The organism is Alkaliphilus peptidifermentans DSM 18978 (assembly GCF_900101495.1).
GTDB lineage: Bacteria > Bacillota > Clostridia > Peptostreptococcales > Natronincolaceae > Alkaliphilus_C > Alkaliphilus_C peptidifermentans.
In genome coordinates this window covers 57672-103580 of the sequence record NZ_FMUS01000010.1, presented here as the reverse complement: position 1 = coordinate 103580, position 45909 = coordinate 57672, and the positions used below count along the sequence as shown (strand labels likewise).

Genomic DNA, 45909 nt, shown 5'->3' with positions numbered 1-45909 from the left:
GGTGCTACTGGACCTACGGGTGCAACAGGTGCAACTGGAGCAACAGGTGCAACTGGAGCTACTGGACCCACTGGTGTAACAGGAGCTACTGGACCTACTGGAGCTACTGGTGCTACAGGTGCAACCGGAGCTACTGGACCTACTGGTTCAACAGGTGCTACTGGCGCTACTGGAGCTACTGGCGCTACCGGACCCACTGGTGCTACTGGTGCTACTGGCGCTACTGGACCTACTGGTGCTACTGGCGCTACTGGAGCTACCGGACCTACTGGTGCTACTGGTGCTACCGGAGCTACTGGAGCCACCGGCACTACTGGACCTACAGGGTCTGAAGGACCTACTGGCGCAACCGGACCTACGGGACCCACAGGAATCGAAGGTCTATCAGAATATGCTTATATTTACAATTTGGATCCTCAAGTGGTGGCATTAGAAGCGGATATAACCTTTAGCAATAACGGTGTCATTGTTGGTTCCATTACGCATACACCAGAAACAGCTACAATTACTCTTGGTACTGCAGGTGACTATTCAATTTTGTTTAACGTTACAGGTGTGGAAGTAAATCAGTTTACACTCTTCCAAAATGGTACTCCTGTTCCAGGAGCCACTTATGGCTCTGGCGCAGGCACTCAGGCAAACCCTGGTTTTGTGACTATTACTGCTGCTGCTGGTGATACTTTAACTTTAAGAAACCATAGCAGTTCAGCTGCAATTACGTTGCAAACTCTGGCAGGTGGTACTCAAACGAATTCCAATGCTTCTATTCAAATCCAAAAGATAAACTAGATAAACAAATAACATTTTTAATCAAGAATATTGATATTTCAAAGCACCCTTTCAGTAATGAATTGGTGCTTTGATTATATAAAATTCCGTAAATATAATAATTATAATATGTATCTTTTTGATACTAAAATTTTACGATGCCTTGGTTATTAATAAAGGGACTATAAAAATCTATTTTAAGAACCATACGAACTAAATAATAGACTCCTACATATATTATCTGTGAAAAGAGGTGATTGTATATGTCAATTAATGATTTAATAGTCAATGGCGGCTTTGAGACAGGTTCATTTCCACCATGGATTCCATTTAACGCATCAATTACAACTCAATTTAGTCATTCGGGTTTTTTTGCTGCACGTTTAGATGGAGGAGCAGTTAACTCATATATATATCAAATTGTTCCTATAAATCCGGATGAGAGCTATGAATTAAAAGTGTCATTAGGCAAAATTGGAACTGCACCAAGTCCACCAGTATCAATATCCATTCCTTACTATGATGCAGATTTCAATTTCATTGGGTATGGGCTTATTATAAATATTCCAGCTAATCATATTACAAGAGCTGATGAACAGGATTGGTTAGTAATATACAAAATAACAGATCCTGGGCCAGCGGGCGCAACACACGGTCTTGTTCTTATTAATAAGTTAACCCATGCAGGAAGTGCAGATATAATAGTTGATGATGTATCTTTATTATCTATAGAAAATGGTGTAGGGCCAACAGGACCTACTGGGTCTGAAGGACCAACCGGAGCCACTGGACCTACTGGAGCAACAGGTGCTACTGGAGCCACTGGACCTACTGGCGCTACTGGAGCCACTGGTGTAACAGGAGCTACTGGGGCTACCGGACCTACTGGTGCTACTGGTGCTACAGGTGCCACCGGACCTACTGGAGCAACAGGTGCTACCGGACCTACGGGTGCCACTGGACCTACTGGACCTACGGGTGCTACTGGTGCTACCGGACCTACTGGAGCCACTGGACCTACTGGTGCAACTGGAGACACTGGAACTACTGGAGCTACTGGACCTACTGGCGCAACAGGTGCAACTGGCGCTACGGGTGCAACGGGTGCAACGGGTGCAACGGGAGCTACTGGACCTACTGGTGCTACGGGTGCTACCGGACCTACTGGTGCTACTGGAGCCACTGGACCTACTGGCGCTACTGGACCTACTGGCGCAACTGGAGACACTGGAGCAACAGGTGCCACTGGACCTACTGGACCTACCGGAGCTACTGGAGCTACTGGTGCCACTGGCGCTACGGGTGCTACTGGAGCAACAGGTGCCACTGGACCTACTGGAGCTACTGGTGCTACTGGCGCTACTGGACCTACCGGAGCTACTGGAGCTACTGGTGCCACTGGTGCTACTGGCGCTACTGGTGCTACTGGAGCTACCGGAGCTACTGGCGCTACTGGACCTACTGGAGCTACTGGAGCTACTGGTGCTACTGGCGCTACTGGACCTACCGGAGCTACTGGAGCTACTGGTGCCACTGGTGCTACTGGCGCTACTGGTGCTACTGGAGCTACCGGAGCTACTGGCGCTACTGGACCTACTGGAGCTACTGGAGCTACTGGAGCTACTGGAGCTACTGGCGCTACTGGTGCTACTGGACCTACTGGAGCAACAGGTGCTACTGGTTCAACAGGTGCTACTGGTGCTACTGGTGCTACTGGCGCTACTGGACCGACAGGTAACACAGGACCTACAGGTGAACTAGCTGAAAACGTAACTATTGAAGAGGTGGGCCCAAATGTAAGTTCTCAATTTGATGAATTGCGTACTGCTGAAAGAACACCTATTGTAGAATTGCAATCAGTATATGGGCTATCTGACTTACGAGATCTTGTAGAACTTACTGGAGCAGGATCGGTTACCAATACAACAGTTGAATATCAGGTAAGTACAACAACTGGTGCTACTGATAGCGCAACCCTTGACAGTGTAGAAAGAGGACGATATATGCCTGGTTTTGCAGGGCAAGCTGGAATAGGAGTACGGATCCCTTCCCCTCCAACGCAAAACCAAGTGTTCCGTTGGGGTATGGTAGATGATGAAAATGGAGCATTCTTTGGTCAAAGTGTAGCAGATGGAATATATGTTGCTATACGCCGAGCAGGTGTAGATACCATAATTCCTCAAACAACATGGAATATTGACCCTCTAGATGGAACTGGCCCTAGTGGCATCACTCTAGATCTTTCACTAGGTAATATATTCCAAGTGACTTTTACCTGGTATGGCTATGGTGTTATCGAATTTAATGTTGTTGTTCAAAACCCTGTTACCCTTGCCCAAGAGGTTGTAACAGTAAATCGATATAGACCAGCTAATCAGACCAGCCTTGCAGATCCTAATTTACCATTACGGGCTCAGATTGAAAACAATGGTATAACTGATGGAGCACGTGACATCTTTATAGGTGGTAGACAATATACCATCATAGGTGAATTTAATCCAGAATTTAGAATTACCTCTGAACGAAGAGAGGTTACAGTGGGTACTGCAGGTTTACCAGTGATATCTTTCCAGAGAAAGCCTATCTTCCCTGCTGGTGCTGCTAGACCCAATTCTGTCAGTGTTACACTAGAAGGTGTAGATATTGTCACTGGTTCAGATATTTATTTCCAAGTAATTGTAAACGGAACCCTCAATACAGCCTTTGCTAACTTTCCTACTACGAATACAGCCATACCTGATAGTGAGACTGCACTGTTAGTCAACAATACTGCCACAACCATCACAGGAGGTCAAGTGGTCTATCAAGGTGTTGCTTCTGGAGTACAGGGCTCTGCAAGAGACCTGGCTACGGCCTCTCTTCTCACCTTTGAGCTTCCTGATCAACAACCTGTTTCCTTGGTGATTGGAACCTTCTCTGGTACGTCAGCAATTTCGGCGGTATTTCGAGTAACAGAAGAATGGTAAAAAATTAAGGAAATAGACGATGAAAGGAGTTTTATAATATGGCTATTATTGAAGGGGTGGGCCCAAATGTCAGCTCTCAATTTAATGAACTAAGAACAGCAGAAAGATTTCCTATTGTGGAGCTAAAATCTGTATATGGGTTATCAGAATTACGAGATATTGTAGAAACCACTGGAGCTGGATCTGTTACCAGTACTACCGTAGAATATCAGGTTAGCACGACTGCAGATGGGATAGATTCAGCTACCTTAGATAGTACTGAAAGGGGCAGATATATGCCCGGCTTTGCAGGTCAGGCAGGGATTGGTGTACGAATACCAAATTCACCTACTGGAACACAAATATTCCGTTGGGGAATGTTTGATGATGAGAATGGAGCCTTCTACGGTCAAAGCGTAGCTGATGGAATATTCGTTGCCATAAGACGATCAGGGGTCGATACCATTATCCCACAGACAGCTTGGAATATTGACCCTTTGGATGGCACAGGTCCTAGTGGTATCACCCTTGACTTAGCTCTAGGAAATATATTTCAAATTATTTTCACTTGGTATGGATATGGAGTCATTGAATTTAACATTGTTGTCCAGAATCCAACTACCCTTGCTCAAGAAGTTGTTACGGTAAATCGTTATAGACCCGCTAATCAAACTAGCTTTACCGACCCTAATTTACCACTACGGGCTCAAATTGATAATGATGGGACTGCCGCTGCTGCAGATCTATTCGTGGGTGGAAGACAATATAGTATCATTGGGAAATTTAATCCTGAGTTTAGGATCACTTCAGAGCGTAGAACTGTTGTGATAGGCACAGCTGGTTTACCAGTAATATCCTTTCAAAGAAAAGCAATTTTCCCTACTGGTTCAGCTCGACCTAATTCTGTCAGTATCAATCTAGAAGGATTAGATATTGTTACTGATGATGATGTTTATTTTCAAATTATAGTTGGGGGCACGTTAAATACAGCCTTCACTAATTTTCCCACGGCCAGCACAGCTATACCTGATAATGAAACAGCACTGTTAGTTAATAATACTGCTACAACGATTACTGGTGGTGAAGTTGTTTTTCAAGGTGTTGCAGCAGGAGGAGTGGCGGCATCAAGAGCTTTGGCTACTGCCGATTTATTAGATTTTGAGTTGCCTGATCAAGATCCCGTATCCTTAGTAATAGGGACATTCGCTGCTACTACTTCTGTATCAGCAGTATTTCGTGTATCTGAAGATTGGTAATAACAGTACAGGATGCCTACCCTAGGGCAGGCATCCGACTTTTTAAACTTGAGACATATTTGACGAAAGGAATGATGAAATGATATCAATTAGCCTTTGCATGATTGTTAAAAACGAAGAAGAGATACTGGCTCGCTGTTTAGACACAGTTAATGACATCGTGGATGAAATTAATATTGTAGATACAGGTTCAACCGATAAAACTAAAGAGGTTGCTGGACAATACACAGATCGTATTTTTGATTTTGAATGGATTGATAATTTTGCAGCCGCAAGAAACGAATCCTTTAAATATGCAACTAAAGATTACATCTTATATTTAGATGCAGACGATGTACTATTAGAAAAGGATCGTATTAAATTAAAGGAATTAAAAGAAACCCTTGACCCTTCAGTTGATTCAGTTTCTATGTATTATGATGCAGGAACCGACGAGTTTGGAAATGTTACATTAAGATATCGTAGAAATCGACTAGTCAAAAGAGAGAAAAATTATAAATGGATGGGAGACTGTCATCAATATTTAGATGTAAGAGGACATATTATAAATTCAGATATAGCCATAACCCATAAAAAGATTCGTCATGCTGTTGGTCGAACAGTCTCAATTTACGAAAAAAAAATTGAGCGGGGTGATACTTTTACTGCTAGAGACTTTTTTTATTATGGAAATGAGTTACGAGAAAACGGTAAGTATGAAAAGGCAATAGAAAATTACAATAAAAACATATCAATGAAGGAAGGATGGATTGAAGATAAAATATTTGCATGTATCTTTAAGGGAGACTGCTATCGTTATTTAGGAGATATGAATAATGAGTTGCTTTCTCTATTTCAATCCTTTCAATTATCCTCACCTAGAGCTGAGGCCTGCAGTCGAATAGGCTATAATTTTCAAAAACAAAGAGATTATAAGACAGCAGCCTTCTGGTATGAGCTATCAATTCAGCAAGTGCCTGATCCTGATCGATGGAGTTTTATTTATCTCGCCTACTACACCTGGTACCCTCATCTACAATTATGCGTTTGCTACTATAATTTAAAAGAATATCAAAAGTCTTATGATCATAATGAACTGGCTAGAAAGTATAGACCAGAAGATAAAAATATACTTCAAAACAAAATACTACTTGAGAGAATACTGAAATCGGGAAAAAATTAACACTATAATATTATAGAAAGCCGTTGCAATAATCAAAACTGCAACGGCTTACCTGTTCATTATAAATGAGTGTATGGTTACTATATACCATTTATATAAAATTTTTCCTTACAAGGTAGATGGCATAATCTAAGGGCAAACCAAATATCAGCTTACATGCCTCGGTACTAGCTTCCCTATATGCTATGCTGCTGGGCCTACTGTTGGCTTCAATTAGCCATAGCTTTCCCTTCATGTCTAATGCTACATCTAATCCTACCTCACCTAAGCTACCAAAAGATAGTTCCATAGCATTTACTGTCCGCAAAGCAATTTCTTCTAATCTATTCCATGAAAGGCTACTATGAAGTAAAGCTTCACCGGGCATTGTAAAAACGTCTTTAGCTCCAGCTGCAAAATTTGTTACAATAGCCCCCGGTTTAGCAATACGATAATTTAAAGCAGTAATAACCCAATTGTTATTTTTATTTTTCTGCACCAAAACCCGCATATCAAAGGGAGAGCCATCTATTTGGGCTAAAAAAATCCTCTGTTGTAATATAAGATTCTCTCCAATAGTTTTATATAGAAAATGAGCTAAATTTTCTAAATCTATAAGTTGCCAAGTTTTGACTTTACTTCCTCCAGTTTTACATAGATAATTATCTCCTAATCTTTCAACTCTAAAAACCTTACGACCACTTCTACCATAATTATCCTTTACATAGCAATATTTATACTTTTTCAAGTATTCCTCCAACTTTTCTATCGTGAACAAAGTGGTTTCTGGTAAATATTTATTCGTTTCACTAATTGAGCTTAATACTTGATAGGTCTCCCACTTACCAAAAGTTCGAGTAGTATTAATCCAATAAATATTACCTGCTTTGCCTCGGTGGGTATAGCTCTTTACAGTATCGGGCCCTGGAGAAGAACCCCTATCGTGTATTACTTGAGGAATAGCTATAATTTTTTTTACCCACATATTATTTATAGGGTTTAAGCTGTAGGCTTCGACTAAGTTATCGACCCAATTGATACTATTAACACGAATACAGTAAAAGAGTATCCCTTTATCTAAAGCCAGGCGGGCCCTCTTCTTCACAACGTCACTTTTCTCAATATTATCCCATGTTTTTTTGGTAATAGTTAAACCAATTGTAGGACCCAATATAATAATTCTGTTTGTGTTAAAAACTAGCAGTAATGGCTCTTTTTGATAAAAGGAAAGGTGTTTTAATATATCCTTAGTGATGTAAAGAGTAGTAATTGAAGAGTCTACACCTTGTATTGCTACTTCTACGGACAATTTTTTAGTTCCAACCTGTAGAAATACATTGTCTCCAGGACTAAGATTAAAAAACTTTAACTGGAATCTATTAAGAAAGAGTAATTTCTTGTTTGACTTATGATCCAACGATTTTAAAGTAAATACTTCATGCTGTTGAATTTCCTGATGTTTGTTATTCCTTATCATATCAAAGTCCACTCTATTTGCTTCATAAGAAATCCTTCCTCTACGATAATTTAATCTTTCTGTTATATTAGATTCACTTTGTGGGTTTTTTGTGAATAAAAATGAAAGAATAAATCTATAAAAGGATTTTAAATAGCAATAATTACAAGATTAAATAATATAATTATATAAAATCTGTTTTAGGCATATTGGAGTAAATTAGATAATTATTAATTTTACTAAATATTATTATGATTGGAGGTTTCTATGATAATAGGAGTAATTTCTGATACCCACATCCCAAGTAGAGCCAAATTAATTCCTATACAGGTTTTACGAGGCTTTGAAAAGGTAGATTTAATTATACATGCAGGCGATATTTGTGAGGAATCTGTGTTAGAACAGTTACGGGCCATAGCTCCTGTAAAGGCAGTTGTTGGCAATATTGATGGTATAGAGCTTCAAAATAAACTACCTAAAAAATTGATAATTAACCAAAAGGGATTTAAGATAGGTATTATTCACGGAGATGGAGGAAAAAGAGGCAGTACTTTAGAAAGAGCCTTAGAGGCCTTTAAGGATGATAATGTAAACTGCATAATATTTGGTCATAGTCATTTAGCCCACATCAGTTTAAAGGGTAGTATTCTTCTGTTTAATCCTGGTTCTCCAACAGATAGAAGAAGGAGCAAATACTTTTCGTATGGCATACTGGAGATTAAAGATTCAATAAAAGCAAACATAGTATACTTTAAATAAAAGCCACAATCCTAAAATTGTGGCTTTATCTGTTATTTCAGTATATCTTTTATAATTTCAATTGTTCTATAAATGTCCTCCTTATTTATACCCCTATGGGTTACAAAACGGATTAATCTACTATTTCGTGGATTTACCAAGAGTCCCCTATCCTTCATGCTATTCACCAGTTGAGGTATTTTATATCCAGTTTCATAAAAATCAACGTTAACTATGTTTGTATGTACTTTATCTATTTCCACCGATACACCCTTTAACTTATTTAATTCCAAAGCTAGAAACATAGCGTTCTGGTGATCTACATCTAATCTCTCTGTCATTTTATCCAATGCCACAATCCCTGCTGCAGCAATTATTCCAGCCTGCCTCATGCCTCCCCCTAACATTTTTCTATATTTTCTTCCACGTTTAATGAATTCATTTGTTCCTGCCAGAATACTACCTACAGGTGCACTTAATCCCTTTGATAAGCAAAACATAATTGAATCAATATGTTTAGTTATCTCTTTAACATCAACCCTTAAATAATTGGCAGCATTAAAAACTCTAGCACCATCTAAATGTATAGGGATATCTTTTGACCTTGCAAGTGCAAATATTTCATTCATCCTTTCAGGCTTTATTGCCATTCCGCCAGCCATGTTATGGGTATTTTCAATACATATCAGTCCAGTTTCTGGAAAGTGTATGTTTTCTTGTCTTATTGCAGCTTCTATATCATCAATAGCAGGTAATCCATCTATTCCCTTTAAGGTTCTAGCTTGTACTCCTGCAACCCTAGCAATGCCCCCCACCTCATACAAAAATATATGACTGCTTTCCTCTAAAATTATCTCCTGACCAGGCATAGTATGGGCCATTACGGCAATTAAATTCCCCATCGTTCCTGTAGGCACCAGTAGAGCCCCTTCTTTACCAACAATATTTGCTGCTTTAGTTTCCAATCTATTTACTGTTTCATCATCACCATAAACATCGTCACCAAGCTCTGCAGCTAGAATTTCCTTCATCATTTCCTCTGTGGGAAGTGTCACGGTGTCACTTCTAAGATCAATATATCCCATTTTATATTCTCCTTTCGATTCTCCTATGTTATTATTATAGTTTATTTATTCCAAATTTCCAACGAAACATTATTGGGAATAGAAAAAGCTGATGCCTAAATTGACATCAGCTTTTTGAAATCTAGTTTAACAATCTGGATGTGGGGGAACAAATGGTTCATTTACCTGTGGTGGGAACAATGGTGGGAACTCATCACCACAAATAGGTCTAACTCTTGGTACCTGCTCGCAGAAGCCTGTGCTTAGTACGCAAAGCTGTACTGGAACCTTAATCTTTTTCTCGCAGGTTAAACAAATTGCAACTATAAGGTTAATGAAAACCTCGCCTGTTACTGGGTTAAATTGTATGTCTCTTTGTATGCTTTGTGTTGCTAAACGAGCTAAGAATAGAGCATTACAGAATTCTGTAAATTGTGGTAAAAACGCACCATCAAATACTGAAGGCATACATAATTCAAAGAAGTTTGTAAGAATTTGTCTTATAGGTACTCTACCCTTAAGGGTGGCAACTTGAACGTTTCCTAATGCATCAATAAATTCCACATCAATTTCTACAAGAACAGTACCACTTACAGTAATTTCTTGAGAACCAAATATTGGTGTGCCTTCTCCAACCTCATCACAATCACTAGTATCAGTGTAGATTAAGTACTGCAATAATCCTGCAGGACCTGGAACTACAACTGGGCAGCCTTTTTCATCTGTTACAAACTGAGCTCCAGACAATGTTGTTTTCGGAGTAATAGCTAAATTTCTTGGATCATTAATATTTCCTGGATTAAAGAACTTTCTTGCCCTAATATCTAGTACCCTTACTATTCTTGATTTGGGACCACATTTAGCCACTGGCAATGTTCCAAATGGAACTTTTGATGCTGGCTGAAGACCTTGAAGATTAAAAGTCACTGAATCGTATACCTTGTCAACAAAGATACATTCTCCTACTATATCATCTAATTTACCATCAAATACACAACCAGTATTAGCAATACAGCATCTATCTTCTATTGACTGGGCTTCTATAATATTTTTGTTAGTCATCCTATCATCTCCTTTTTTTTTATAACGTCCTTACTGTAAAATATGTAACTGATAGTATATAGGTGCTACTAATGAGTAATTTTTATTTCAAATCTGCATATATTTTACTAAAAATGAATTGGATGTGATAACTTGGCTTTTATGGGAAATTTGGAATATTTAATTAACAATTCACAAAGTCATCTTTACAATATTTTCCTTGATGAAAAGAAAGAAATAAAATGTATTTCATCAAAGCAAAATAAATGGGCTGATTACCATGTTATATCCCAAAATGGCAGTTCAGATATGGATATTACAATTGACCCATCAGATAACATTCACCTTTTTAATGTACATGACAACAATAAGGTTAATTATTTTATTTTCAACAAACAAAAATGGAGACTTAAAACCTCTTTTAATTTAACAGCTGAAGGTGAAAAAATTTTATATCCTATTTGTATCTATCATAATAATCAAATCAACCTTTTTTATTATGAAAAAAACAGTGTCAGTAGCTTATGTAAGCTAAAGCATGTTGTTTTTGAAAAAAACAAAGCTAAGGAAAACTTAATATTTCAAGCATCCTACCATAGATTTATCAATCCATTTAAAGTTTTTACCGTCAATAATAACATGATATTTCTATTTACATCTTTAGTGAATGATAAAGAAGAAATATTTATAAAGAAATTTGATTCTCAAAAAGAAGAATGGCTTCCCCCTATTCAAATTACAAATACTGGCGTTAGTAAATTGTATTTAGATGGATTATTAGACAATAGTAATAACATCCATATCCTATGGAGTAATTACACGGAGGATGACCTTACTATAAATTACATTAAATTCAATTTAGAAGAAAACAAAGTATTTATTGAGCCTCAAAAGCTTTCAGAATCGCTTAATTGCTCATTTCCACACATAACTCTTTTTAATAGTAGGGTTATAGTTGTTTGGTATCAGTTCGAACACTTAGTTACTACAACAAGTAATGATTTTGGTGATACATGGTCTGAAGTTAAACCTATTGCCAAAAGTAAAAGAATTAATTTTAAACGCTATAGATTTAGAACCAATTATAATGAGTATTCAAATTTTATAGGTGACACACTTTTTGGAACCCTATATCCCGCTATACAATTTTTAGGTCTTGGAGGTGATATTGATGATGAAGTATCAACAGGTGAGCTATAATTTCGTTCCTAAAGCAGAAGACTTAGAAACAGAAAAGAAAATTACTGAAGACTTAAAAGCAGAAAAGAAAATTACTGATGAGATTATAGAAGAACAGGCCGAGCAATTAAAAGACGACAATAATAATTTGCTTAATGAGCTAGAGGAGCTTAGAGTGCAGGTTGATTTTGCAAAAAAACAGCTGGAAACAAAAGAATTCGAACTAGTTTCAGCCAACAATAAATTGAATGAACTAGAAAGCCAAATGGGTAGGTATGAAGCATATAAAGAAGATGTAGAATACATAGATGCCTTAAATATTAAGCTAGAAAGCTTAACTAAGGAAAGAGAAGACCTTGTAATGCAGTTACAACAACGACAGGATCATATTCAGACCCTATATATGATTATGCTGGTGTTAGTGTTTATTTAATTTAGCAGCTTCAGGTTGATGACAAACCATGATATTTTCAAAACTACCTAAACCCGCTCAGAACCAAAACGGGAATGAGCTAAAGATAATCAGTAGTTTTCAAAACTCGCCTTAGCTCAAACAGTTGAAAACTCTTACCTGATTATCTTTTTGCTCTTTTAAATCTAACTTTCAATGTATTATGCTATGGTCTATCTCTCAGGGGTCAGTCTGAGTTGTTAAAATCAATAGGCTCTTATTTCTTAAGTTACAGCTTCTATACATCTTTACTATATATGATTTTTATTTATATAATATATTTTCTAATTAATCTTTTATATAATTTCTGTAACAGCCATTCTATACCAATTTACATTTTTTTTATTTATCATATCTATTCCTTTTAATTCAAACAACATATCCGCTGGAAAACCTACTATATAGCTACTACTCACATTTAATCTATTAACTATGTCTATATATATTTTTTCTAATACAATTTCATTAAATATGTATTTAGGGTTTAAAAGTATATAAACTTTTTTGGTATTGGCTTCATTTGTTGTTTCAAAAATTATTATATATGATATCTTTTCATTTTCCTCGGTTTCAGCTTTGCAATATTCAAGTATAGAATTTGATACCCTCCACCCTTCAATAATATGATTTAATGGCAATGACATATTACAATTAAAATAGTCTTCTTCTATTAAATGATACAGCGCTTCAGTATCTTTAACTAGTTTAAAATCATAATTTGATGAAAAATCTGGTTGACGCTCCTTCACCACTATTTTTAGTATATCTGTTGAATAAAACCTTATGAAACCTAATGAGATTAGAACCTTTTCAGAAATTTTAGTAGTTAAACTTGATATATCAATACTATAGTATTTCTCCTTTTTAGCTATTGCTTTAATGAATCTATTTATATAAATCAAATTATCTTTTGTAATGTACTCTTCCATTAGTTGAAAATCATATATGAACAGATAACAGCCTAAGGGCATTACTTCCTTCTCTTTACTTATACCTATACATCCAACCACCTTCTTTTTGTCCATAATTAGAAAAAACAACTCTTCATTAAACCAGTTATATTTCCGATATTTTTTTACTCTTTGGTAGATTTCATTGTTTTTATTGATATAGTTCTTTAAAGAGTAAATGATAATACGTTTTTCATTAGATTTATAGTTTTCCTTTCCAAATGATTCTCCGCTTTTATTCAGTTTTTGAGTTATAAAATTTAAATCCTTTATAATCATACTTTTAAGCATCATTATGTCTTCTTCTTCCTTCATTATCCTAACTATATAGTCTGTAACAGATAAACCTCTTTCCTTAGCTTTTTTTTGTATTTCTCTATAGACATCTTCTTCTAATTCAATCGTTAACATATTGACCCTCCTCCCTTAATTACATCATATTTTAATAATGATTTTATTATACAGAAAAATTACCTGTATAACATTTGATCAACTTTTAAATCACACATTATAATTGAGAAATAAAATATAATAAGTAGATGCTTCAATTTCTTGTGTAATTAAGAAAATATCACCTGAGTTCATCTTAATTTAGGTAAAAATGAAGGATATTCATGTTTACCGTAGAATTTAAAAATAATACTTGTAGCAAATGGGAGGAAAAGATATGAACAAATTTTTACTAAGACCGGAAATTTACTATGGAAGTAATGCCATAGATTATATTAACCAGTTAAAAGGAAAAAAAGCTTGTATTGTAACAGATAAGTTTATGGTGGATTTAGGATTTCTAGATAGAGTAACAAAGATACTGGATGATAAGGGAATTACCTACAAGGTATTTTCAGAGGTAGAACCAGATCCTTCTCGTGAAACAGTACTAAAGGGACTAAATCATATTATCGAGCAAAAACCAGATACATTAATTGCCATCGGAGGGGGATCTCCAATAGATGCAGCTAAAGCCATTATGTATTTTTGTATACAAACAAAAGAAAAGCTAGTTGAGAAAGAGCTAATAAAGAAACCTTGGTTTATAGCAATCCCTACCACCAGTGGTACTGGATCTGAAGTAACTGCTTATTCTGTGATCACAGATAAAAAAACAAACGTTAAGATACCCTTAGTTGAAGATATAATGATACCGGATGTAGCAATACTAGATTATGAATTAACAAAAACCATGCCACCATCAGTAACAGCAGATACTGGTATGGATATACTTACCCATGCCATAGAGGCTTATGTTTCACCAAAGGCTTCAGACTTTACCAATATTTATGCAGAAAAAGCTATAGAGATTGTTTTTGATTATTTGATAAAGGCCTATAATGATGGAGAAGATATAGAAGCAAGAGGTAAGCTACATAATGCTTCCTGTATGGCGGGTGTAGCTTTTTCAAATTCATCTTTAGGAATAAACCATAGTTTAGCACATTCTTTGGGAAGTGCATTTAAGCTACCCCATGGCAGAAGTAATGCTATATTCTTACCTTATGTTGTGAGTTTCAATGCTGGTCTAAGGGATTCTAAAATACACAATGAAGAGGTGGCAAAGAAATACCATGCTATAGCAAAACGAATTGGTTTACCAGCCAGCACCCTACTGGAGGGGGTTATTAGTATCATTGAGGGTATGAAGCTACTTAATAAGACTGTTAATATTCCCATCACCATCAAGGAATTTGGTGTTGAAAAGGAGGCTTTTCAGAAGCAATTATTGGATATGGCCCAATCTGCCTATCAAGATATATGCACCAGTGGTAATGCTATAGCAGTTACAACAGAGGATTTAATAAGTATATTAGAAGAAGCATACGAGTAAATCTTATTAAAGAGCCATAATAAATAAAGCACCTGTAATAGTAATTCATTACAGGTACTTTATTTATTATCTCATTTTATAACCAATATTACATATACACATATAATACTAAAATCAATCAAAGGTACTTTTACAAAAATATAAATTAGTCATCTGCCTTTGATTACTTATTGTCTTATCTTATGAAATTCTTATATACATATTCACTGGTCATTAACCCTAGCATTGCGCCATAGCTAAGCTGGAATACCATTTCATCTCCTACCTTATAGTCCTTGTTACAATGGGTTATATCTATAATTAGATGGTCACTGCTACCTCCCAACACCTCAGCTTCTGTATCAACTGGGGTAATAGGATGTGTAGAGAGGTCCTGTTTTCCAACTGCAAGTATTGCTCTTTTCATAATCCCTTTTTCTTCAAAGGTTGGTACATTTCCAAAGGCATCCCTTCCTATTTCACCTATTGGAACGGAAGGCTTTGTTTTTATCTCAATTATTTCTGCAACCAGCTGAAAGGTATCCTGATATGATTCAGGGATTATTCTTCCATAGGTGCTTTCTACTCCTAACAGTATTGCTTCACCAAATCTTAAGTGGTTTATTTGAGGAAGAATTTCAGAGTTATCCACCAAATAAAAGCTACTGGAATTGCCCCCACTAATAATATCAAGAGGCTTACCTGTTAATTCTTCAATCTTTTTTGCACTAGCCAGCAGCTGTGATAGGTTCTCCTTTGTTGGAATTACGCCACCGAAGCATGTTAAATTGGTACCAATTCCTACTAAGTCGATATTTTTTAAATCTATAATGGCTTTAATAACCGTTTCTAACTCTACTTCATCGAAAATACCTTCCCTAAGGTCACCTAAATCAACCATCAATATAATTTTATGGATCTTGTTATTTTTTAATGCTGCGTTATTTAATGCTTGAATAGTTTCGATCTCAGAGTTTAAGCTAATGTCTGCATAATTTACTACATCCTCAACTTGACTAATCATTGGAAGTCGCAGTAATATTTTTTTCAGTTTAATATGCTGCATTTTTTTAAGGTTCTCGACTCTTGAGTCGGCAAGATATTTTATGCCAGCCGCAGCTATTACCTCTGCTATTTCAGGGTAGGCACAGAAGCCTTTTGTTACAGCTGCTACATCTATGCCAAAGGGCTTAGATTTTTCAACTACGATTTTAGCATTGTGGTTTAATTTCTTCAGATCAATATCAATACGTGGATTCATTTTATCACTCCCTACTTTAACCCCAGGCTTTCTTTTAAAAGTAATAGTGCTGCATTGGGGTGACGCTTAGATAAAACTCCTAAGGAAGCCATAATATAGTGATTATCTATCAAAACAGTAGCTTCTTTTGTAGGATATAGCAAGTTAACTATGCTCTTTTCTTTAACCTCACTTAAAATATCCTTACCCCTGGGTAATCTTGTAAGTGCGCCACCAGTACCAATTATATATTTGACACTAGATAGGTCTTTTCCTTCTGCTACTTTAGTTTTTCCTCCTGCTTCATATAAAAACCTTAGTTTTCCAGCATGTCTTTCTAAAGCTGTTAATACTGCTTCCTGTGTTAAAGCCTGAACAAATTCTATTTCCTGAGGTGTTTTAGGAATAGGCTTATGTTCTACTATTAGCTTATCAATATCTACTGAAAGTTTTTTACTAAGGACTTCTCTTCCAATTCTTTCGACGATATTAAGCATGTTTACATATACACCTAAGTCCCCCTCCACTGTTCGTTTTGCAACTGGCTCGGGACTTATTAAAATACGACTTATTTCTTCGCTTCCTTCTGTCACTGAATGTAGGTCTGTTGTCGCGCCACCAACATCAAAGGTTATAAGATCACCGATATTCTCCATAAGAAGCTTTGATGCCTCCATAACGGCACCAGGGGTAGGAATAATTGGTCCATCCACCACTTCTCTTACCTTTATCATTCCAGGGGCATGGATAATATGCTCTTCAAAAACATCTTGAATAACACTTCTTGTAGGCTCTATATTCAATTGATCTATTTTAGGATATACATTTTCTACACAATACAGCCGTATATTTTTCTCTAAGAATATTTCCTTAATCTCTTCTTGATTTTCAATATTGCCAGCATAAATTACAGGGATATTTAAACTTAATTCAGATATTCTCTCAGCATTATATATAGCAGTGTCTCTTTCACCATAATCTACTCCACCAGCAATAAGAATAATGTTGGGTTGTATTTCTTTTATATTCTTTATATCTGTTCGTTTTAGCTTGCCTGCTGTAATTTGATGTATAATTGCACCGGCACCTAGGGCAGCTTCCTTCGCAGCCCTCACGGTCATATCATACACTAGCCCGTGAACTGACATTTTTAGCCCACCAGCAGCACTACTTGTAGCCAGCATTTCATCATACTGAATTTCTGATACACCAAGGTTTTTAGCCAAGTTGTCTATAGCTGCCTTCAAGCCAATATTTACATCACCCTCAAGTACAGATGTTGGAGCTTGCCCCTGCCCTAAAAATTTAGGGCGTGGGCTATTTATATCTTGAAAGCCATTAACTACAGTTGTTGTACTGCCGATTTCAGCAACCAGTACATTAATTCTCATTTTTCATTTCCCTTCTTTTATTAACAAGGAAGGTAGCCACATGTACTCCTTTGGATGTTTTACCAAATCCAGCATCTATCCCCTGTTGTACAGCTATTTCCGGAGTAACCTGAGTACCTCCGCAAGCTATCATTATTTTATCTCTAACACCTTTTTCTATAGCATATTCATGAATCTTTTTCATGTTTTTATAATGAATATCATCATGGCTTATTATTGTAGAAGCCAGTATTGCATCAGCATTTAATTCTATAGCTGCATCTACAAGCTTTTCAATTGGGCAAGATGTTCCAAGATATTCTACATCAATACCCCATTTTTCTATTCCACCATGCTTTATATCAATTACTTCTCTTAGTCCAACAGAATGCTCATCTTCTCCAACAGTTGCAGCTACAACCTTTAGAGGTCTTTTTTCTATTTCTTCCCATAGCTCTTCATCATTCATAACCTCTGGCTCAGGTGGAATACTTAAAGTAGAAATATCAAGATCAAATTCTATCTTACCTTTAATTTGAACCCTTGTTCCTTCTGAAGGATGTAGAACCTCAGTGTGAATTACTTCTGGATCTACTAGATTCATTTTCTTTGCAAATTCAATGGCTGCAAACTCTGCAACACGTCTACTGGTTGGAATAAACACTTCAACTTGAACTGTTCCATCTGCCAACCATTCAACCTCTGGCTTAACTAAATTTGTGTTTCTATATTTTTCATTTTCAGCCATACGATTATTTACATTATCATTTTCATCTAGCTCATCTATAAATATTATTTTTTCTGGTTTTTCTAATGTGCATCCCTCTATTAAAGTTGAAGGATTAGCAAGTGCAGCTTCACTGTATTGAGCAACATTGTTGTAACCATAATGGGCTGTTACAGGCGCCATATAGTCTTCATCTCTTTCGAATACTTTTCCAGATCCTATTCCAGCATCCATCTTTCTTGCAATACCGTCACCGTTCCTTTCAGGGTACATTCCTGAATCTACAAAGAATCCCTTTTCTACGGCTTCGAAGTAACCTCCTACTTCTAGAAGCTCTTCTAAATATAAGACAGATCTTTCCTTCAATTCTCTAACCATTTCTGGTAAATATCCGTCTTTTTTTATTTCAACCATTTCTAATAGTCCATCAAGTCCAACTAATGTTTGCTTAGCAGTATCACAAGCCTCGATATTATAAATATGCCATGGTACATTTCTTCCTTCATCAGGAGTTATGGTTGATTGAATATCTGCACTTGTAAGCTTAGAAATCATCATATTCATTACATGAGTAACGGTAGCTTCTCTGGATGAGGATGTAATATACTTTGTATTTTGCTGAGCTCGCATCTTATATTCTGAGAATAAATCTCTTAGTGCAACTGCGTATGGCAAGTCATACTTTGTACAAGGTACTGGAGCTGCTGAAGGGGGTACAGTTGAAAGACAGATATTTTCCTTCTTCATACCAACCTTATGAGAAAAAATTGAGTTTATTCCATGCTGAACCATTAGCTCAGGCATAACCTTCCACGCATCTCTTGCAGTTGCATTAGCATTATGGGCACCATCAATTTGAGCCATATCTGCCCATGCCATTACCTTCTTGGATTCTGCTGCGTCTACAAAGGATCTTATCATATTTATATTTCTATATAATATATTGTACTGAGGATCTTGATGGGCACCATTTACACCTTCTTCTGCAAACATAACAGCTATATCTGGCCCAGCAACACCAGAAACATATGAATGATAGTTAATTGGTCTACCCACTTCTTCTTCAATAAAGTCTAAAGCTTTTCTTTGTGCCCTTACTTGCTTTCTTGTTACCGGAATGCCACCTATGCCTTGAGGTGACCCTTCTATTAAACCATCATAATGTGATTGTCCAGCAGTTCTAATAACCATTATATGGTCTGCACCATGCCAAGCAGCCATACGCATACGCCGGATGTCATCTTCAAATCTTCCTGATGCAATTTCCGTAGTAATTGTTTCCTGTGGTTGTGGGTCTAAATTTTCAAAATATCTAACTGCAGCCGGTATTCCAATAGAGTTCTTTAAAGGCTCTGAGCAATCTGAATAGGTATGAGGGCCTTCTGTAAGCTTATCTACCTTTTTTCTCCAGGTCCATCCCCTTCTCTTTGGTCTATAATTTTCTAAATTACTTAGAATCTCCTTAATATCCATTTTTTCATTTATATCATATTTCTTCATTACTGTTTCCCTCCTTTAAAGATTGCTACTGCATCTTCCCAGTGCTTACCTTCAAGCATTTCTAGGCCTGCTTGTCTTAGAGGGATATTTTTCTCCTTTGAAACTCTATACACTACATTCCCTACGCCCTTGCCTATTAGGCCTCTATCTATTGCTCCTTCAACTAATGGCTTTGCCTCTAAGCTTGAAAATCCCATTCTTAGAAGCACTGAACGCTCTATCGAGGGAGTTGTATGGGTTTTAGCCAACTCTAATAATGGCTCAACAGCTTTTTCCGCCAGTTCCCAAAATCTTTGCTTTAATTCTTCATCAGAAAGATTTGCTAAATGCTTTCTTCTTTCATTATAATCATCTTCTCTTTTAAGACTACCCTTCATACTTTTTCCTCCTTTTTTTAGCTGAATTATCGAATTTCGTTAATAACCATTTTTACAAACTCTAAATTAGTCTTAGTATCAGCTGCTAAGAATTCTAAATCTTCATTTTCAAATTCAGCTGTGTTTGATGTCTGTAAACAGTTCTTTATATAAGATTTACGAATTTTATTTAAGTCAATATCTATTGCCTTTATAAAAGCAGGATGCTTTGGTAATATTATATTTTCACCTGGAATTTCTTCACTTGGATCTCCAAATTTGATTTCTATTCCATTTTCTCTAGCAAAGGATAGCTGTGGTTGTAAATGCTTTCCAGCACCAGTATATTCAGTTTCCTGAGATACTATAATCTGGTCTTGATCCATTTCCTGAGCTATACTAAAGGCAGCAGCCAGGGATGTATTACCAGCCGGCCCTCTTTCTAGTCCCTCCAGTTGAGCTAGGGCTTCTGTCATATAGAAAACTTCTCCTTGATTAACTAAAACATATCTATCCATATATCTCAGTGGCCTTGCTGCTGAACGTGGAACGTCAGAACGATCAGGCCATGTTGAAAAGGGTATCCCAAAGCCTGTATGGCCTGTTGTGAAGGATTTTTTATTAAAATGCTCATCGCTTGCCATGTGCAGTCCTTGTAGATTAACACTTGCTCCTACCACCTTAACCGTCTCAGCTCCAGCCTTAATTAAGCCTCTAGCTGTACCGGTAAGGTTACCTCCTCCTGCATTTGTACAAACAACTACATCTGGGTCTTTTCCTACACCTTCTCTAAACTGTGTCGCCAGCTCATAGCCTAAGGTTTCTACCCCCGCTATTCCAAATGGGGTGTATAATGAAGCATTAAAATAGCCTGTTTCTTCAAGTAGTTTAAGGAATGTATAAAATAATTCTGGCCCAACTGTTAATTGTAGAACCTCTGCTCCGTAGGCCTCACACTTCCTTGCCTTTTCAATTATTTCAGGCTGCCCTTTGGCATTACTATCGTAGCATTCTTGAACAATTATACACTTTAAGCCATGAATAGCAGCTTGACTGGCAACTGCAGCCCCATAATTACCACTGGTGGCAGCTATAACACCCTTGTATCCAAGTTTTTTTGCATGGTAAACTGCATTTGCAGCTCTTCTAGCTTTAAAGCTACCTGATGGGTTTGAAGCCTCATCCTTTATAAAGATTCTTGCCCCTTTCCCTTTAGGAGCAAGCTGCCTGGCTAAAGCAGTTAAATTCTTTAGTTCCAGCAATGGTGTGTTTCCTACTCCAGCTTCACCTTGAATTCTCTGCATTTCTGATAATGAATAACCTGTTTCCCTCATCATTCTTTCATAGTCAAAGGCAACCTTACCATATTCAAATACACTATAATCTATACCTACGGCCTTCTTCATAATTTCACTTTTTCTAGACATTACTGATTCATAGCTAATATTGTTATTCATCTTTATCACCTTCCCAAAGTAAGGTTTTTAAGTGTATACCTATTTCTAATATTTCTGGTATGAATTTACCATAATCATGCCTATAATAGGGATTTATTTCAACCAGCTTACCCTTTACAGTTCTACCTGTAATGGTTTTTACTTGAACCTCATCTCCAATAGCACCATCATCAATGATAAATCCCTTTGTCCACATTTCTAAGGGTACTTTTTTTGTATCTTCAGGTATATTTGGTGCCCTCTCTTCAGTTGTTAAAACAACATCATGTATACGTACCCATGTTCCTTGTTTTGCAATCATAGCTATCCCTACCTTTGTATAAAATCTCTCATATCTCCCATTATTGCCCTTGGAACTGGTAAATCTAACATGGTTTTTAATCCAGGGGATGCGTTAATAACATGAGGAATCATATTTACACACATAGCAATTGTACCAAGTCCACCTTCAACCTCAGGTTTATTTGCCATGTTAATTGAAGGCGTTCCCTTAATTACTATGTAGTCACCTGTTTCTGTACCTTCCATTTCAGGCTCAATTTGTTGTGGATGAATCATATCTAATTTAACTTCACCATCTACAAAGCCTTGGGCGGTCATATTTACACCAGCAACATTTCCAGCTGCAGCGAATCCATAGGGTGATTTTCTGTCGATGGTTGTAACTATTGGTTTCATTTGTTGCTCAAATTTATCAACCTTCCAACCAATAGCATCTGCAATCATACCAATTGATTCTGCGAAGCCTACATGACCAGCTAATGTGCCATCCTCTACACCCTTATTGAATTCTTCTACTGTGATACCTACTCCTTGCTCTTCCATAACTGCAGGTCCGAAGGGCGACAAACTATTTACCCTCTTTGCTTCTATATGTTCAACATCAACCATACACCCAGTTAGACACACTACTAATAAGTCCATTATTAAACCTGGGTTGATACCCGTTCCTAGAATTGATACACCATTTTCCTTTGCTATTCTATCTAATTCAGCTGCTAAATCTGGATTTTGAGCCTTTGGATAAGCCATTTCTTCAGCAGTTGATATAACATTTACTTTTTTCTCTAGGGCCAGCTTAAGTCGTGGAAATGCACTTTTTGTAAAGGAGTCAGTTGCACAAAGACAAACATCGCAGCTTCCTTCTGTTAAAACTTCATCAATATTTGGATTAATAATTACTTCAGGTCTATCTCCTTTTTCAATCCCTAATACTTCAAACATGCTTTTACCTATTCTCGCTTCATTTCTATCACACACACCAACAATTTCTACACCTTTTTTGTTTAAAAGCATTTTAGCCATACCACTTCCCATTGCACCAAAACCCCAAATTGACACCTTAATATTTTTCATAGAATAAACCTCCAATTCTTTTCATTAATATTTTATCCCTTTACATTCACTGCAAATACCTTGCCAAGATTTCATAAAAAATTGAATAATAATATTAACTTACTTTATTATTCATTCCCTTCTAACTTTATACATTTCTAATGATTTAACTTACTAGCCATGCTCCTTTGTAAAAATATTCACACATCTATATATGCATAGTTATACATGTTATTTTTCAATACTTACAGCTCAATTATTCATGGAGTGTATATTTAGGCTAATAACATTAAAAAAACGCAAATAAATTTGCGTTAAATGCAAATAAATTTGCGTTACAACTTATACTTTTTTAATTTATGCTGTAGAGTCTGTCGTTTAATACCCAGGTTAGAAGCTGCTTTGCTGATATTCCCGTTGAATCTTTTAAGACTCCCTTCAATAAGTTGCTGTTCAACTGTTTCCAGCATCTCATTAAGACCCATCTCTGCCGTATCAATGAAGCCTCTAACTTGAGGTTCTCTTTTATTTGTGTGTTCGAAAATATAATGTGGAAAATGCTCTTCTTTTAATATATGCTCATCTTGAATTATATTCATTGCACCTTCAATCAAGTTTTCTAACTCTCTTATATTTCCTGGCCACATATAATTGTTGAAATGCTTTTGCATTGATTCAGATAGCATCCATACATCCTTATCAAGCTGGTGATTATATTTATTAATAAAGAATTCTGTTAAGAAAAGTATATCATCTTTACGATCCCTTAAGGCTGGTATATGAATATTAACAACATTTAATCTATAGTATAAATCCTTACGTAATTGCCCTCCTTCAATTGTTTCCATAGGTGGTTCATTTGTTGTTGCTATAATTCGTACATCTATAGGGACATCCTTTAATCCACCTATTCTTCTAACATATCCTTCCTGTAAAACCCTTAATAGCTTAACTTGAAGCTGTAAGCCCATAGAGTTAATTTCATCTAAAAGTATAGTACCACCATTTGCTTGTTCAAATAATCCTGGGCGATCAATGGCCCCAGTAAAGCTACCTTTAGTTGTACCGAATAAAATACCCTCTAGAAGACTTTCTGGAAGGGCAGCACAATTTTGTGCAATGAAGGGCTTATTCCTTCTTGGGCTTTGATAATGTATACTTTGGGCAAACAATTCTTTACCCGTTCCAGTTTCACCATATATTAATACCGATGATGATGTGTTAGCTGCTCTTCTGGCAACCTTCAATGCATCATAGAAGGATTGACTTCTACCCTTTAAATCTTCAAAGGTATATTTCTTTATCTCACCACTTTTGGTGGCTTTATTGGGAATCAACTGCTGTTGAAGCCTCATTATTTCTTCTGATAAGCTTTGCATTTTAGTAATATTTTTAGCTATTTCTAAGGCTCCTATTTTATCATTCATATAATATAGTGGTATTGTTGTATTTATAGTGGTTATTTTTTTCCCTTTATTATTCAAGTAGGTTTGGCTTTGATTATATATTGGTTTTTCTGTTTTTAATACCCTTAGTAATGTACTTGTTTCATGATTAAGGGTTGTAAATACCTCAAGTAGGTCTTTGTCCATTACATCTTCTGTTTCCATACCTTCAAGGTCTGCCATGGCTTCGTTATAGAGTATCGTTTTTCCTTCATTATCTAGAACATGAACGCCCTCATCTATTGACTGCAAAATTTTTTGCAGTATTACCATTATAATCTTTTTTGATTGCATGGCATTCACCCCCTTAGGATTAATTAATATAAGTATAGCAGTTTTTTATTTGAGTAACCAGACACCATATTTACATGTATCCATAACTACTCCCTTAATCATCCGAATACATTTTCCACCCTTTATTACTACAAATATTATCTATATCTTTATTTATTCTTTTTATTCTATTGCCTTCTGCTCCCAAGTCTGTACCAGCTAACCCTGCACTTCCACCGCCAGTAACAATTTCGATTGAACAATGGCTTTCATCTTGAAAATTTAGTATTAAGCACGCCATCAACTGAGAGTTATTTCTAAAATAATATCTTTCGCTGAAAAAAATGTATGTGTTTTCTTCCGGTTGATATGTAAGGCTTTTAACCTCACCGTCTAATAATTTAATTATTTCCTTCACATTTTCACCTTGTATTTTAATAGTTCTTGTATTCATTTGACTATTCCCCCATTTATGAACAAAAGCATTTCATGAGTTAAATTCTATGGATAAAATAAAATCATACCTCTATCCAATATCTTTGTGTTATCTCTCCTTCTTCCTGGACTTCATTCTCTAATACTCCACCATTATTTATAATAGTTTTAGCAGAGGCAACATTATTCTTGTTACAAGTAACTAAAATTCTATTGATTCCTAGTTCCTTTGCTATTGGCAAGGCCATTGATAATATCATTGATGCATAACCTTTTCTTCGCTCAGAAGGACGAATACCGTACCCAATATGCCCACCATAATTGAATAAATAATCATTTAAGCAATGTCTTATATTAATGGCACCAATAATTCTTTTATTATCATCAATTAAAAAATACGTATGGGCAGGAACTAAATGGGATGGACAAGTGTCTTTATTTTCAATTTTATAGGTATAATCTAACCAAGCTTTATAATCCATATCTAGTAGCCTTGCAGCGTAAGGTATAATTTCTTCTTCATTAGTTTTCCATTCGTTAATAAATTCATAATATTTCTCTTCCATTTCAATACTAGCTCTTTGTAATTCTAGGTTCATATGTTTACCTCCTATATTTTATATAATATCTTCAGACTGAAAAATATTGAGTAATGCATTTATCTCCTTCTTCAACAATTTCCTTTTCAATATATTTTATTGAGTTTATTTTATAATATTTTTTCCAGAACTCTACAGCTGGCTTGTTTTTTACTAGTTGAACAATATAGTATTTCCCTCTATATTTTTCTATTACCTTGTTAATAGCTAGAGTACCTATTCCTAATTTTCTATACCTTCGTAATATGAAAAGCTCATGAACACAGTAGTCAACTTCTTTAGGTACGTAGGGTGATGATGTAAGTAATATAAACCCAATAATTTTATCATTATAATAAATTATTAAGGGAGTTAACCCATCCTTGTCCCAAAACATATCAAATCCATCATATATAAACAATCCATTGTCACTTATATCTAGGTTATCTGAATACATCGATAAATCATGTAAGTATAATGACATTAGGTTCTTTAGTATTCCTTTTTTATTATAGGGAGCTTCTACTAAAATCATTTGATTATTAACTATAGATTTCATTTTTCATTGCCTCATCTCAGTAGTTTTTTGTCAATTAATCAGTATTTGAGTTGGTATTTAAGTCTATAATAATTTTCTTGCATTCCTTACATCTATTACACTTAACCTTGGGGCTATCACTTAAGATTTCTCCTCCAAAAACTGTATATTTTTTAAAGAATCCCATACCCTCATTATACCACTTGAAGGAATACCCTGAGCTATATATAAAGCCTTCTTCCAGTTGACTTTTACAATATGGACATTCTAGCTTCATTTATCCCTACCTCCTTACAGCAATGAATTGTTCTTATCTCTGATTAAAATTAATCTTGAAATTCAACAACAATATTAGTAATATCTTCTAATACAGCAGCCCACCAATCAACATTTCCTGCTTCAATACCATTACGTACAATAACGATATTATTATCAGGAGATATATAAAGATATTGTTCATATTTTCCTGCTGCAAAATAATCATATCCACCTCGTTTATTTTCAAAGCTATACCACATATATTTATAACCTACACCGATATCCTCTAGAAGAGAGTTCTTATACTCTTGTTGATTTAAAGGAAATTTTGCAAATGTAGATTTGATAATCCAATCTTCACTTATAATTTCTTCTCCATTCCATTTTCCCATATGTAGAAGCATACTTCCAATTTTTGCAAAGTCTATTGTTCTAAAATTTAATCCACTCTCCATTTTTTCAAATCCACTATCATTACTGTCAAGACTCCATGATGCATTATACTCAGTTCCAAGCTTCTGCCATAGCTTTCCTTCTAGAAAGCTTGATACACTTTGATTTGTGCTTCTTTCCAGTATTATACCTAACAGTAATGGATGAAAATTATTGTAATGAAATTTACCTTCTTCATAATCAGTGTCAATTTTAATATCATTAATTGCCAGTTCTCTTAAATTTGGCATATAATATGTTTTGGCATCGTCTCCAAACCATAAGTAACCTTCTTTGTATCTTATCTTTGACCTCATCATCAGTAAATCTTCTATAGTAATATCTGCAAATGGAGTGCCTTTGAATTCATGGATGTATTCTGCAATAGATTGTTTTTCGTTTTCTATATACCCTTCATCAATGGCAATTCCTATTAATAGAGATACTATTGACTTTACAGAAGAGAAGGATGTATTTATAGAGTCTCGACTATGTTCATTATAATACTGTTCAAATACTATTTTATCATTATGAATAATAATGAATGAAGTTGTTTGAGTATCTTCTAAAAATTTTTTTAATTCTTTTTCGTGAATTTCTCCATTGTATGTATAACTAATTAGCTTATCTTCTAAAGCCATAGCTTTTTCCTCATAATAATATGGATTAGCGCTACTTGCTATAGTTCTTTCTGGAAATATATTGTAGTCATTTACATCTGATTCTCTATATCTTAGTATCCTGTACATATATTCAGGCGAATAACTTACAATTGAAAATACTAAGATAGCTGAAAACATTATCACTATGAATGCCACCACTTTTTGTACCTTCTTTTTCATATGACCTTCTCCTAACGAATCATTTGATAGAAATTTATAACTCCTAACTACAACTTAATAGCTTTCCCTGTTTTAAAAGTGTCTAAAGAATCCTTCAAATCACTACTTAGTATTTCCAATGCCTCTTTTCCTGTACAATGTCCTGTATAAATTCTATCTATTTTAAAGCTTCTAATTTTTTCTCCTATATTCTCAATTGTCTCTTTAGATTCTACCAGCCTTGTGGTTATTGGATTCATAAAATGAAATCCACCGATCAAAGCTTTTATTTTATCTTCTGGAAATATTTTTCTGAAGGAGTAAAGCATATTTAATATTCCGGAATGAGAGCAGCCTGTGAAGAGTACCCATCCATCCTCTTCCTTTATAGCTAATATAATTTCATGATTAAAATCATCCTTTAAATATTTCCCTTCTATTTTCTTGTATAAGCTTTTATTCCCAAGAGGTCTATCCTCATCATCTTCTGTGTTATTGAGAATGTGTATATTATTCACCAACTCACAATTATCTTTTATTATAACGAATCTGTCTTTATGTCTTTCATATGAGGCTTTATCAATCCCAATGTATTTATATATTAAGGGAAATATTCTTGTATAGTAATCTCCTAAAGAATTATGGCTCATTACAACTTTTCCTTTTGAATTTTTTTCGAGAAAATCCTTTATACCACCAGCATGATCATAATGGGCATGTGAAATAATTAAATAATCTATGTCAGCAATATCAACATCTAGCTTTTCGGCATTAATACGAAATAACTCATCCTGGCCTACATCAAATAAAATCTTTTTATCTACTGCTTCTACGTATAAGCTTATCCCATGCTGAGTTTTAAGATTGTCCAAACCAGCCTCTAATGTATTTTCAACCAATGTTTTAATTATCATATTTCTATCCCCCACAAAATTTTTTACGATATCAATTATATTGACTCATCACTTGAATAATGGGATATATCTCCCTGTAATAGAAATCTTCTTTCTTTATTATCTATCTCCACTATGTTTAAGCAGGTTGAATGCATAAAAGCACCAGACCACAAATCTTTAATTTCTTTGTTTTCAAAATATGATATAAGTGCCTTCAACACTACCCCATGGGTAACAACTAAAATGTTTTTTCCATAGTGCTCAGTAATTATTTTCTCTATTTCATTACTTACTCTAGTATGGAGTTGTTGAAATGTTTCACCACCACTTGGCTGGTATAGATGTGGTAGATTCCAAAAATTATGATGCTCATCTGGCGAATGCTCTTCAACTTCTACAACCAACTGACCTTCCCAATCGCCAATATTAATCTCCTTAAGATTATCATTGGGTAGTATGTCAATTTCTCTATCCCCACATATTAACTCTGCTGTTCTATATGCTCTGCCGCTAGAGCTTGATATTATAACATCAATTTCTATATCCTTTAATCTTTCTCCAAGTAATTTTGCTTGTTGTTCTCCTACATCCGTAAGATTAGAGTCTTTATGTCCTTGTAGTCGTCCTTCAAGATTCCACTCAGTTTGCCCGTGTCTAGTCAAAAATAATTTTGTCATTCTAATTCCCCCGCATATTTAATAAAATCTCTTCCAACATCCAACGCAGTATGTGCATCTGAGCCAAATACAATATTTATTCCATAAGCCTCGACTAATTCTGCCAATATACCAGAAGGATAAGGTTCTTTACAATATGGCTTTCTAATTCCAGCTGTATTAAAGTCCACTTCATAATTATTAATTTTCATCTCTTTTACTATTGCTTCTAGTAGCCTTCTGTTTTTATATTCAAATGGGTATTCTGTATTAAAAATTCTAATCAAGGTAGGGTGCCCTATACGCTTAGGCTTATAAAGGCCTAAATCAGCCTTTATAGCTTTTAATAGGGTTTCGTAATAGCTATCATAAACCTTTTCTACACTTCCAAGTTTTTTTACTATCTTTCCAAATTCATCTGGACTAACATCAACGCAGTAGTATTCATCCTCTACTTTTATAAAATGAACAGAAAGTATACTATCCTCTATCTTATCTCCATATCTATTCAAAGTATCTTTTATTATAGCTTCATATCCTTCAATAAAATCCACTTCAAAACCAATATTAATTTTTATATCGAATTTATACTTGTCTTTTATGGACTCTAGCTCTTTAATATAATTTTCTATAACATCTTGTGAAGGGGCACATTCTTTTAGAAATTCTGGCTCCATAAAATTCCCGGGTAGTGGCATATGCTCTGTAAAGGTGATTTCCTTCAAACCTAATTTAAGTGAGTTTTCTATATAGAGCTCAAAGGGGTCCTTTGTTCCATGCGGACAATATGGGGAATGAATATGTCCATCTCTTAAAATTCTGCAATTATCCATACTATTTCTCCTTTATTTAAATCATTAAAAATCTACTAATTATTTCTTAGCAAGAAAACTATAGATTGTAAAGTGGATGTATAATCATTATGTTCGTGATGGCATCGGAAATAGTATTTCTTTCAAGGAGGTGTTTTTAGATATTACAAATAATGTATCGTCTGGCCTTTCCTTCAAAGCTTCGGATGATTTATATCTACTAAACTCAGGTACAAAATGAAATTCTACTATTCTATCATCAGGAATTACAACCTTCTCAACAATACTATCTAAGTCAATGGGTTTTAAGCTTAAAATATCATATATATTAAGCTTTTTATCCTCTCTTCTCATGATTAATATAACGTCTTCATTAACTAAGTAGTATAAATCATTTCTGTATTCATAAAGACAGTAAACAAATAAAGGCCAAATATCATTGTATACGCCTAACCTCTTGGATATAGGAAGTCTATTTGAGCCAAGTCTCTCTATGGTTTTTCTATCTTCTTCATTATCTTTATCCAGCTTCTTTATTAATGTTTCCTTTTTCTGTAGTTGGTCTACATCTAACTGATAAGCAGCTTCAATTACTTTATCAAAGCCGAACTTAGGATAAAAGTTTAAAACTTCTTTATTGGCAAATAGATATATAACGTCATAATTTTTTTCATATTTTTCTATGATGTACTTCATCAATGAAGCTGATAAACCTTTATTTCTATAATCTGGATGTGTCATTACAGTTCCTATTTGAATGGCTTTTTTATTTTGACCTTCCACAATTAAGTCCATCTTGTTAATTGATACATTTGCTATTACCTCATCTTCATTTATGTAGGAATAGCACATATACTTATTATAGAATAGACCTCTATGATACCAGTCTTCAAAATCAAGTCCAAAAGTATCCATAGCTAGTTTATTAAAGCTCTTTCTATATTTATCAATATTCATATAATCACTAATTAACGTATATTCTCTCATTTATTATCCTCGATTCTATTTTATAATTACTTGTATTTGTACTTTAATTATATTTCCATTAGTAGTTTCTCCTTAAGTTTGTGGTAGAATTTACTATTTAGCTTTAACTTATTTATTGTTTTTATTGTTAAAACTATTGCATTATTGGGACAATGATGAATACACTTAAAACAGTATTCACAATTAATTGAACTATACTTAGGAAATTTTTTGTCTCGACTCCAGCATCCCCTTATACATAATTCTGTACATTTAATGCAATTCACACATTTTCCTTCCTTAAGCTTAATATTATGCTTATAAGCCTTGCCTAAAGCTTTATTGGGGTAATTAAACAATGAGTACAGCTTAAAATCCGGACAATCGAGGCCTTTAATATCGGTACTTATTATATCATGTACTTTTTTAATATCTCTCTTAAGCTTAAGTCCTATATTTTTCTAATACTTAAACATAAAGGCAAATAATGGTAATAGCAATGCTCCATCCGTTGCTGGTGCCTTATAGACAGAGCTGGCACATGTAACTAAATTTTTTTTGAAAGATTCTTTTATAAAGCTTCTAACTGAATTTCCAGAATATAAGCCACAGGTGGTAAACACAAATGCTCTTTTTTCCTGTGGAAGTTTTGGCATATTCATTATGAATTCTTTCATAGAAAGGCTTGGCTCACAGTGGTATGTTGGATAAGCAAGAATTATAAAATCATATTCATTTAATTTATTATAATCATACTTGGTACTGATTGAACTTATTTCAGTAGTATATGAGCTTAACTTTTCATAAAAAATTTCGGCAAGGGTTTTAGTACTTCCAGCCCCAGAATGATATAGTATTAATATTCTAGGTTTTTTTTGCATTATATCCTCTCAAGAAGATTTTTAGATACCTGTCTTTTTGTTATAAAACATATTCTAACTGAAGATCTCTAGGATCACTTTCGTAAAACACTTTATTTATTTCTTCTGCTTCTTTACAGCCTATGGCTAAATAAAAAGCAATTGTCTCCTCAGCCGATCCTGCACATATATATATCTTATCTGCATTCCACTCTTTTGCTGCATTAACCGAATGCATAAATAATTTTTTCCCAATACCTCTATTTCTATATTCTAGTGTTATAAAAAGCTGATCAAGTAAAACATATTTATACCTTTTGCCAAAGAACAGACAATTTACAGTAGCAAATCCTAATAGTTTATTACTACAATTAAAAGCACCAATTGCACTCCCACCACTTAAAATAGTATTTCTTAGATTATTGAAATGGTGTTGATATCCATTTGGCCAATCTGAATCAAGATAATTAATTTCAATCAATTGGCGTTTTCCCTCAACCTCTCTCCATGCCCTTCCAATATATTGAGATGGATTCATTTCATTTATTTTTTCGCACTCTTCTAAAGATAATTTTCTATATGTTATGCTTTCCACGATTTCTCCTCCTAGTTGTAAAATAATAGTTATAAAAAAAAGGGTCAGTTTGTAATAAATAGGTTTTCAATATAGTGATAATCAATTAGATTGGTTTTAGCTTCATAGAAAAACCCTTTATATCTTATTGTTTTCTCAGAATTTATAATCAAATTTTTTATTGACTTTCCTTTTTTATCATAAATAGTTGTATTGAAACTATAGCCCATATAACCAATTGCCACTTTACCTTTTTGAAATTGAACATCATTTAAATTATTGATTATATAGTCAATATCAGTTCTATTAGTTATCTCAATCTGACTACCTGAGTTGCCATTAAAAACAGTGAGCTTTGTAACTTCAGTCGATTTAATATTTATAATGCTTCGAGGGATATAAGTTAATCCATAACCAGTAATCAGAAGCAATATTATACCAATTATTAATGCTAGTTTTTTTCTTTTTTCCAAGTTCTACATCCCCTTAAAAAAACACTTTATAAAACAGGCCTTTAAAAGAACCATAAAAGTAGTAAAAACTTTGTTATATAACGTTGACTTATCTATAAACATATTCTCAATTATATTTTATAGTCTAATCAAGTATATTTTTCAACTCTTTTTGCGATTTTTCACTTAAATGGTACCAATCACCATCTAACCATACAATGCTTTTCGTTACCTCTAACCAAATGCTATATTCTTTGGAAAGAACATTATCAATATAAACTTTAAAGACATAAGGTGGTGGGGCAATGTCATATAAGACATTGGCTTTTCTGATATCTGACAAAGCACTTACAATATCACTTACTGTTTTTTCATCTGTAAAAATCCATGTCTTTATGATCTCAGACTGTAGAATAGGTTCATTGGTTTCTACATATTTATAATTGATAACCTCAATGAATGTATTACTTGTACTACATCCTGAAAAAAAAATAAGTAATAAAAAAAATGTCAAACTAATACCAACTTTTTTAATCATATTCTCTCCCTATTCCTCTATAAATTTTATACATTGGTATTCATCAATCATTATATATTCGAAGCTTAAACACCTCTCCGCCAAGATATTAAAATCTCTATGGCTTTTTACCATTTATACGAATGATTATGTGTTTCTGGTTCCAAATGAATTGTAGTCCTAACAGTTGAAATCCTCTGTTGAATATCCTTTTCTATATTACTTGAAACATCATGGGCATCCATTAGACTAAAATTATTTGGGAAAATTAAGTGAACATCGACTTGTCTAATTTGACCTACTCTTCGAGTCCTAAGATGATGATAATCCAAGACAGGTGGGCTATGTTTTGCTAATGTTTCTTTTATTATCTTCATTTCTTCTAAACTAAGGCTCTTATCCAATAGCTGCGCTATTGATTCTTTACCTATGTCATAGCCAGTCTTTATTATAATAAGGGCAACTACGATTGCAACAATTGGGTCAATTATCTTAAGTCCTGTAAAGTGAATGATTACTAACCCAACTATTATTCCCACTGAAGTAACAACATCTGCCAGTAGATGTAGGGCATTTGCTCTAAGAGCAACAGAGTTTTCCTTCTTTGCGTATTTTAACATTATTAATACTGTAATTGAGTGCAATGTAATTGATACAATCATTACAAAAATCCCTGGTAATGTTTCTGTAATTAGATTTTGATTTACTATTCTCAAAGCAGCTTGAGTTATTATTGTAACTGATATTATAAGTATTAGTACACTTTGTATTGCTGCTGCTAAATCTTCATATTTACCATGGCCATAGTTATGACACTTATCTTCAGGTTTTTTTGCAAGGTTCATAGCTACTAAAGTTATAGTAGATGCTATAACATCCATTGAAGAGTGGAGTGCATCTGAGATAATACTTATAGAATTAGTTACAAATCCAACAAAAACTTTGAGAAGCACTAAAAATACGCTTACAGAAATCGCCAAATAAGCTGCTTTGAATCTATTCATGGCTATAACCACCTCATAAATTTTTCTATCACAATACAATTTATGATTACAGATTATAAAATGATATTGATTTAATCAAAATAATTTCCCGCGACTAAATATTAAGAATGATTTTCATTTTATTCTCAACCCTATATTCTATTATTTTCAAGGACATCTTTTTTTATCTAATGTACTTTTTATTATTAATACTTGTTTTCTAGTATGACTCCTATTAAAATTCCTATCGTATATGCTAACAAATCTGACCATAAAAATCCGTAGCCTAATACTAATCCTCCAAGCTTTGTGTATCTTATTGCATTAATCCAATCAGCTTGATACAACTGACTTATCTCGATGAAAAATGTAACTCCAATAGCTACAATACCAATCCAATAGGTGCCCTTCTTCTTAAATATCATACCAATAATCAAAAAAATCATGAGGCCCCATAAAATATCACCCATATACATATGTACCCATCTTGGCATAGTATCTGATCTTGAACCTAGCCCTAGAATGATAACAATTATAATAAAAGCTAAGTAATAAATTCTATTTCGTTCTGAGTTCTTCATAATTCTCCTCATTAGCAGCTCTGCTTTTCTAATCTTTATTTAAAGTATTACAATACTTGATCAAATAATATTACTTTATAGTCACTACTATGACTTATCCAATCTAACACCATGATATTTTTTAAAATAAATTACTCTGTATAAGGGGGTACCGACTTTATTATTTTTATCATAGCCTTATAAGTAGCACTATGTCCAAATCCACTTAATTGATTCATCCTTTAGGCTTATTCTCCAAACCATATGGTGGGCATCTTCTCCCCAATAATCCTTTAAAAAATACTGAGGATTACCAAACTTTTTAATCCATGTTTGCTGTGCACTTTTGTAGCCACTATCGAAGCAAAATTCCTCTATTCCCTTTTTTTCTAATTCTTTAAATATTAAATTCCACATCCTACTACCAATTCCTTTCTTTTGATAATTGGGATGTACGAATACCGTTCCTATCTCTACTAACTCTTTCAATTCTCCGTTGGTGCATGAAATAAGTAATTCATTCGATGGCCCATATTCAATTGTGCCGACAATCTTTTCTTCTTCTTTTGCTATAAGGAAATATCTATTATTGCCATCACTTTTAAAGTCCTGATTTAAAATTCTTCGCTTATCTACAATTTCTTCATTTATTGTGTCTACTAAATCTGATATTCCGTTTCTTTGAAATGTATCTCTAATTACAACTTCGAAAAATTCATTAATTAATTCTATGTCTTCAATTTTGGGTCTGCTAATTTCTATATGCCTCATAGGTTTAACCTCCATATTTCGGTTCGAGTCTATTATCGTTATTTTCTACTTCCTTGCCTTCATCATGAATAAGGAATATTTAATCCTTTCACCATCTATAACTTTTTCATCATAAAAAAAGGTATATGATTCTATGTTATTAAACCCAGTGTTTAATAAAGTACTTTTTAATTTATCTTGATTAAACCCATTATGTCCATCGAACTCCGGATATTTTTTATGAAAGCTACCATCTTCTTCATCCAAATCAACAATGCACAAGTAACCATCTTTATTAAGCAATTCATAAAACATTTTTAATATTTCTTCAGTATCATATACATGATGCAATACCATGGAGCTGTAAATAACATCAAATTTTATATCTAAAAAAAATTGATTAGATATATCTAGATGCTTTGCAACCATATTATTTATTTTATATTTATCAATTTTAGAGTTGAGTATCTCAATCATTCCTTTTGATGAATCAATAAGGGTGATTTTTTTAAATTTATTATAAAGATTAAAGCTTACAAGACCAGTTCCACAACCGAACTCCATAGCTGAAGAATTTTTATCTATATCAATTGATTTGCTTATTTCATTTGCAATTATTTTTGCTCTATTAATTCTTTTTTCGGTATCCCAATTTTTAGCGTAATCATCAAAACTCAATTTTTATATTACCTCCTTGAATTTTCCTAATTTTAATGAAACTAGATTTTCTCTAAATGATTCAGCGGAATCCACCCTTTTATAAGTGGATTATCCTTTTTAGCTCCCCATATCCAGCCATTTAGAATCTTATCCATAATAATGATTTCATCGACTTCTACATCAAATTCTGTTGCATCATAATCTTCTACTACCAAGCCAATATCACCACTTTTATTAATTATTTGCTTAGGAATCCAACCTTCATTATTATCACTCTTACAATAAACCCAACCAGCCCAGTCTCCAGCCTCATTGGATTCTTCTTTACATATAACTTTTTCTCCCTCGTACACCTTTATTGGATTTTCATAATCAGTTTTTCTACTTTTAATCACTCGATATATACTCATATTTGTTTCTCCCCTTTAACATTTTCTCTATTTTTAAAGTTTAATATAATTCACTGTAAAGTTATTTTTACTACCATATTTTTTATAAAGCTCAAAGTCGTTCTTGGCAAACAATTCATTTATTTCATCAATTGTCATTTTGTCTGGATCACCAAACTGCTCTGATATTGAGATAGTTCCATTTTTTCTTAAAACCCTATGAATTTCTTTTACATATTCTTCTTTATTTTCAATTTCACCTAATACTGTGATCATGAAAATAACATCGAAATGGTTTGCTTTATATGGAAACTCAAATCCATTACTTAAATGATACTCAACATTGCTAATTTTTCTTTTTTCTAATCTTTTCTTTGCTATATCCAACATTTCCTTTTGTATATCAAAGAGATATAGCCTTCCACAAGGAATTGCCTTTGCAACATCAACGCTAAAATACCCCGGCCCTGGTCCTATCTCTAACACATTGGAATCGACTTTGAGTTCTAATCTTTTAATTAATTTTTTTGGAGAAAGAAAAATATTTCTAAATGGCATCAATAAAGTGAAGGCAAAATGATGGGGGAATATCCCTTTTCCTGTTAATCGTTGATATACTGTTTCTGATTTATCTTTCATATCATTTACTTACCTCCAGTAGTAGATTACCCTGACATAATGTCATAGTTATTTACGTATCTAGTCATCAAGCATTTCCTTAATATTTTTAAAAACTCTAATTAATCGTTCTTGTGTTTTATAAAATAATTCATTATTTTTATGTATGACCTCTTCTTCGCCAAAATACCTATCCTCTATGTATGCTGTATATCGGATCTCAATTTGAATAGCTTCAACATTATTTATAGAACTATAATTGGATACAATAAACCCTCCACGCAGACCTTTTTCATCTATTTTTACTGAGAAATTTTCTGAAACAAAAGAATTATAAACAATATTAATTAATTCACTTGAACAAGCTTTTCCATTGCATGTTCCTAGCACAATATCTGCTGTAGACTGTACATAAAAGCTATGTAAATCGAATAAATAGACCTTGCTTTTTACCCTTAAGGAATTATTTATTCCATCTAATAAGCAGCTATGAAAAGGCTGGTAAATTGTCTTTATTCTATTATTAATTATCTCACTTGATAGTGGATTTTCATATATCTCTTGACCAAATGTTGTTTTATGATAAATTAAGGATTCTGTATAATCACCCAATGTTTGTTTTTTATTTATACTTCTATTTACATCTATTACGTATCGGCTATAATTAGCCGACACTTTTATAATATCTAATTTATAAAGAAAATCATAGAGACTATTTAAAAACCAATCGTTGTTTGTAAGCAAGACATTTTCCTTCATATTACTCTGCATTTCTAAGGTAATATCCGATGAACCATGTGGTATACTTACTATTACAGCAGATGGAGAAGTGCTTCTTTCTACAATTACGGCCTCCAAATTATCAATCCTCTCAACCTAATCATTATCGATAGTGCCTGTCTATCAAATCCTCCATTAATTGTTCCTATCAGCTTTAATAAATTTATTTCCATCCCACTTAAAAACATCTTCAAAATATTTCTCTTGTGAATTATCATAATACTCTATTTTAAAAGAGCCATTCTCTATAATTGTAAGCTTTGTAGAGTAATATCCTGTTGTGGTACTAATGAACAATGAGGAATAATCTTTAATAATCAGTTCCTCTACTTTTCCATCCGCTCTTAATGTAAATAGCTTATAATCTCTGCCATTGCTTGTTGTGTACTGGCCTATGGTGAAGTCCATATTTCCATCATTATTATAATCATCGAATTGAATTTCAAATGGAGCATTAAAAAGTAAAGACTCCTTATATATTCTGCTAAGGTCTGTTTCAGCAATAGAATTTCCATATTCATCTGTTAATTCAATAGTGTAATAACCCTCCCACTGTGGCCCTACATGTGCTCCAGGACTCCAATCTTCATAGTATATTCCCTTAACCATTTTTAATCTTAAGTATTGATGTTGTCCATTAATGGGAAACATGTCATTATTAGATAATGTAACTGGTGACAGTATTGTTATATCTGGAATATTATCTTCACTTTCAATAAATTCATTTAAAGATAATAAATTACTATCGTTGGATGAGGAGCAGGATGTGAAGAATAAAGTTAATGTTAGAAAAGAAATTACTAAATATATTATTTTTTTCAAATAAAGCCCCTCCTTATTATCTAATTGGCTATTTTCTCTAGACACAATGAATCGCTCTGCTTCTTTGCAGATCTTTACAAATGAAAAGGGTTAAAAACGTCATTATTTTTATTTCTCTAATTTGTATATTATAATAATCATACAGAACATATGTTTTGTTGTCAATAATTGGTTTTCCTTGCTTTAATAAAAAACATGAATTCGTCACTCTTTTATATATACTTTTTCATTTTATTTTTTAATTAGCCAGCTTGTTGGAGGAGTCAGCGACAAGGGTAGCATTGTATTAATGTCTCCTATAGCCATGTTAATTTGAGCTTGGGTGAGAAATAAACTATTTCTTAAATCTGCTCCTCTCAGGTCAGCATCTCGTAAATCAGCTCCAATTACATCAGCTCCGCTTAAATCAACACCTCTAAGATCTGCCGCAATAAGGTAGGCTCCACGCAAATTTTCCCCCCTCATATCTGTTTTTCTAAGGTCTGCTCCGACAAGGTCTAATTTTCCACCAAAAGTCTTTTGCCTCTTGGTGGAACTCTTCTGTTGGCGACGAGCTTTGGCTCGTACATATTCACTGGTTTTTAGGAGTAGCTTATTAACATCTACTCGGTGTGCTGTCACGTCGAATTCCATTAGAGATTTTGGGGTAAGATGTGTGATTTCTCCAGTCTTGACCAGCATGGCCTTGAGGGACTCATGGATATCTTGTTTGGATTGTATTGATTGTCGAGATAGTGCATCTGTCAGATACCAAAGTAACTCATGGAGTTGACGCATGATTTGGAATACTTCAAACATCTCTTGAGAAGTTTGTGGAAATTTACGCCAATCATGTCCATTATAGCTGTACTGACAAACCTTCTGACCTGCTCCAAAACAGTCAAAAGCAGTGCAACCTTTAAGCCCTTGTTCATTTAGGCTTTTGTATATACAACAGCGAAAGTCTGCCTGTAGATTTGGACAGGGCTGCCCTGCATTTTTATCAATTGGGAAGCCTTCTGAAGCTGGAAAGCACAATGCCACACAGCACAGGCCGAAACAATTTTCGCAGTCAGCTGTTAAATTTCCACCTTCATTTGCAATGGCTACTAATTGCTGGTGGTTTTCGGACAACATATGCTTATCCATATTTTTTAATGTATATTTCATATCCATTGACCTCACATTTATAAAAAGTAATAATCTTTTGTACTACAATCGAAAATCAACTTTTGATTCGCTTTTGTTTTAAGGTTTCAATTATACAACACCTAATATTCATAAAAATTTTCTTTTACTTCATCTTCTAAATCCCATATTGACCAAGCTGCTTCCAAAAGATTACCTTCATTATCTTTAAAATAGAAGTACTTTGCTTCTCCATCGCCTAAAATATTTATATCATCAACCTCTACTCCGTTTTCTTTTAATATTTTATAAGTATATTCTATATCTAAGCAGCTCATAGCCATAACAGGAAACTTTACTCCATTTCGCATAATATAAAGAGGTCCGTAGTCTTTTGTCTCAATTAAAACAACTGCTATAGCATTTTTATGGGGATAATGTAATACCGCAATTAATGAACCTCTATCTTCAAACTTATCTATTAATTTTAATCCCAAGTTCTTAGTGTACCAATAGATAGATTCATCTATTTTTGTAGTTGGTACATAGGTATAACCTACTCTTGTAAACAGTATTTTCTTCTTCAAGTTTATTACCTCCATTCAAAATACATTATTTGTGCTTTCATTATGTCGGCAATTTTCTACTTTGTTGAATTATTGATTTAATTCTTTAGAGGATTTCCTCCACTTTATTAAATTATAAACAAAAGCTAAAACACTTATTATAGTAATAGTAATTCCTATTTTAATTTCTATCTGCCAGAATAAACTTCTTGGGTATGAACGATAAGAAAAAATAAGAGGATAAGAAAAAGCTATAAAACAAAATACTCCTGCTACGTTCGCCCACAAATTTCTACTCAAGCTAAGAAACCATGCTCCTGCAATATTCAATAGCAGGCTAACAGCAACTGACTTCCATATAATTTCATTTAAACTAGGTGTTGGTATAATAAACAGGAAAAACATTGCCAAACCCACCAGTATTAAATAAGAGGGTACAAGCAATATATGTAAAAGTACTTTATTATTATTTTTTAACATTTCTATATCACTCCATTGAGTCATTTAAAAACTTTTAAATCATCCTTCAATTCCTTCAAATTTTTATCTATAGAAATTATATATGGGATTATATAACCAAATGCATATACAACTACTCCTATGGTTGTAGTAGCTATTCCAATTAAAAGATTCAATATATTAAATTCCCAGTAACTAACCAAATATTGTCTGATAAACCAATAAAAAAATAAAATACCAACTATAGTACTTATTATACCTACAGCTTTAACAGCTTGACTGATATTTACTATCATACCTTTTTTATATTCACCATGTTCGCCTTCAATCCTATTATCATTCTTTCTATCTTTCTTAGATTTATCATGCCCTTCTTCGGTGTCTACACATTTTTTGCATAAAAATGTATATGCATCACCATAATTTACTGATATGTTGCTTTTGCATACATCACATTTCATTTTGGGTTCTCCTTTGCTATCATTCATTTAATAATAAGAGAGACTAGATGTCAGAGGATCCCCATGCATCAATTTCAACTTTAAATGAAGGATCTGCTAATGCGGTTACATAGAGCATTGTCATACATGGCATGTGGCCATCAAAAAATTTTGAAATAATTTCCCTTCTTTTTAAATTATCCATGTCTCCAACAAGATAAAATACTACTTTTACTAAATCCTTAACTTCCATATTAGCAGCTTGTAGGTTTTTTTTAATATTATCTAGAGCAATCTCAATTTGATTTATTGGATCGTCTGATACGAACCCCTTTTCATCTTTTCCAAGCTGTCCAGATAAAACTAACCAGCGAGTATTTCCAGTCACCTCTATTTGATGAGTATACGCAGCAACTGGACTATGAATATTGCTAGGGTTTCTAAATTCTTTCATAAAATCTCTCCTTCCAAATCTATTGTTTATTTATTATTAATACTATCACTCGCGTCACTTTTCCTTTTCGATTTCGCCAATTAAACCTGCTTTTAATTAAAGTGAAGGTTTAAAAGATCATCTATTTAATACCCCTTTTAATGCAGCTATAATACTTTCTTCATTATTCTCGCAGTTGGAGTATCCTATTGATATACTTGGTTTTGTTTTTCCATGAAAGTCGCTGCCACAGGTTAAAATTAACTTATGCTTTAGAGCGAACTCTTTATAAAATAACACTTGATTTTCGCTATGGTAGCTACTGTAAACTTCAATACCTTTAATACCACGTGCAATAATATTTTCTAATAAACTACTATTTTCCTTAAGGTTGTTTCCTGGATGGGCTAAAACTGGTATGCCCCCATTTTCTTCTATAATTTTAATTGCTTCTTGCAAGCTAATAAATTTAACTTCAGTATAGGCGGGCTTACCCTGTGAACAATAATCCCAATAAAAATTAACGTAAGGGTTATCACTTCTAGAACCATCTTCATAGTAGGGCTTAAGCAGCGGGTTTGCATGTTCCTTATCAAATTCCATAGCTGCTTCAGCAATCATCTCACCAGTAACTATTCCATTCTTAGATAAGCCTGCTATAGTTTCATCTGAAAAATCAATTCCTAACTTACGAATCAATTTTAAACGTTTTTGAGTAGCAGCTTGTTCTTGTAATATAATTTTTTCCTCTATTTCATTAAATATTGTGCTGTGATAGTCTATTCCATAGCCTAGCACATGGAGATTAACGTTATCAATAGTGCAGTCCATTTCTACAGCTGGAATTATTTCAATATCTTTATCTTTAATATATGATTTAGCTTCATCTATGGCTTTTACGCTATTATGATCAGCAATAGAAAAATACTTTATCTTTCTATCTAAACATTTATCAACAATTGTTTTAGGATCAAACTCTCCATCATTACTATATGATGAATGTATATGTAAATCTATATAACTCATTGTCAAACCTCCTTTTTTTTATATTGCGATATTTCTAATATTAGTTAAGCGCCCTCTTGAATACTTGTTATACGAAGTTTTACTATAAAGCTACTGCTCAAATTAAAATTCTATCGATAACAAAGTGATGAAATATTACTCATCTATACTTTTGTAATATCTTACAATTAGATCCCTTCGTTCTCCTGCTAATCCATTTTGCCTTGCTATTAATGATATGTTTGTGTCTTGGGTACTCCAAAACACTTCTATTCTTAGATTATCTTCCTCCGGCATACTGATTTTAGAAGGTTCTCCATATTTATTTACTAGATTTTTATACCACATAATAATTTCATCATTATTGGTTTCATTATCCTTGTTATTATTAATGTAATTAGCTAGCTTTATATAATCTAGTTCAAAATCCATATTTTTATATTTTTCTTTTTTTTCGTCTAATTCGTAAATTTCCTTCATCGACAAGTTCAGTGGATTATATTTCTCTTCACCTTTATTCTCCAACAGTGCATATTCAATTGAATAAAGCTTCTTATTATTAAAAAAACCATATGAAATATATCCTTGTATTTCTCCATATATAATGTTCTGGAAGACCATATGATCATTTTCTCTTTCCAATCCCCTTACATTTAAAAGGGTCTGTATGTTATTTGATTTTGAGTTTAGTTTTATAATATCCTCCATACTTGTTTCCCAGTCTATTGTTTCTAGATAAAACATGTCCATATTGCTATAGTCATCCAATTTATTAGAGCATCCACTTAATATAAGTGTAATGATTATTAACATCGTCAAAATAAAAATGTAATTCTTTAAACTCATTTAAATCCTCTCCTATTATAGAGTTTCTACGTATAAAAAGTGTCCACCAGCACCCTTGAGCTTGTTTATATATCTGATAGTTAAAAAACATCTCACCAAAATTCAATTAATAGTATGTATATTAATAATTATAAATAATTTCAGCTTTATATTTAGAGGCTTCTTTGTTTCTTAATTCTAATAATAATGTTTTAACAAATCCACCTAATTCGTAATTATCTACTTCGCTTAAATCAACCCACTTATATTCTTGTGCTTCTTCGTTTAAAGTAACATTATATGAATCTGTTTTACATATATAATCAATGAAGATAAAATGCTTTTTTTCATGAAAAGCTTTATTATAAACACTTTCTTTTATACTAATCAAGTTAATATCATATATTTCCAAACCAGTTTCTTCTAGTATTTCTCTTCTTAATGCGTCCTCCATACTTTCTCCCATTTCAATATGACCACCTGGAATTATATATTTGTCATTCCATTTATGAGATTTACATAGAAGTATTTTATTATCAGGATTAAAAATTATAGCCCCTACAGTTGGTTCTGGGTACTTCATCATTATGCTCCTTTCTAAATACCTGTTGAATACTATTTTTAATTGTTTTCATTTACTTTTTTAAATTTTTTATACTCTACTTTTGGCCATGGATTCCATACAGCCATTTTTTCACCTCTTGATCTAATAATATCTATGTGACTAATAACATTATCTTCTACTCTATATAGATATAATACTAATTAAGTGTCAATTCTTTCTAATTAAGAATTTTCTTCTCTGATACAAGTGTCCTCCTGTCATGAAAATTGTACTTATAATTACAAGTGCAATACTTACTGTGTTGCTTCGATGAAAGGTCTGAAGTATTCCGATAAAAACAAAAAGTGTCCCTTGAATAATTATTCCTAAATGCCTATGTTTAATAAGACGTGCCTGATCTAATATAATGAATTTTTTTGAATAAGTGTCTACTATTCCTTCATCAAATGATTCATCTCCAAAGTATGATATTAATCCCCACAGTATAGCTATTATTCCAACACCAAATGCAGACCAACCTACATCCACGTTATCTCTCCTCTCAAAAGAAATGATAGAACCACCTAAACCATAGCTTGTCATCAATGAAAAAATAACTAGAAGCTATAGTTTTAGTTCCATTTTTAAATCTGATTCTATGTATTTGTTATTTATAAGAGGAACTTCTTTAAAATCAAATCTCTTATACAGCTCTATGGCTGAAGTTAATATATGACTTGTATAAAGGATTACTTTTTGGGCATTTTTTTGCTTCGCAACATATAAGCATTTTTCCATTAGTTTTTTCCCGATTTTTAACCCTTGATACTTTTTAGTAACAGCTAGTTTTGCTAATTCAAATGTATATTCATCAACTCTTATTAACGATACTGTTCCTACTATTTCTTCATTGAACTTTGCAAAGAATATAAAACCACCATTATCTAATATGACCTCTTTAGGATTATTTAGAATAATTTCATCCTCTGGTTCTACTGATACATATTCTTCAAGCCATTCATATGAAAGCCTTTTAAAATCACTATGGTATTTCTCTTCATATTCAACGATTTTTACTTCCCCCACATTCCATTCCTCCTTTTATAACTACTCATCATATCAATCTTCATCATCTTCAGTTACACCTTTTGTACTTTCTGTTACTTGAGGAATAGCTCTAACATGCCCCTGTTGGGCATCCCATATCAGTTTTTCTCTATCCTTGTCTTTAAAATAAACATTTTCTATATTTGTGGAATCTACTGATATCGTTATATTAAAATTACCCAAGCGATTGATAAATCCTAAAAATGTATTATGCTTTACCCCTATGTAAAGGTTATTATCCTCTATCTTATATGTATGTCCTACATAAGCTGGTGCACTGCTTCCTATTACTCCCTTCATGCGAACCAAACCATCCTCAACAGAAACAGTTTCAGCATAAAGGGAGCTAGGAGAATTGCAGGCAGAAAAACCAAAAATCCTCCAACCATGCCTCGATATAACAAATATAAATGTAATTGCCACAAAAACAATTGCAGCAATCTTGAAAAATTTCTTCATTTTGTTCTATCTCCTTTTCTGAAAAAATTCTGTGTTATAAAAGTTTTAAAATCATTTCATATTGACCTAATGTATATTCAAATCCTAAGCTAAGTAAAAATTCTTTTGTAG

At 33.7% G+C, this 45909-nt stretch carries 53 protein-coding genes (1 of these 53 cut by a window edge); 8 read left to right on the top strand and 45 right to left on the bottom strand.

All coding sequences use genetic code 11. The features are described from left to right. From BLP68_RS09010 to BLP68_RS08995, 4 genes are all read left to right on the top strand, one after another. On the top strand, positions 1–789 hold a 789-nt coding region (locus BLP68_RS09010), incomplete at its 5' end, for a hypothetical protein (RefSeq protein ID WP_330389121.1). A gap of 242 nt (positions 790–1031) precedes the next feature. Then, positions 1032–3734, top strand: coding sequence for an NTTRR-F1 domain (locus BLP68_RS22125; RefSeq protein ID WP_242876944.1), 2703 nt, complete (start codon positions 1032–1034; stop codon positions 3732–3734). 38 nt (positions 3735–3772) lie between these two features. Beyond that, complete coding sequence (locus BLP68_RS09000; RefSeq protein ID WP_091542669.1) at positions 3773–4969, top strand: hypothetical protein; 1197 nt, start codon at positions 3773–3775, stop codon at positions 4967–4969. A gap of 79 nt (positions 4970–5048) precedes the next feature. Further along, positions 5049–6131: a glycosyltransferase gene (locus BLP68_RS08995; RefSeq protein WP_091542667.1), complete on the top strand. Its 1083-nt coding sequence runs from the start codon at positions 5049–5051 to the stop codon at positions 6129–6131. A gap of 91 nt (positions 6132–6222) precedes the next feature. On the opposite strand, the gene BLP68_RS08990 is transcribed toward BLP68_RS08995, so the two are convergent. Continuing rightward, a complete protein-coding gene (locus BLP68_RS08990; protein WP_091542664.1) occupies positions 6223–7587 on the bottom strand; it encodes a YheC/YheD family endospore coat-associated protein in 1365 nt (454 codons plus the stop codon). Between the two features lie 246 nt (positions 7588–7833). Between BLP68_RS08990 and BLP68_RS08985 the strand changes: the two genes are divergently transcribed. Beyond that, positions 7834–8325: a metallophosphoesterase family protein gene (locus BLP68_RS08985; RefSeq protein ID WP_091542662.1), complete on the top strand. Its 492-nt coding sequence runs from the start codon at positions 7834–7836 to the stop codon at positions 8323–8325. Positions 8326–8357: 32 nt separating this feature from the next. Here BLP68_RS08985 and ltaE read toward each other — a convergent pair whose 3' ends face one another. Together ltaE and BLP68_RS08975 are read right to left on the bottom strand one after the other, a co-directional pair. Beyond that, entirely contained in the window at positions 8358–9389 is a 1032-nt protein-coding gene (ltaE, locus tag BLP68_RS08980; protein WP_091542660.1) for a low-specificity L-threonine aldolase, read from the bottom strand. 126 nt (positions 9390–9515) lie between these two features. Then, positions 9516–10430: a hypothetical protein gene (locus BLP68_RS08975; RefSeq protein WP_176758943.1), complete on the bottom strand. Its 915-nt coding sequence runs from the start codon at positions 10428–10430 to the stop codon at positions 9516–9518. 132 nt (positions 10431–10562) lie between these two features. Here BLP68_RS08975 and BLP68_RS08970 point away from each other — a divergent pair, with 132 nt between their 5' ends. Both BLP68_RS08970 and BLP68_RS08965 read left to right on the top strand, forming a co-directional pair. Beyond that, the gene (locus BLP68_RS08970; protein ID WP_091542656.1) at positions 10563–11609 is read left to right on the top strand and encodes a hypothetical protein; all 1047 of its coding nucleotides are present in this window, start codon (positions 10563–10565) and stop codon (positions 11607–11609) included. Further along, a complete protein-coding gene (locus tag BLP68_RS08965) occupies positions 11581–12021 on the top strand; it encodes a hypothetical protein (protein WP_091542654.1) in 441 nt (146 codons plus the stop codon). The genes BLP68_RS08970 and BLP68_RS08965 overlap by 29 nt, the downstream gene beginning before the upstream one ends. A gap of 314 nt (positions 12022–12335) precedes the next feature. Here the strand turns inward: BLP68_RS08965 and BLP68_RS08960 are convergent, their stop codons facing one another. Continuing rightward, on the bottom strand, positions 12336–13400 hold the full coding sequence (locus BLP68_RS08960; RefSeq protein WP_091542651.1) for a hypothetical protein: 1065 nt from the start codon (positions 13398–13400) through the stop codon (positions 12336–12338). Between the two features lie 256 nt (positions 13401–13656). On the opposite strand from BLP68_RS08960, the gene BLP68_RS08955 reads away from it, so the two are divergent. Beyond that, positions 13657–14814, top strand: coding sequence for a 1-propanol dehydrogenase PduQ (locus tag BLP68_RS08955; RefSeq protein WP_091542648.1), 1158 nt, complete (start codon positions 13657–13659; stop codon positions 14812–14814). Positions 14815–14989: 175 nt separating this feature from the next. Here the strand turns inward: BLP68_RS08955 and orr are convergent, their stop codons facing one another. The 41 genes from orr to BLP68_RS08750 all read right to left on the bottom strand — a co-directional run. Then, positions 14990–16054 carry an ornithine racemase Orr gene (orr, locus tag BLP68_RS08950; protein WP_091542647.1) on the bottom strand — a complete coding sequence of 355 codons (1065 nt, stop codon included), beginning with the start codon at positions 16052–16054 and terminating at the stop codon, positions 14990–14992. An 11-nt stretch (positions 16055–16065) separates the two neighbouring features. Further along, positions 16066–17424 (bottom strand): GlmL-related ornithine degradation protein, encoded by a 1359-nt coding sequence (locus tag BLP68_RS08945; RefSeq protein WP_091542644.1) that lies wholly within the window; start codon positions 17422–17424, stop codon positions 16066–16068. Beyond that, entirely contained in the window at positions 17414–19630 is a 2217-nt protein-coding gene (oraE, locus tag BLP68_RS08940) for a D-ornithine 4,5-aminomutase subunit OraE (RefSeq protein WP_091542642.1), read from the bottom strand. The genes BLP68_RS08945 and oraE overlap by 11 nt, the downstream gene beginning before the upstream one ends. Beyond that, positions 19630–20007 carry an ornithine aminomutase subunit alpha gene (locus BLP68_RS08935; RefSeq protein ID WP_091542639.1) on the bottom strand — a complete coding sequence of 126 codons (378 nt, stop codon included), beginning with the start codon at positions 20005–20007 and terminating at the stop codon, positions 19630–19632. Before BLP68_RS08935 ends, oraE begins: the two co-directional genes overlap by 1 nt. Before the next feature lie 26 nt (positions 20008–20033). Then, positions 20034–21443: a 2-amino-4-oxopentanoate thiolase subunit OrtB gene (gene ortB, locus BLP68_RS08930; RefSeq protein WP_091542636.1), complete on the bottom strand. Its 1410-nt coding sequence runs from the start codon at positions 21441–21443 to the stop codon at positions 20034–20036. Then, positions 21436–21744, bottom strand: a complete 309-nt coding sequence (gene ortA, locus BLP68_RS08925; RefSeq protein ID WP_091542633.1) for a 2-amino-4-oxopentanoate thiolase subunit OrtA — start codon at positions 21742–21744, stop codon at positions 21436–21438. Before ortA ends, ortB begins: the two co-directional genes overlap by 8 nt. Before the next feature lie 8 nt (positions 21745–21752). Then, on the bottom strand, positions 21753–22799 hold the full coding sequence (gene ord / locus BLP68_RS08920) for a 2,4-diaminopentanoate dehydrogenase (RefSeq protein WP_091542631.1): 1047 nt from the start codon (positions 22797–22799) through the stop codon (positions 21753–21755). A gap of 314 nt (positions 22800–23113) precedes the next feature. Then, on the bottom strand, positions 23114–24517 hold the full coding sequence (locus tag BLP68_RS08915) for a sigma-54 interaction domain-containing protein (RefSeq protein WP_091542629.1): 1404 nt from the start codon (positions 24515–24517) through the stop codon (positions 23114–23116). A 94-nt stretch (positions 24518–24611) separates the two neighbouring features. Next, on the bottom strand, positions 24612–24950 hold the full coding sequence (locus BLP68_RS08910) for a hypothetical protein (protein WP_091542627.1): 339 nt from the start codon (positions 24948–24950) through the stop codon (positions 24612–24614). A gap of 64 nt (positions 24951–25014) precedes the next feature. Beyond that, positions 25015–25530: a GNAT family N-acetyltransferase gene (locus BLP68_RS08905; protein ID WP_091542625.1), complete on the bottom strand. Its 516-nt coding sequence runs from the start codon at positions 25528–25530 to the stop codon at positions 25015–25017. A 31-nt stretch (positions 25531–25561) separates the two neighbouring features. Continuing rightward, positions 25562–26068: a GNAT family N-acetyltransferase gene (locus tag BLP68_RS08900; RefSeq protein ID WP_091542623.1), complete on the bottom strand. Its 507-nt coding sequence runs from the start codon at positions 26066–26068 to the stop codon at positions 25562–25564. Positions 26069–26102: 34 nt separating this feature from the next. Continuing rightward, positions 26103–26324: a PF20097 family protein gene (locus BLP68_RS08895; RefSeq protein WP_091542619.1), complete on the bottom strand. Its 222-nt coding sequence runs from the start codon at positions 26322–26324 to the stop codon at positions 26103–26105. Positions 26325–26373: 49 nt separating this feature from the next. Next, positions 26374–27579 (bottom strand): serine hydrolase domain-containing protein, encoded by a 1206-nt coding sequence (locus tag BLP68_RS08890; protein ID WP_091542616.1) that lies wholly within the window; start codon positions 27577–27579, stop codon positions 26374–26376. A 47-nt stretch (positions 27580–27626) separates the two neighbouring features. Beyond that, a complete protein-coding gene (locus tag BLP68_RS08885) occupies positions 27627–28472 on the bottom strand; it encodes an MBL fold metallo-hydrolase (protein ID WP_091542615.1) in 846 nt (281 codons plus the stop codon). A 35-nt stretch (positions 28473–28507) separates the two neighbouring features. Continuing rightward, a complete protein-coding gene (locus BLP68_RS08880; RefSeq protein WP_091542613.1) occupies positions 28508–29131 on the bottom strand; it encodes a histidine phosphatase family protein in 624 nt (207 codons plus the stop codon). Continuing rightward, positions 29128–29943, bottom strand: coding sequence for a histidinol-phosphatase HisJ (gene hisJ, locus BLP68_RS08875; protein ID WP_091542610.1), 816 nt, complete (start codon positions 29941–29943; stop codon positions 29128–29130). The genes BLP68_RS08880 and hisJ overlap by 4 nt, the downstream gene beginning before the upstream one ends. A gap of 87 nt (positions 29944–30030) precedes the next feature. Further along, entirely contained in the window at positions 30031–30909 is an 879-nt protein-coding gene (locus BLP68_RS08870; RefSeq protein WP_091542607.1) for a GNAT family N-acetyltransferase, read from the bottom strand. Between the two features lie 440 nt (positions 30910–31349). After that, complete coding sequence (locus BLP68_RS21965; protein ID WP_207647899.1) at positions 31350–31769, bottom strand: flavodoxin family protein; 420 nt, start codon at positions 31767–31769, stop codon at positions 31350–31352. Positions 31770–31809: 40 nt separating this feature from the next. Then, positions 31810–32343 carry a GNAT family N-acetyltransferase gene (locus BLP68_RS08860; protein ID WP_091542605.1) on the bottom strand — a complete coding sequence of 178 codons (534 nt, stop codon included), beginning with the start codon at positions 32341–32343 and terminating at the stop codon, positions 31810–31812. A gap of 44 nt (positions 32344–32387) precedes the next feature. Next, a complete protein-coding gene (locus tag BLP68_RS08855; protein WP_091542603.1) occupies positions 32388–32795 on the bottom strand; it encodes a hypothetical protein in 408 nt (135 codons plus the stop codon). A 124-nt stretch (positions 32796–32919) separates the two neighbouring features. Continuing rightward, positions 32920–33312 (bottom strand): YhfM domain-containing protein, encoded by a 393-nt coding sequence (locus BLP68_RS08850; protein ID WP_091542601.1) that lies wholly within the window; start codon positions 33310–33312, stop codon positions 32920–32922. Positions 33313–33419: 107 nt separating this feature from the next. Further along, on the bottom strand, positions 33420–34295 hold the full coding sequence (locus BLP68_RS08845; RefSeq protein ID WP_091542599.1) for a cation diffusion facilitator family transporter: 876 nt from the start codon (positions 34293–34295) through the stop codon (positions 33420–33422). A 185-nt stretch (positions 34296–34480) separates the two neighbouring features. Continuing rightward, complete coding sequence (locus BLP68_RS08840) at positions 34481–34855, bottom strand: ribosomal maturation YjgA family protein (RefSeq protein ID WP_091542597.1); 375 nt, start codon at positions 34853–34855, stop codon at positions 34481–34483. 189 nt (positions 34856–35044) lie between these two features. After that, positions 35045–35605 carry a GNAT family N-acetyltransferase gene (locus BLP68_RS08835; RefSeq protein WP_091542594.1) on the bottom strand — a complete coding sequence of 187 codons (561 nt, stop codon included), beginning with the start codon at positions 35603–35605 and terminating at the stop codon, positions 35045–35047. Between the two features lie 45 nt (positions 35606–35650). Continuing rightward, on the bottom strand, positions 35651–36262 hold the full coding sequence (locus BLP68_RS08830; RefSeq protein WP_091542593.1) for a class I SAM-dependent methyltransferase: 612 nt from the start codon (positions 36260–36262) through the stop codon (positions 35651–35653). A gap of 41 nt (positions 36263–36303) precedes the next feature. Next, entirely contained in the window at positions 36304–36654 is a 351-nt protein-coding gene (locus BLP68_RS08825; RefSeq protein ID WP_091542591.1) for an SH3 domain-containing protein, read from the bottom strand. Positions 36655–36687: 33 nt separating this feature from the next. After that, positions 36688–37272 (bottom strand): class I SAM-dependent methyltransferase, encoded by a 585-nt coding sequence (locus BLP68_RS08820; protein ID WP_091542588.1) that lies wholly within the window; start codon positions 37270–37272, stop codon positions 36688–36690. A gap of 60 nt (positions 37273–37332) precedes the next feature. Next, positions 37333–38109, bottom strand: coding sequence for an N-formylglutamate amidohydrolase (locus tag BLP68_RS08815; protein ID WP_176758942.1), 777 nt, complete (start codon positions 38107–38109; stop codon positions 37333–37335). A 57-nt stretch (positions 38110–38166) separates the two neighbouring features. Next, positions 38167–38853, bottom strand: coding sequence for a hypothetical protein (locus tag BLP68_RS08810; RefSeq protein WP_091542583.1), 687 nt, complete (start codon positions 38851–38853; stop codon positions 38167–38169). A 231-nt stretch (positions 38854–39084) separates the two neighbouring features. Continuing rightward, on the bottom strand, positions 39085–40002 hold the full coding sequence (locus BLP68_RS08805) for a pentapeptide repeat-containing protein (RefSeq protein WP_091542581.1): 918 nt from the start codon (positions 40000–40002) through the stop codon (positions 39085–39087). Between the two features lie 101 nt (positions 40003–40103). Beyond that, on the bottom strand, positions 40104–40547 hold the full coding sequence (locus BLP68_RS08800) for a VOC family protein (protein ID WP_091542578.1): 444 nt from the start codon (positions 40545–40547) through the stop codon (positions 40104–40106). Positions 40548–40616: 69 nt separating this feature from the next. Next, entirely contained in the window at positions 40617–41006 is a 390-nt protein-coding gene (locus tag BLP68_RS08795; protein ID WP_143003078.1) for a hypothetical protein, read from the bottom strand. Positions 41007–41026: 20 nt separating this feature from the next. Next, on the bottom strand, positions 41027–41446 hold the full coding sequence (locus BLP68_RS08790; RefSeq protein WP_091542572.1) for a hypothetical protein: 420 nt from the start codon (positions 41444–41446) through the stop codon (positions 41027–41029). Positions 41447–41489: 43 nt separating this feature from the next. Further along, entirely contained in the window at positions 41490–41879 is a 390-nt protein-coding gene (locus BLP68_RS08785) for a RidA family protein (protein WP_091542569.1), read from the bottom strand. Positions 41880–41996: 117 nt separating this feature from the next. After that, on the bottom strand, positions 41997–42884 hold the full coding sequence (locus tag BLP68_RS08780; protein WP_091542566.1) for a PHP domain-containing protein: 888 nt from the start codon (positions 42882–42884) through the stop codon (positions 41997–41999). A gap of 135 nt (positions 42885–43019) precedes the next feature. Beyond that, a complete protein-coding gene (locus tag BLP68_RS08775) occupies positions 43020–43709 on the bottom strand; it encodes a hypothetical protein (RefSeq protein ID WP_091542564.1) in 690 nt (229 codons plus the stop codon). 121 nt (positions 43710–43830) lie between these two features. Further along, on the bottom strand, positions 43831–44271 hold the full coding sequence (locus BLP68_RS08770) for an NUDIX domain-containing protein (RefSeq protein ID WP_091542561.1): 441 nt from the start codon (positions 44269–44271) through the stop codon (positions 43831–43833). 189 nt (positions 44272–44460) lie between these two features. Beyond that, entirely contained in the window at positions 44461–44781 is a 321-nt protein-coding gene (locus BLP68_RS08765; RefSeq protein ID WP_091542560.1) for a hypothetical protein, read from the bottom strand. A gap of 75 nt (positions 44782–44856) precedes the next feature. Then, the gene (locus BLP68_RS08760; RefSeq protein WP_091542557.1) at positions 44857–45318 is read right to left on the bottom strand and encodes a GNAT family N-acetyltransferase; all 462 of its coding nucleotides are present in this window, start codon (positions 45316–45318) and stop codon (positions 44857–44859) included. A 33-nt stretch (positions 45319–45351) separates the two neighbouring features. Further along, on the bottom strand, positions 45352–45798 hold the full coding sequence (locus BLP68_RS08755; protein WP_091542553.1) for a hypothetical protein: 447 nt from the start codon (positions 45796–45798) through the stop codon (positions 45352–45354). Positions 45799–45832: 34 nt separating this feature from the next. After that, on the bottom strand, positions 45833–45909 hold the 3' end of the coding sequence (locus BLP68_RS08750) for a GNAT family N-acetyltransferase (protein WP_091542550.1). It continues 781 nt past the right edge of the window; the window shows 77 of its 858 coding nt (coding positions 782–858); the start codon falls outside the window, past its right edge — the gene reads right to left on this strand; its stop codon occupies positions 45833–45835.

Coding starts and splice junctions, on each gene's coding strand:
- BLP68_RS22125 (WP_242876944.1), top strand. CDS start 1,032: ATGTCAATTAATGATTTAATAGTCAATGGCGGCTTTGAGACAGGTTCA.
- BLP68_RS09000 (WP_091542669.1), top strand. CDS start 3,773: ATGGCTATTATTGAAGGGGTGGGCCCAAATGTCAGCTCTCAATTTAAT.
- BLP68_RS08995 (WP_091542667.1), top strand. CDS start 5,049: ATGATATCAATTAGCCTTTGCATGATTGTTAAAAACGAAGAAGAGATA.
- BLP68_RS08990 (WP_091542664.1), bottom strand. CDS start 7,587: ATGATAAGGAATAACAAACATCAGGAAATTCAACAGCATGAAGTATTT.
- BLP68_RS08985 (WP_091542662.1), top strand. CDS start 7,834: ATGATAATAGGAGTAATTTCTGATACCCACATCCCAAGTAGAGCCAAA.
- ltaE (WP_091542660.1), bottom strand. CDS start 9,389: ATGGGATATATTGATCTTAGAAGTGACACCGTGACACTTCCCACAGAG.
- BLP68_RS08975 (WP_176758943.1), bottom strand. CDS start 10,430: ATGACTAACAAAAATATTATAGAAGCCCAGTCAATAGAAGATAGATGC.
- BLP68_RS08965 (WP_091542654.1), top strand. CDS start 11,581: ATGATGAAGTATCAACAGGTGAGCTATAATTTCGTTCCTAAAGCAGAA.
- BLP68_RS08960 (WP_091542651.1), bottom strand. CDS start 13,400: ATGTTAACGATTGAATTAGAAGAAGATGTCTATAGAGAAATACAAAAA.
- BLP68_RS08955 (WP_091542648.1), top strand. CDS start 13,657: ATGAACAAATTTTTACTAAGACCGGAAATTTACTATGGAAGTAATGCC.
- orr (WP_091542647.1), bottom strand. CDS start 16,054: ATGAATCCACGTATTGATATTGATCTGAAGAAATTAAACCACAATGCT.
- BLP68_RS08945 (WP_091542644.1), bottom strand. CDS start 17,424: ATGAGAATTAATGTACTGGTTGCTGAAATCGGCAGTACAACAACTGTA.
- oraE (WP_091542642.1), bottom strand. CDS start 19,630: ATGAAGAAATATGATATAAATGAAAAAATGGATATTAAGGAGATTCTA.
- BLP68_RS08935 (WP_091542639.1), bottom strand. CDS start 20,007: ATGAAGGGTAGTCTTAAAAGAGAAGATGATTATAATGAAAGAAGAAAG.
- ortB (WP_091542636.1), bottom strand. CDS start 21,443: ATGAATAACAATATTAGCTATGAATCAGTAATGTCTAGAAAAAGTGAA.
- ortA (WP_091542633.1), bottom strand. CDS start 21,744: ATGATTGCAAAACAAGGAACATGGGTACGTATACATGATGTTGTTTTA.
- ord (WP_091542631.1), bottom strand. CDS start 22,799: ATGAAAAATATTAAGGTGTCAATTTGGGGTTTTGGTGCAATGGGAAGT.
- BLP68_RS08915 (WP_091542629.1), bottom strand. CDS start 24,517: ATGCAATCAAAAAAGATTATAATGGTAATACTGCAAAAAATTTTGCAG.
- BLP68_RS08910 (WP_091542627.1), bottom strand. CDS start 24,950: ATGAATACAAGAACTATTAAAATACAAGGTGAAAATGTGAAGGAAATA.
- BLP68_RS08905 (WP_091542625.1), bottom strand. CDS start 25,530: ATGAACCTAGAATTACAAAGAGCTAGTATTGAAATGGAAGAGAAATAT.
- BLP68_RS08900 (WP_091542623.1), bottom strand. CDS start 26,068: ATGAAATCTATAGTTAATAATCAAATGATTTTAGTAGAAGCTCCCTAT.
- BLP68_RS08895 (WP_091542619.1), bottom strand. CDS start 26,324: ATGAAGCTAGAATGTCCATATTGTAAAAGTCAACTGGAAGAAGGCTTT.
- BLP68_RS08890 (WP_091542616.1), bottom strand. CDS start 27,579: ATGAAAAAGAAGGTACAAAAAGTGGTGGCATTCATAGTGATAATGTTT.
- BLP68_RS08885 (WP_091542615.1), bottom strand. CDS start 28,472: ATGATAATTAAAACATTGGTTGAAAATACATTAGAGGCTGGTTTGGAC.
- BLP68_RS08880 (WP_091542613.1), bottom strand. CDS start 29,131: ATGACAAAATTATTTTTGACTAGACACGGGCAAACTGAGTGGAATCTT.
- hisJ (WP_091542610.1), bottom strand. CDS start 29,943: ATGGATAATTGCAGAATTTTAAGAGATGGACATATTCATTCCCCATAT.
- BLP68_RS08870 (WP_091542607.1), bottom strand. CDS start 30,909: ATGAGAGAATATACGTTAATTAGTGATTATATGAATATTGATAAATAT.
- BLP68_RS21965 (WP_207647899.1), bottom strand. CDS start 31,769: ATGCAAAAAAAACCTAGAATATTAATACTATATCATTCTGGGGCTGGA.
- BLP68_RS08850 (WP_091542601.1), bottom strand. CDS start 33,312: ATGATTAAAAAAGTTGGTATTAGTTTGACATTTTTTTTATTACTTATT.
- BLP68_RS08845 (WP_091542599.1), bottom strand. CDS start 34,295: ATGAATAGATTCAAAGCAGCTTATTTGGCGATTTCTGTAAGCGTATTT.
- BLP68_RS08840 (WP_091542597.1), bottom strand. CDS start 34,855: ATGAAGAACTCAGAACGAAATAGAATTTATTACTTAGCTTTTATTATA.
- BLP68_RS08835 (WP_091542594.1), bottom strand. CDS start 35,605: ATGAGGCATATAGAAATTAGCAGACCCAAAATTGAAGACATAGAATTA.
- BLP68_RS08825 (WP_091542591.1), bottom strand. CDS start 36,654: ATGAGTATATATCGAGTGATTAAAAGTAGAAAAACTGATTATGAAAAT.
- BLP68_RS08820 (WP_091542588.1), bottom strand. CDS start 37,272: ATGAAAGATAAATCAGAAACAGTATATCAACGATTAACAGGAAAAGGG.
- BLP68_RS08805 (WP_091542581.1), bottom strand. CDS start 40,002: ATGAAATATACATTAAAAAATATGGATAAGCATATGTTGTCCGAAAAC.
- BLP68_RS08795 (WP_143003078.1), bottom strand. CDS start 41,006: ATGTTAAAAAATAATAATAAAGTACTTTTACATATATTGCTTGTACCC.
- BLP68_RS08790 (WP_091542572.1), bottom strand. CDS start 41,446: ATGAAATGTGATGTATGCAAAAGCAACATATCAGTAAATTATGGTGAT.
- BLP68_RS08785 (WP_091542569.1), bottom strand. CDS start 41,879: ATGAAAGAATTTAGAAACCCTAGCAATATTCATAGTCCAGTTGCTGCG.
- BLP68_RS08780 (WP_091542566.1), bottom strand. CDS start 42,884: ATGAGTTATATAGATTTACATATACATTCATCATATAGTAATGATGGA.
- BLP68_RS08775 (WP_091542564.1), bottom strand. CDS start 43,709: ATGAGTTTAAAGAATTACATTTTTATTTTGACGATGTTAATAATCATT.
- BLP68_RS08770 (WP_091542561.1), bottom strand. CDS start 44,271: ATGAAGTACCCAGAACCAACTGTAGGGGCTATAATTTTTAATCCTGAT.
- BLP68_RS08755 (WP_091542553.1), bottom strand. CDS start 45,798: ATGAAGAAATTTTTCAAGATTGCTGCAATTGTTTTTGTGGCAATTACA.